The sequence below is a fragment of the Pseudoxanthomonas mexicana genome, assembly GCF_010093385.1.
In the GTDB taxonomy this organism is placed as follows: Bacteria; Pseudomonadota; Gammaproteobacteria; order Xanthomonadales; family Xanthomonadaceae; genus Pseudoxanthomonas_A; species Pseudoxanthomonas_A mexicana.
Map to the genome: position 1 here is coordinate 1 of NZ_PDWV01000028.1, position 49457 is coordinate 49457.

Genomic DNA, 49457 nt, shown 5'->3' on the forward strand with positions numbered 1-49457 from the left:
ACTACATCGAGATGTTCTACAACCCGATCCGCCGGCATGGTTCCGCTCGCGGACTGTCACCGGTAGAGTTTGAAAGGCGCTACGCGCAGAGCGGCGACTGAGTGTCTACAGAGCTCTGGCCGGTCCAGCACGTCGATGCAGGGATGAACACACCTCGCTGCGCCTGCGCGGGCGGCAATGTGAGCCGGAATGCGACGCACGCCACAGCACGCGACGGCCCTTCGACTTGCCGCGCATCAGGAACGTGCGCGGCCGGTAAGCGCGTCCAGCAGGCCTTCGGTGGTCAGGATGGCGTGCGCGTACGTGGGGGCGTTGATCTCGTGCGCGGCGTGCATCGCCGCCGCGCTGGCGGCGGCGGTGGCATCGCGGACGAGGGTCACGTGATAGCCCCGTTCGGCCGCGCACCGGCCCGTGGCCTCGACGCAGGTGTTGGCGATCAGTCCCACCAGGATCACGTGGCTGATGCGGTGCTGCTTGAGCAGGTAGTCCAGGTCGGTGTTGGCGAATCCGCTGCTGCCCCAGTGCTCGCTGACGATGATGTCACCAGGCTGCGGGGCGAAATCCGGATGCCACTGTCCGCCCCAGCTGCCCCGGGCAAAGGGCTGCAGGCGCGCCGCCCCCAACTGGTAGGGCGTGGGATGGTCCCAGCCCTTGAAGTCGGCGGGTTCGGAGCGGTGGTGCGGCACGATGAACACGGGCAGTCCCGCCTGCCGAATGCACGACAGCACGGCTTCGAGCCGAAGGTGCAGATCCACGTGGCGCGCCACCTCCGCCACCAGCGGCCACAGCTTGCCCTCCTCGGCGAGGAAGTCGTTGTAGGGATCGATCAGGAGTAGTGCGGTGCGCCCCGCGGGATAGGCCTGCATGGACATGGTGGCGTCCCGTGTAGCGCGAGTGGTGGCTCGCGTCGCCAGCATGGTGCAGTGGGCGCGGATCGCCTTGCATCGACGTGCGGGAACGCGCGCGTGTCCCGCCTGCTGCTACTTTGCGTCGGGCGAGCCTGGGGCGGCTGCCGGGGCCGCTGTGCGAGGCAGCGCGGCCGGTCCGCCTTCCTGCAGCGCGTGCACCTGCCAGGGAGGAACATCCAGTGCATGATCCAGCGCATCGGCCACCAGCAGCCGCACCAGCGCGTCATGCAATGCGCGGTCGCGCATCCTCAGTGCGGCCAGGGCGGCAGCCTGGTTTTCGTCCTGCATGTCCGAGTACGCATCGAACAGGCTCATCGCCCGCGAGAGCGATCCTGCGTCGGATTCATGTGCTGCCACCCGGGGCGAGTAGGCGGGGGTACCGTTTTCCGGCATGCATGACGGTGTCGGAGGAGGGGATTCGTATTGGTTCACACACCAGAGTTCGCCCTACGGGCGTGGATCAGGACGCCGTCGGTCGCACCGGCGTCCCTGGGCTACCACTGCTCGGGCAGCTCGCCTTCGCCAAGGTGGCTGAACAGGAAAGCGCGCGCCTTGCGCCAGTCGCGCCGTACCGTGCGTTCGGTGACCTTCAGCACGTCGGCGATCTCCAGTTCGCTGAGGCCACCGAAGTAGCGCATCTCCACCACCTGGGCCAGACGGGCGTCCAGCTTGCCCAGGTCCGTCAACGCCTGGTCGAGGATCAGCAACTGCTCCAGCCGCGAGGTCTGGACCGGCTCCGTGGTCTCGTCCAGAGGCAGCAGGTCCATGCCCTCGCCGCGTTTTTCCGCCAGTGCACGCCGTACCTCATCGAGCAGCACGAACCGCATGGCCCTGGCCACCAGCGCCACCAGATGCGCGCGGTTCTCGACGCTGAAATCCGCGCTGGCCAGCTTCAGCCAGGTCTCGCTGATCAGCGACGTGGGCGAACGTACGTGCGAGCGGCGCTGCTGGCGGATTTGCGCGCGCGCGATCTGGTGCAGGTCGCGATAGAGCAGCGCATAGATCCGGTTCCACGCGTCGGGTTTCCCGCTGCCGGCATCACCCAGCAGGCGGGTCACGGATTCCTCGTCCGGCATCGGCATGGCCGCGTCGCCTTGCGTCCACGGGTCCAGGCGGGTGCTTGCCGTAACGCTGCCTGGTTGCCGCCGCGCTGTCATGTCCGGACTGGGCCTGTCATCACGATTCCATCCCATATATGCCCCCGCGGGCGATTCGCACGCAAGCCGTAACACAGGTTCTGTGCGAGCGGTCCGTCGGGAGCGAAGGGAGTCGCGCTGGCCTGGGGAACGAACGGCATGGAGATTTCCACGTAGATGATCGGCAACGAGTATGTCATGCGCGGGTTTAACGAAGCCTGCAGTCGGATGGCGTCAGTCACGACGGAGGGATGGGGGGTGGCCATGGCCGGAGGTCGCCCGCATGGGGAATGACGGAATGATGGAGGGGCGGCACCCGCAGGACGAAGGCAGTGTGAGGAATGCCCACCACGCCGCGGCCTCGCTACCCGCCAGAAACTGGCCCATTCCCCCGGGGTTGGGGCCGCGCGCCACGAGTCAGTGGCCGATCATGCAGCGCCTGACCGAAGACGAATGGAAGGTGCTGATGCAGGCCCTGCCGGGCCGGGTCGGTGCGCGTGCGCGTCAGGGTGGCAATGCGCGCCGTTTCATCGAGGCCGTGCTATGGGTGGCGCAGACCGGTGCGTACTGGTCCGACCTGCCACGCGAATTCGGTTCGTGGCATGGCATCTACGTGCGCTTCATACGCTGGGCGCAGGACGGCAACTGGGAGGGCGTGCTGGCATGTCTGGCTCCACAGGACCCGCGTGCGCTCGACCTGCATGCCCTGGTGCAGCGCTACCTGCATCGCAACAACACCAAGCATCTGAGTCGGGCGATGCGGGCGTCATGAAACATCGCCGGAAGCCTCGAGGGCCGGAGGATGCCGGCCAGGAAATCCAGAGGGGAGGACGGGCCGGCCGTTGAACGTGTCTGCAGGCCATCCATGACCCTCTAGGTCTATCTGCCGACGTCCCCTGTCTGGCAGTTAGAGGGCGCCTCCCCTCCCCAGGGGGGCGACCCTGTCGCCTGCCATGCCCGACACATGGCAGGCATCGCGCTTCGGCGCCAGAGGGGGAGGTGCAATGCCTCCCCCTCGCTTTTTTCTCACGCAATGCCACGCAGGACTTGACGCAGCGGGCATGGCGGGTATTCCCGGCAATGGGAGCAGGCCAGATGAGCACGCACGTCTTCACCCCACAGGACGCCTGCGGAGGACGCTGCCGGATCCAGGTTCCCCGCAACGAGGAGGGCGCGCAGGCGTCGCGCGCGACGGCGGAGGCACATCCGTTCTAGGTGCTCGAACAAGGCGGTCGCGTAGGCCGCGTCGACAATGACACCGTCCAGCGGATGGGTACAGGCACCTGTGTCACACGCGTACACGACCGAAAGCGCCCTGGACATCCTTCGCATTGGTACGAGCGGTCGCTGCATCCTCGGGCGCTCGCGGAGTGCAGTGCCGCCGCCACAGGAGGCGCAGTGCGACGGTGTGTCGGCTCCAGCGTGCCACGGCGCCCGGCAGAGGTTACAGCACAACGTCGGGAGCATAAGCGCGCGAACCTGCGTGCGCACGCGATGCGCCGCGGGCCTGATCGCCTTCTTTCCACGGCGTGACCGACATTGCAGCGGTCCGCTCCGCACCTTCCACGCAGAAGTCCTGTTGCATTGCAGCGCGCGACGCGGCGCGTATGTCGATGACCGGTCGGCCAGCCGGTGCGCACTCGTCGTGCGATATTCGCTATCGCACTGATTTCCATGGCCAAGTCGCGGGTCATCGCGTTTCTGTTACTCGATAATCGTCGTTTTCCTTGCGATTGTATCGATCCAAATTTGACGCAATCGATGCCGCACGTCGAAGCTCCGGCCCGTCATGCTCCGGCGCTCACGTGTGCGAGGGGTCCGACGACACAGCCAATTCATCTCGACGCAAGGAGTTCACGATGTTCGATCGATTCCGCCGGATCCGGCGCACGAAGCGGTCTCTGCTGCTCGCTGCACTTCTCTGTCTTGTTTCGTTCCACGCTTCCGCCGATTCGGCCATCTATGGCGGCGGGCCCTTCTATCACGGAGGGCAGGCCGTCATGGACGACCTGCGCGCGTCAGGCTTCACTACGGTGATCCTGTTCGGCGTGCATGTGCAGACCAACGGCGATCTGCACTTCAATAATGATCCGATCATTTCCAACGGCACCTACATCGGCGACCCCGGCTGGCCTGCGCGCTTGGCGACGCTGAAGACGGCGCCGACCTCGGTCACCCGCATCGAGGCTTCGGTCGGCGGCTGGGGCACGGGCGATTTCCAGAACATCAAGAACCTGATCGCTGCGCAGGGCACCGGTCCGACCAGCGTTCTCTACAAGAACTTCCAGACACTGAAGCAGGTCACCGGCGCCGATGCGATCGACTTCGATGACGAGAGCACCTACGACCTGGGCTCGTCGACTGCATTCGGCAACATGCTGTGGGGCCTGGGCTATTCGATCACGCTGGCGCCCTACACGAACATGACCTACTGGAAGAGCCTGGCGGACAATCTCGCCGGCAAGGTCGACGGCATCCACCTGCAGGTCTACGACGGAGGTGCCGGCAACAATCCGGCCACGTGGTCCACCACGCTGGGCATGGCGGTCGACCCGGGCGTCTGGTCGAAGCACGGCAGCGGATGTACGGCGGGAGACAGTCCTGCCACGGTCCAGAGCAAGATGACGAACTGGAAGAATTCCGCCGGCATCGTCGGTGGCTTCATCTGGCTGTACGACGATATCCAGGCATGCTGGTCGCAAGGCACCACGGCCCAATACGCTGGCGCGATCAATGCGGTATTCGGCGGCAACGCAGCGCCCGTCGCCAACTTCAGCTCTAGCGTTGCAGGATCCACCGTGGCCTTCTCGGACGCATCCACCGACAGCGACGGGACCATCGTTGCGCGGCAATGGACCTTCGGCGATGGCGCCACATCCACGGCGACCAACCCCAGCCACAGCTATGCCGCCAATGGCACCTACACCGTCACGCTGACCGTGACCGACGACGACGGCGCCACCGCGAGCCGCAGCAATGTGGTCACGGTCGGCGCCAACCTGGCGCTCAATCGGCCTGCGACGGGATCGATCGTATGCAACGCCAATGAAAGCGCGGCGAAGGCGGTCAACGGCAGCGTTTCGGGCGGCACCACAGACAAGTTCTGCTCGCTCGCATCCTCGAAGTGGCTGCGCGTCGACCTGGGGTCGTCCCGCACGGTCCGTAGTTTCGTGATCAAGCATGCCGGAGCAGGCGGAGAAGCCACCGCGTGGAATACCAAGGCCTTCACGCTGCAGACCTCCACCGACGGCGCCACATGGACCACGGTGGCGACGGTGAGCGCCAGTAGCGCCAGCGTGACTACGCACGCAATCACTCCGCGCACGGCGCGCTACGTACGGCTCAACATCAGCACGCCGACCCAGAACGGCGATCCGGCCGCACGCATCTACGAACTCGAGGTGTATTGATTCACCATGGACGCGCCGTGCGTTCGCTCCATGCGCACGCACGGCGCCAGCGTCAGTAAACGGCAGAGGCGTGCAGGGGGGCGGGGTGCGTCCAGCCGGCGCGCGCATCCAGGAAACCCAGTTCGACCAGGACGGCCGTGCCCACGACCTGTGCGCCCTGCCGCTCGACCAGCACGAGAGCGGCTTTCAGCGTGCCACCCGTCGCCAGCACGTCGTCGACGACGATGACGCGCGCACCGGCCGGAAGCGCATCGGCATGGATCTCCAGGCGGTCGCGTCCGTATTCCAGTCCGTAGTCCTGCGACAACGTATGCCCGGGCAGCTTGCCGGGTTTGCGGACCGGCACAAACCCCACATCGAGTTCGCGCGCCAGCGTCGCCCCCAGGATGAAGCCGCGGGCCTCAACGCCGACGACGGCATCGAGCGCCACGCCGCGCCACGGCTCGGCCATCGCCGCGATTGCGTCGGCGAACGCATCGCCATCAGCCAGTACCGGCGTGATGTCCTTGAACAGGATGCCGGGCTTGGGGAAGTCGGGGATATCGCGCAGCAGGTCGGTCCAGGCCATGGGCGGTGGAATTCCAGGTGGGCCGATGATGCTATCGCAGCCTGCGGGGTCTGGGATGCAGTCTCCCGCGCCGGGCGGCTAATCAGCGTGCCGCCGCAAGGCTATCCTCGCCTTCCACCTCTCCCGGACATGCCCCATGAGCAACGCCCTTTCGATGTACCAGGCTTCGGTCCCTGTTCTTCTCCGTGCGCTCGCGAACCTGCGCCACGTGCTGGCGAAAGGCGAGGCGCATGCGCGGGACAAGGGCTATGAGCCCACGATCCTGCTGCAGTCGCGGCTGGCGCCGGACATGTTTCCGCTGGTGCGCCAGGTACAGTTCGCCACGGATACGGCGAAGTTCGCCGTCGCCCGCCTCGCCGGCGTGGAATCGCCGCGCTTCGACGATGTGGAAACCACGTTCGAGGAACTGTACGCACGTCTGGATGCGGTCAGCGCCTATCTGCGTACTTTCGACGAAGCTGCGCTGGAAGGCAGCCAGGACCGCAGCATCACGCTCACCACGCGCACGCGCGGCGAGCTGAAGTTCGACGGTCGAGGCTACCTGCTGGGCTTCGTCCTGCCCAACCTGTTCTTCCACGCCACCACCGCCTACGCGATCCTGCGCCACAACGGCGTACCGCTGGGCAAGCTGGACTATCTCGGCCCCCAGGCCTGAGCCGGCGCCGGGGCGGCCTGTCCGCTCCGGCCGCCCACCGGCGTTGGACAGGAAGAGCCGCGCGATCCCTGCCGCGCGGCGGCTTCCTCCGAGAAGCCGGTCGCCTGCGGCGACGGAGTGCTGCGTGTGTCACGGCATGCGACGTGACCCTCCGATACTGTCGTCCGGGCCTCCACGCCTTGCGACAAGCGTCGCCTGCGCGGATGCCGGGACCACTCCAGCGAGGGAAGCAGCGATGGCGACCGCACTACGGATCCTCTGCGTACACGGCGTGGGCCAGCATCCGCCCGGCGGGGCGTGGCAGCAGGCCTGGGAGGCCGCGATCCACGAGGCGTGCCGGCAGGTCGATGCCGAACGCGCGCTCGACATCCAGTACTGCCACTACGACGACATCTTCGCCCAGCACAAGGTGGGACTGGGCGACACGCTGGAAGCCCTGGCGCGCCTGCTGGCCAACGGCATTACCGCCCCGTTCCGGCGTGCGCGCGGCGACGATTCGCGCCTGCGGCATACCGCGGGCATGGTGGTGAAGTGGGTCGAAAGCCCCACCTTCCGCAAGCAGACGCGCGACCGCCTGGTCGAGCGCATCGACGCGGTGAAGCCGCATGTCGTGCTCGGCCACAGCCTGGGCTCGCTGGTCTGCTACGACACCTTCACCCACGAGGAGTCGCGTGCCACCGCCAGCGGGCGCTACTTCGTCTCGCTGGGCTCGCAGATCGGCAATCCGTTCGTGCGCGGCGAGTACCAGGCCGGCCGCCTCAGCGCCATCGAGAAGGCGCGCTTCTGGTACCACCTGTACAACCGCTTCGACTCGGTGTTCACGGCGCGCGTCTCGATCGCCGCCGACAACTTCCGCCAGGTGGACACGCACTTCGACATTCCCGGCAATGCCGACCACGCGGCGGAGGAATACCTGCGCCATCCGCAGGCCGTCAGCACGTTCTGGTACGACGTGCTCAACGACGAGACCGCGCGCATCACCCGTGCGCTGCGCGAACAGCGCCCCGTGTCCGCGCGCGTGGCCCCGCCGCGCAAGCGCGCGCTGCTGATCGGCATCAACGACTACCCCGATCCGGACCAGCGGCTGGCCGGCTGCGTCAACGACGTGTTCCTGATGAGCGCCATGCTGCAGGAACAGGGCTTCGACGCCGGCGATATCCGCGTGGTGCTGGACGAGCGGGCCACCGCCGACGGCATCCGTGAGCGCGTGGACTGGCTGCTGGACGGAGTGCGTTCCGGCGACCAGCGCATCCTGTACTACAGCGGCCATGGCGCGCAGCTGCCCACCTACGGGCTGGGCGACCGGGTGGACCGCATGGACGAGACGCTGGTGCCTTACGACTTCGACTGGACCGAGGACACCGCGCTCACCGACGACTGGCTGTTCGAGCGCTACGTGCAGCTGCCGTACGACGTGGACTTCACCATCCTGCTGGACTGCTGCCATTCCGGCGGCATGGCCAAGGGCGGCCCGGCGCGCATGCGCGGCCTCAATCCGCCCGACGACATCCGCCATCGCGCGCTGAAGTGGGACGCCGCGCGCGAGATGTGGGTGCCGCGCGAACTGGAGGTCGCCGAGCGCAAGCAACTGGCCGTGGACCAGGACACCATGCCGCTGGGCGACATGAGCGGGCGCTTGGGCTACGCGCTGCCGGTACGCACGCTGCCGCTGGGCGAAGCGCGCCAGCTGCGCAAGGCGCTGGGCCACAAGGGGCCCTACATGCCGCTGCTGGTCTATGCCTGCCAGGAGGGCGAGTTCGCCTACGAATACGAACACGGCGCCATCCAGCATGGCGCGTTCACCTACGCACTGGTCAAGAACTGGCGGCGGATGCTGCGCGGTGGCGCCGGCGACCGGCGCCGCCTGAAGGTCAGTGACCTGGTGAAGTACACCTCGCAGGAACTGCGCGAGCTGGAATACGACCAGACAGCGGCGCTCGCCGGGCCGGAAATCCGCCTGTCGCGCTGGATGTAGCGCGCCTCAGCCCGCCGCGGCGCATTCGCGTGCGCGCGCCAGCAGCAGGGCCTGCTCGCGCGCGTTGCGGGTCATCGCGGCGGCGCGCTCGAACTCGGCGCGCGCTTCGTCGTGCCGCGCCAGTCTAAACAGCAGGTCGCCGCGCACGCTGGGCAACAGGTGGTAGTGCTTCATCGCCGGATCGTCCTGCAACCGGTCCACCAGCGGCAATGCGCTTGCCGGTCCGGTCGCCATCGACACCGCGACCGCACGGTTCAGTTCGACCACCGGCGACGGATTCACCTGTGCCAGTGCCGCGTACAGCGTAGCGATCCGCACCCAGTCGGTGGCGTCGGCCGTGCGCGCGCGGGCGTGGCACGCGGCGATCGCGGCCTGCAGCGCCTACGGGCCGAAGGCGCCGCCCAGTTGCTCCGCGCGCGCCAGCGCCTCCAGGCCGCGCCGGATCAGCAGCTGGTCCCAACGGCTGCGGTCCTGGTCGAGCAGCAGCACGGCTTCGCCGTCCTTGCCCACGCGGGCGTGCAGGCGCGAGGCCTGGATCTCCATCAGCGCCACCAGTCCGTGCACCTCGGGTTCGCGCGGCGTCAGCGCGGCCAGCATGCGGCCCAGCCGCAACGCTTCCTCGCACAGCGCCGGCCGCACCCAATCATCGCCGCTGGTGGCCGCATAGCCTTCGTTGAACACCAGGTAGACCACGCCCAGCACGCTGGCCAGGCGTTCCTGCAACGCGTCGCCGCGGGGCACTTCGAACGCCACGTCGGCTTCGGCCAGCGTGCGCTTGGCGCGCACGATGCGCTGCGCCACCGTCGGCTCCGCCGCAAGGAACGCGCGTGCGATCTCGTCCGTCGTCAGGCCGCACAGCAGGCGCAGCGTCAGTGCGACCCGCGCTTCCATCGACAGCACCGGGTGGCACGAGACGAACACCAGCCGCAGCAGGTCGTCGTCGATGTCGTGGTCCAGCGCGTCCTCGTCGCGGCTGCGGCGTTCGTCCTGTATGTCTTCCAGTTCGCGCGCGAGTTCTTCGTGCTTGCGGTCGAGCAGCTGCAGGCGGCGCAGGCGGTCGATCGCGCGGCGCTTGGCGGTGGTCATCAGCCACGCCCCCGGATTGTCCGGCACGCCGTCACGGGGCCAGGTCTCCAGCGCGGCGACCAGCGCGTCCTGGGCCAGGTCCTCGGCCAGGTCCAGGTCGCGCAGCATGCGGGCGAGGCCGGCGATGACGCGCGCCGATTCGATGCGCCAGACGGCATCGATCGCGCGATGGGTGGGCGATGTCGTGGACATGGCGCGCATCAGACCACGGCGCTGCGGCCGGTGAAAGCCGCAGCGCAACGTAGGCAGTCAACATGGCGTCCACGCCGCGTCCGCACCGTCATCACGCATCCTTCTCGCAGTTGATCATCCACGGCACGCCGAACCTGTCCACCAGCATGCCGAAGCGCACCGCCCAGAACGTCTGTGCCAGCGGCATGGTCACCTGGCCGCCGTCGGACAGCGCGGCGAAGACGTGCTCGGCCTCCTTGATGCTGTCCACCGACAGCGACACCGAGCAGCCCTTCACGCCCTCGTAAGGTTGCGCCGGGTGGTTGTCCGATCCCATCAGCACGGTCTGCCCGAACATCACGTGCGTATGCATGATCTTCTGCCGGTAATCGGCCGGGATGTCGCCGCAGCCCTCCATGCCGTCGAACCGCATCATCGGCCCCAGTTCGCCGCCGGTCGCCTGGGCATAGAAGGTGAAGGCGGCTTCGCAGTCGCCGTTGAGGATCAGGTAGGGATTGACGTTCATGGTGGGCTCCTCGGGTGGTCGGGTGCAGGGCCGGCACGGCCTGCTCGTGTTCTCCGACGAACCGGCGGGGCCGGAATCGACAGCATCGGAGATGAAGATGCATCCGGCCTGCGCGCCCGTCAGCGGACGGCGTCGCCGGGATCCGCGGCGGCCCCGGCGATGGCCTCGCGCTGGCGCCGGCTCAGCTTCGTCAGGGCGTGGCGGTACGACCACGCCACCAGGTCCTTCAGGTAGGCGCCCGGCACCGAGGACACGTCCACCACGGTCACCCAGCGGTGTTTGCCCAGCCAGCGCGCGGGCTTGATGCCCGGCTGGTCGGTCAGCTCCAGGAAGCGCTCCGGCGCCACCTTGAAGCTGAAACGCCAGCGCTCGGGCTCGCTGGTCTTGAAGTAGGCGAAGCGCTTGCCGCCTACCTCGTACACCAGGATGTTCGAAGGCTCTCCATGCAGCGTTTCCACGCTGCCCGGCAGGGCGCGGCAATGGCGTTTTAGGGCGGCGACATCCATGCCGAGATGCTAGCGCTGCGAACGCGCGCGTGGCATGCAGGCTCGGCGGGGCGAGGGCGGTGGCTGCCCTCAAAGCGGCGTGAGGCCCGCCGCACGGCGTTCCGCGGCTCCGGCTACAGTGGCGCCACGTCGTTCACCCCTGATCCCGGAGCCGCCGATGAGCCGCCCATCCGCCTTCACCCGCCTGGCCAAGAAAGCCTCCACCTTCACCGGCCGTCCCGCCTGCTTCGCACTGGCGCTGGGCATCATCGTGGCCTGGGCGGTCACCGGGCCGCTGTTCGGCTTCAGCGATACCTGGCAGCTGGTGATCAACACCGGGACCACGGTGATCACCTTCCTGATGGTGTTCCTGATCCAGAGTACCCAGAACCGCGACACCGAGGCCATGCAGATCAAGCTGGACGAACTGATCCGCGTCTCGCGCAGCGCCAACAACGCGCTGCTGGACCTGGAGGAGCTGGAGGAGAAGGAACTCGACGACCTGCGTGCGCATTACGAAGACATGGCGCGGCAGGCGCGGGAGATGCAGGCGCGAAAGATGCGATGATCCGGGGACGGCTTACGCATGGAGGTGGGGCATGAAGGGAATATTCGGTGTATTGCTCACGATCATGCTGTGTCCTGTCATGGCCCAGACGCCGGCCAGTGGCAAGGCCTTCCGCTTTTCTGACGGGGGCACGTCCACCGTATACGAAATCGTGCGGGGCGATCCGGCGGCGGTGGATACGCTGGTGTTCACCTATGGCGGATCGGGGTGCACTGATCTTGCGCGTTATTGGTTACCGACACTCGCGGATGGCATGGCTATCCCCGCTCGTTTTATGGCGCTCAACAAACGGCACGTGGCGTCGGGCCAGGCGCAGAGGGGCGGTAGCGACACCTGCTCGCGTGCATTCAGGGCATGGAACCTGCCGCGGCACTGGATGGCGGACTACATGGAATTCGTCTCGCGGACGCTGGCAGCGGAGCCTGGGCGCTGGAAGAACGTGGTGTTGGTGGGGGGATCCGAAGGCGGCGCGCTCGCTGCCCGGGTTGCACGCGCGCGTAGCGACATCACCCACCTGATCGTGGTCGGAGATGGCGGCTGGAGCATGCGCGACAACCTTTCTTCGCTGATGGGCGCGGATGTCGTGGAAGCGGCATGGAAGGACATCGCGCGGCATCCCGACAGCGCGGAGGCGCTATGGCGCGGTCATCCGTACCGTTACTGGTTCGATACCTTCGATCACGCGCCCCTGGTCGACTACCTCGCCCTAGGGATTCCGGTGATCATCGGATTCGGTGAGCTTGACAGCAGCGTACCGGCCGCGTCCGCGCACGAAGTCCTGCGTGCGGCCCGGGCGGCTGGCAAGCAGAACATCGGTCTGGTGGTGTACCCCGGCGCAGATCACAGCCTGCAAGCGGAAGGGCACGATCATCTGCGTGAGTTCCTGCGGGGAGCAGGACAGGGCATTGCGAGCGGTCGACTGGACTGAGTGCGGGTGTTCGCGATGCAGCGACGTGCGTGCGGAGGCGTCACCATCGCTTCTCCATCCGGTAGTTGTGGATGTCCACGCCGTCCAGCACCAGGTCGTTGCGGCCGAGCAGGGTGAAGTCGCGGCGTTCGAACAAGGGGCGGGCGAGTTCGCTGGCTTCGACGAAGATCCGGTGCAGGCCGCGGCGCCGTGCATGCGTTTCGAGCGCGGCATACAGTTGCGAGCCCACGTGCAGGCCTTCGGCTTCCGGCGCGACGTACAGCATGTCGAGATGACCGTCGGCCTCCAGGTCGGCGAACCCGAGGAGCCTGCCGGCCTCATCCTGCGCCACCACCACGTGGCGTCCATCGCCGCAGCGCGCCGCCGTGTGGGCGACATCCGCGGTCGCCGCCCACACCGCAACCTGCTCGGGTGTGTATGCCCGCGGCCCGTAATGGCGCACGGAGCGGACGTACAGCGCGGTCAGCGCGGCGGCATCGTTGGGATGGTAGGGACGGAGGGTGGGCATGACCCGCTCTTCTCACACTAAGGCTATCGCGAGACCGAAAAAGGTCCGCTCTTCTCTCACCAAGGGTGTCGCGAGGACCAAAAAGGTCCGTTCTTCTCTCACTAAGGGTGTCGCGAGGACCAAAAAGGTCCGCTCTTCTCTCACCAAGGGTGGCGCGAGAACGAAATAGGTCCGCTCTTCTCTCACTAAGGGTATCGCGAGGCCCAAAAAGGTCCGTTCTTCTCACACTAAGGATAGCGCGAGACCCAGAAAGGTCCGCTCTCCTCTCGCTGACGGTATCGCGAGGGCCCACAAGATCCATTGACGGCTGCCGGGGCGCATGACCCGGGGGCGATGTCACGGGCGCAGCAGGTCGTCCAGCGCCCTCTCCAGCGTGGGGAAGCGGAAGGCGAAGCCCTCCGCGAGCGCGTGCGCGGGCAGCACGCGTTGGCCGGTCAACAGCAACTCGGCCATTTCACCGAAGCCCAGGCGCAGGGCGAAGGCGGGGGTGGGGATGAGTGCGGGCCGGTTCAACGTCGCGCCCAAGGTGCGGGCGAAATCGCGGTTGGTCACCGGCGTAGGCGCGGTGCCGTTGTAGGCGCCGCCGGCCTGGTCGCGTTCCAGCAGCCACTGGATCATTCCCACCAGATCGTGGCGGTGGATCCAGCTCATCCACTGCCGGCCATCGCCCATCGGGCCGCCCGCGCCCAGCCGGAACGGCGGCAGCATCTTCGCCAGTGCGCCGCCGTCGGCACCCAGCACGATGCCCGTGCGCACGCGGCAGGTGCGCACGTCCAGGCCCTCGGCCTGCATCGCTTCGGTTTCCCAGTCGCGGCAGAGGTGGGCGGCGAAGTCGTTGCCGGGGGCGGCGGATTCGTCCAGCGCTTCGTCCCCGCGCGGGCCGTAATAGCCGATGGCCGAACCGGAGACCAGGACGCGCGGGCGGACCGATTGCCGCGCCATCCAGCCGATCAGCGCGCGCGTGGTGTCCAGCCGCGAGGCCCGGAAGGCCGCCTTGCGCGTGGTGTTCCAGCGTCCGGCCATCAACGGTTCGCCGGCCAGGTTGACCACCGCCTCCACATCGCGCGCCTCGTCCAGCGACGCCAGCACCCGCGCGGCGGGCGGCACCTGGGACCGCGCGCGGGCGGGATCGCGCGTCAGCACGCTGAGGGTATGGCCGGCCTGCAGCAGCGCGGCGCAGAGCGCCTGGCCGATGAAGCCGGTACCGCCGGTGATCAGGACATGCATGGGAAGGCTTCCGTAAACCCGGACAGCTTACGCAGCGGCGTGTGTTGCGGATGTGGAACGGACCGTCGGCGGTGGCCGCCGGTCGGCCGGCGGGGCCGCGCCTACACTATGCGGATGGCTTCCCTTCCCCTGGTCCTGCTGCCCGGCCTGCTGTGCGATGCGCGCCTGTGGCGCGACCCCGCGGCCGCACTGGCCGACCTGACGCCGGTCCATCACGCCGACCTGACCCTGGACGACAGCGTGGCCGGCATGGCCGCGCGCGTGCTGGATGCTGCGCCCCCGGTGTTTGCGCTGGCCGGGCTGTCCATGGGCGGCTATGTCGCGTTCGAGATCCTGCGCCAGGCACCGGAGCGCGTGGCGCGTCTGGCTTTGCTGGACACCAGCGCGCGCACCGATCCGCCGAAGCGGCGGGCCGTGCGCAAGGCCGGCCTGGCGCTGGCCGAATCCGGACGCTTTGCCGGCGTCACCCGCAAGCTGCTGCCGCAGCTGGTGCATGAGAGTCGGGTGGAGAGCGAGGTGGGTGACGCGGTGATGGCGATGGCGCAGCGCGTCGGCCGCGATGCCTTCCTGCGGCAGCAGCGCGCCATCATCGACCGCCCCGATTCGCTGCCGCTGCTGCCCGCCATTGCCGTGCCCACGCTCATCGGCGTGGGCGAGGACGACCGCATGACCCTGCCGGAGGAATCGTGGCTGCTGCACGAACGCATCCCCGGCGCGCGCCTGCATGTGTTCGCGCGCTGCGGCCACCTGCCGCCGATGGAAGTGCCGCAGGAAACCACCGCGGTACTGCGCGACTGGCTGCAGGCGTCATGAGGCGTCGGGTACGCACACCGGTGCACGTCGTCGCCACGCCGCGCGGCGACAATGGCGCACCCTTTTCTTTTCGTTGAACGCACGGGAGTACACATGGAACTGGCGATGATCGGGCTGGGGCGCATGGGCGCCAACATGGCCGAACGGCTGGTACGCGGCGGGCACACGGTACGCGGCTACGACCCCGGCGATGCGGCGCGCCAGCAGGCCGAGGCGCGCGGGATCGTTCCGCACGCGAACCTGCAGAACGCGGTCGCCGCGCTGCCCACGCCGCGCGTGGTGTGGCTGATGGTGCCGGCCGGGCAGGTGGTGGACGACACGATCGCACAGCTGCGTCCGTTGCTGGCCGCCGGTGACACGGTGATCGACGGCGGCAATTCCAACTACAAGGACACCCAGCGCCGCGGCGCGCAGCTGGCCGACGCCGGCATCCACTACATCGACTGCGGCACCAGCGGTGGCGTGTGGGGCCTGGCGGAGGGCTACAGCCTGATGATCGGCGGCGATGCCGACGCGGTGGCGCGCCTGCAGCCGGTGTTCGCCACGCTGGCACCCACGCCGCAGACCGGCTGGGGCCACGTGGGGCCGAGCGGCGCCGGCCACTTCGCCAAGATGATCCACAACGGCATCGAGTACGGAATGATGCAGGCCTATGCCGAAGGCTTCGCCATCCTCAAGCACAAGCAGACGATGGACTTCGACCTGGGGGCGCTGGCGGAGATCTGGCGCCATGGCAGCGTGGTGAGGTCGTGGCTGCTGGACCTGACCGCCGATGCGCTGAAGAAGAATCCGCAGATGGACGGCATCGCGCCGTACGTGGCCGATTCCGGCGAAGGCCGCTGGACCGTCGCCGAGGCCATCGACCTGAACGTCTCCGCGCCGGTGATCACCCTGTCGCTGCTGGAACGCCTGCGCTCGCGCGACGACGATTCCTACGCCGACAAGCTGCTGGCCGCGATGCGCAACGAATTCGGCGGACATGCGGTGAAGCAGGGCTGATCACCCGGCCTTATCGCCCGCAGTGCCAATCTGCGGGCCTGCACTGGAGGACATTCCATGAAGATCCTGATGGTACTGACGTCGCACGACCGCCTGGGCGATACCGGGCACAAGACCGGTTTCTGGCTGGAGGAATTCGCCGCGCCGTACTACGTGTTCAAGGATGCCGGCGCGCAGCTGGTGCTGGCCTCGCCCAAGGGCGGACAACCGCCGCTGGACCCCAAGAGCGACGCGCCCGATGCGCAGACCGCGGCCACCGTGCGCTTCAACGAGGATGCTGAGGCTCTGTCGGCGCTGGCCAACACGCGCCGGCTGAAGGACGTGCTGGACGAGACGTTCGACGCCGTGTTCTATCCCGGCGGCCACGGACCGCTGTGGGATCTGGCCGAGGATGCGGATTCGATCCGGCTGATCGAACAGGCCTTCTCCGCCGGCAAGCCGGTGGCGGCGGTCTGCCACGGCCCGGCGGTGTTCCGGCATACCCGTGGCGCGCTGGGCGAGCCGCTGGTGAAGGACAAGCGGGTCACCGCGTTCTCCGACGAGGAAGAGGAGGCCGTGGGCCTGACCGGCGTGGTGCCGTTCTCGCTGGAGGATGCGCTGAAGAAGAACGGTGCGCACTACGAGCGGGGCCCGGTGTGGCAGTCGTATGTGGTCACCGACGGCAAGCTGGTGACGGGCCAGAACCCGGCCTCGTCCGAGGCGGCGGCCGAAGACGTCCTGCGCCTGCTGCGTTGAGGCTTCACGAGGGTTTACCGCGGCGCGCGTAGCGTGGCGCCTATGCAAGGAGGTCATTCATGAGTGAGGCGCCCGGACATCTGTATACCCGGCAGGAAGACATCGCGCGGATGGAGGCGCTGGTGTCGCAGCTTCCCGACGAGGCGGTGGTGGAACTGCACCTCACCGATGGCGGCTCCATCACCGGCGTGGTCACCACGCGCCCCAGCGTGCAGGTGTTCCGCGATGGCGACGGCCACGAGGGCTTCAATGCGGTGGTGCGCATCGACGACCACCGCCGACCCGATGTCACCCATTACCTGTGGCTGGACCGCATCGCGTCGGTGACGCCGCTGGGGGCGGCCTGATGCCGCACCTGCCGACCGCCGACATCACCTGCCCCTACTGCGGTGAAACCATCACCCTGGTGGTGGACGATTCGGCCGGCGACCAGCGCTATGTCGAGGACTGCCACGTCTGCTGCCGGCCGATCGAAGTGCGGGTGAGCGTGGACGACGACGGCATGGTCGCGGTGGATGCGTGGGGACAGGATGAAGCCTGACGGCGTCGCGGAACCGTAACGCGCGTATCGCCACGGGCAGGCGTATGCTCGGCCCCGGTCCGACAACCAACCCTGGGGAGGGGAGATGAACACGACCACCACCGTTGCAACCAAGCGCTCGCTCGGCTTCTGGATCACCGGCCTGTTCGCACTGGTCTGGAACCTGATCGGCGTGGCCATGTGGTACCTGCAGGTCAACATGTCCGCCGATCAGCTGGCGGCGATGACCGAGGCCCAGCGCCAGGTCTACGAGGCCACGCCCGGCTGGCTCAACATCGCCTTCGCGGTGGCAGTGTTCGCCGGCGTGCTGGGAGCGCTGGGCATGCTGCTGAAGAAGAAGTGGGCGGCGACGATGTTCCTGCTGTCCCTGATCGCGCTGCTGGTGCAGATGATCGGCGCCTACGTGGTGACACCGGCGTGGTCCGCCTATGGTCCCGTGGGGCTGGTGATGCCGGCGGTGCTGCTGGCGATCGCGCTGTTCCTGCTGTGGTACGCGAACAAGGCGCAGGCGCGCAGCTGGTTGTCCTGAGCTTCGCTCGATAAAGAGAAAGCCGCCGGGAAACCGGCGGCTTTTTCATGCCGAGACGAGCTTCGTAGGTGGGCCTTGGCCCACCATCATCCCCCATGCCATCTTCCGCGAGCGATCCGGCACGGCGGCGGTGGGCCAAGGCCCACCCTACGTCCATCGTCATGCTTCCGCGTCTTCCAGATCCACGCCGATGAAACCACCGGACTGGCGGCGCCACAACGCGGCGTACAGGCCATCCTGCTGGAGAAGTTCCTCGTGGCTGCCGCTTTCGATCACGCGGCCGCCGTCCATCACCACCAGGCGGTCGAGCACGGCGATGGTGGACAGGCGGTGCGCGATGGCGATGACCGTCTTGCCTTCCATCAGGGCGTAGAGCTGCTCCTGGATGGCGGCCTCGACTTCCGAGTCCAGCGCCGAGGTGGCTTCATCCAGCACCAGGATGGGTGCGTCCTTCAGCAGCACGCGCGCGATCGCCACGCGCTGGCGCTGGCCGCCGGAGAGCTTCACCCCGCGCTCGCCCACCTGGGTGTCGTAGCCGCTGCGGCCCTTGGCATCGGTCAGCCCACGGATGAACTCGTCCGCATGCGCGCGCCGTGATGCCTCCAGCAGTTCCTCCTCGCTCGCATCCGGCCGGCCATAGCGGATGTTGTCGCGGATCGAGCGGTGCAGCAGCGAAGTGTCCTGGGTGACCATGCCGATGTTCCGGCGCAGCGATTCCTGGGCGACGTGCGCCACGTCCTGGCCGTCGATCAGGATGCGCCCGCCTTCCACGTCGTAGAAGCGCAGCAGCAGGTTCACCAGCGTCGACTTGCCGGCGCCCGAGCGGCCGACGATGCCGACCTTCTCGCCCGGCTTGATGACCAGCGACAGGTCGTCGATCACCTTGGCCTCACGACCGTAGTGGAACTTCACGTGGTCGAAGCGAATTTCGCCCTGCGTGACCTGCAGATCCTTGGCATCCTTCGCATCGGCGATGGCCAGCGGCTGCGCCAGCGTGCCCATGCCGTCCTCGACCGTGCCGATGTTCTCGAACAGGCCGGCCACCTCCCACAGGATCCTGTCCGACATCGAACGGATGCGCATCACCAGCGCGCTGGCCACCGCGATCGCGCCCATCGAGATCGACGCCTGCAACCAGGCCCAGATCGCCACACCGGCCACGCTGGCCAGCAGGAAGGCGTTGAGCGTATGCAGGGCGACGGTCAGCTGGGTGACCAGCCGCATCTGCGCGTGCACGGTGACCATGAACTCGTCCATGGCGCCGCGCGCGTAGTCCTGCTCGCGCATGGTGTGGGCGAACAGCTTGATGGTCTGGATGTTGGTGTAGCTGTCGACGATGCGGCCGGTCATCTGCGCGCGCGCGTCCGACTGCGCCATCGACACCTTCTGCAGGCGCGGGACGAAATGGAACACCAGCACCAGGTAGCTGGCCAGCCAGACGACCAGCGGCAGCACCAGCCACACGTCGGCCTGCGCCACCAGCACCACAGTGCCGACGAAGTAGACGACGACGTAGACGAACACGTCCATCAGCTTCATCACCGTCTCGCGGATCGACAGCGCGGTCTGCATGACCTTCTGCGAAATGCGGCCGGCGAATTCGTCCTGGAAGAAGCCCACGCTCTGCCGCAGCAGGTAGCGGTGCGACAGCCAGCGGGCGATCATCGGGTAGTTGCCGAAGATGGTCTGGTGGATGATCAGCGACTGCACCAGCACCAGCAGTGGGTAGGCCACCACCACCAGCAGGCCCATCCACAGCAGTTTCTCCCCGTGCACCTGCAGGAAGCTGTCGCGGCCGGTGCTGCCCATCCAGTCGACCAGCTGGCCCATGTAGTCGAAGAAGGTGATCTCCAGCGCGGAGATCACGCCGGTCAGCACCGACATCGCCAGCAGCCACGGCAGCAGCGGACGCGAGTAGTGCAGCAGGAACGGCAGCAGCTTGCGGGGCGGCGTGGTCGGCTCGCCCTTCGGATACGGATTGATGCGGGTTTCGAAGAATCGGAACATCGGTCGGTCCATCGTGGGCGCGCATCGGCGCGCCGGGGAAAACGTGCCGGCTCAGCCGGCGGGGTAGGGCCAGGCCGCGCGCGCCTGGCGGAGCGCGTGGCCGTACCAGGCCAGCTGGTCCAGCATGCGGCGGGCGGCGCGTTCGCTGGCGTCGCCGTCGCGCGGCCTGCCTCCGGTGTCGAAGCGGTCCCACGCCTGAGTGAAGTACACGCCATCGCGCACCGGCACCGCATGCAGGCCGGAGAACACCTGCCGCAACTGTTCCGCCGCGCGGACGCCGCCGCTGTGGCCCCCATAGGCGACGAACGCGACCGGCTTGGCCTGCCAGTGGGCCTGGACCGAATCGATCACGTATTTTAGCGCGGCGGGGTAGCCGTGATTGTACTCCGGCACCACCACCACGAAGGCGTCGGCGCGCCAGATGCGTTGCTGCAGATTCACCAGGTCGGCACTCGGTGTACCGCCGTGGCGGCGCGGAAGATCGAGCAGGGCCGGGTCGATGGCGTCGACGGTGTAGTCGTGTCGCAGGGCCAGCTGCGCACGCAGCCAGTCCGCGACGGTGTCGCAGAAGCGGCCGTCGCGCGTGCTGCCGTACAGCAGGGCCAGATGAAGCGGATCTTGCATGGGGATGGGTTGCCAGGAGACGGGACGGCAGGGTAGAACCTCAAGCATTCTTGAGGTCAATGCGCCATGCCGGGAAAACAGCATCCTCCCATCGAAACGGAGCTCACCGTCGGCCAGGTGGCCGCGCGCGCGGGCGTCGCGGTCTCCACCCTGCATTTCTACGAGTCCAAGGGGCTGATCCACAGCTGGCGTAACGCCGGCAACCAGCGCCGCTACCCGCGCGAGGTGCTGCGTCGCGTGGCGGTGATCAAGGTGGCCCAGCGCACCGGCATTCCCCTGGCGGAAATCCAGGCGGCGCTGTTGTCGCTGCCGGAGAACCGCACGCCCACCGCCGCCGACTGGAAGAGACTCTCGGCACGCTGGCGGGATGCACTGGATGCCCGCATCAACAGCCTGATCCGTCTGCGCGACCAGCTCGACGGTTGCATCGGCTGCGGGTGCCTGTCGTTGAAGGCGTGCCCGCTGCGCAATCCCTGGGACGAGTTGGCCGATGAGGGGCCGGGGGCGCGGCTGCTGGAAGGCGACACCTAGCCCGCAGTCGGGATGCCGTATGCTGCGGCGGCGCCAAGGTCGGCGCGGTGAGGGAATACGCATGAAGAAGTGGATGCTGTGCCTGTTGTTCGTCGTGATCGCGCCTGCCACCGTTCACGCAGCGCCCGCCAGTGAGGCCTCCGTGCACGAACTGCTGGAGGTGACCCGGGCACGCCAGATGCTGGAGCAGGTGTACGGCCAGATGGAATCCATGTATGCCGGTTCGATGCAACAGGCACTGGGCGACGAGGTGACGCCGGAGACCCAGGCCCGGATGCAGCGCTTCAGTGCCCGCATGACCGCGCTGATGAAGCAGGAGATGGGTTGGGACGTGATGGCGCCGATGTACGTCGACATCTACAGCAAGTCGTTCAGTGAGGACGAGATCCGGGGCATGCTGGCGTTCTACCGTACTCCGGCTGGCCAGGCCGTCATCGAGAAGATGCCGCTGGTGATGCAGAACACCATGCAGGCGGTGCAGCAGCGGATGGGTGCCATGATGCCCGCCATGCAGAAGATGATCGCCGAGGAAATGGAACACACGCCTGCCGCGGCCGAGTGAGCGCCCGCACGTGCCTGACCTGGCCCTGTTCGACTTCGACGGCACGCTGACCACGCGCGAGACGTTTCCGGCGTTCATGCGTTACGCGGTTGCACGGCCGCGTCTGCTCGCCGGCGGCGTGCTGCTGGCGCCGGTGGTGTTCGGCTACCGGCGTGGCTGGGTGGCGGGCAATCCCACCCGTGCCAGCATCGTGCAGGTGGGATTGCGTGGCGTGGATGCGGAACGTCTGCGGGCGCAGGGCGCTGCGTTTGCACGCGATGTGCTGCCCGGCGTGCTGCGACCGGAGGCCATGGCGCGGCTGGCGTGGCATCGCCAGCGCGGCGATCGCGTCGTGGTGGTGTCCGGAGGGCTGGATGTCTATCTGGCGCCGTGGTGCGCGGATCAGGGCGTCGAACTGCTGTGCTCCGTGCTGGCGGAGCGCGGCGGACGCATCACCGGTTACGCGGGCCTGCAATGTGTCGGCGAGGAAAAGGTGCGCCGCGTGCGCACGCTGTGCGATCCGCAGGCCTACGCCGCCATCCACGCTTATGGCGATACGCATGAAGACCAGGCCATGCTGGCGATGGCGCATCACCGGACCTATCGCGGGCACGTGGTGGCCTGAGTGCCCTGCTTTTTTTTGTAGGAGCGACGTCAGTCGCGACCGCAGACCCTGGCGCGTCATGGCGTCGTCCACGAGCACGCATCCCATCCGTGCTCTTGATCGAACTGTATGGGGGATGGCGTGCGGTCGCGACTGACGTCGCTCCTACAGCAGTGAGGTCAGTCCACGGGAAGGCTGCGCTGTTCCTCGCTGCTTCGCACCCCCAGTTCGATCAGCCGCATGACGTCCAGCGCCTGCTGTGGCGTCACCGGCGGTGCGGGGCCCTGCAGTACGGCATCGCGGAAGGCGGCGTAGTAGCGGCGGTAGTCGCCAACCTCGGCGGGGGCGACCTCCGAGACGAGTCTTCCCCCGCGCTCGCGCACGAGTTCTCCCGCGCGGGTGTCCACGCCCCAGCCTGGCGCGCCCGGGACCACACCGGCGCGCAGCTGGTCTTCCTGCACGTCCAGGCCGTGCTTGAGGTAGCTGCCGCGCGTGCCATGCACGGCGAAGCGCAGGCCGTTGCCCGCCACCAGCGTGCCCGCGTGCAGGTGCGCGCGATGGGTGGGATACCGCAGCGTCGCGTGCACGTAGTCCGGCGCCTGCGCGCCATCGCGCAGGCGTGCGATATCGACGCTGATCGCCTCGGGCAGGCCGAACAACTGCACGGCCTGGTCGATCAGGTGCGGTCCCAGGTCGTACCACAGGCCGCCGCCGGGCGCGTCTTGCTCGCGCCAGCGATCCTGTACGACGGGGCGGAAGCGATCGAAGTGCGAATGGAATTCCGCCACGCGCCCGAGCGTGCCGTCACCGACCAGGCGCTGCACGGTGAGGAAATCCCCGTCCCAGCGCCGATTCTGGAACACGCTGACCAGGCGGCCCGCCCTGCGTGCCGCGTCGACGACATCGCGCGCTTCGGTCAGCGTCACCGTGAACGGTTTGTCGACCACGACATGCTTGCCCTGCGCGAGCGCGGCCATCGCCAGCGGCGCGTGCGAGTCGTTCGGCGAGGCGATCACCACCACATCGACGGCAGGATCGGCAAAGGCCGCGTCGGGATCACCCACGACCTGCACATCGGGCCAGTCCGCATGCACCTTGCCGGCATCGCGCGAGACGACGGTGTGCAGGACCAGGCCGGGCGTGGCCTGGATGAGCGGCGCATGGAACACCTTGCCGACGAAACCATAACCGACCAGGGCGACGCGGAGGGGAGCGTTCATGCGTGCATGCGGGCAGGGAGCGATGCGGCCATTTTAGTGGATCGCACGTGTCGACCTGGCGTGCACCAGGATGAATCCCGCGCAACCGCTGGCTGAACATGTCGGTGCATTTCACATGCACTGTACGGAGGCGCCACGAGACTGGCGGCGCGACACCACAAGGAGGCATCTCCCATGAAGCACGTACGCACCCGTTCGCTGTTGGCGGCCACGTTCGCCACTGCACTGCTCTTCTCTGCCGGCCATGTGCTGGCCGACAACCCGCCGAACGAGCCCGAGGAAAACGCACAGAACGACTCCTCACAGCCCGTTACCGACACCTGGATCACCACCAAGGTGAAGGCCGACCTGCTGGCCACCGAGAACGTGTCGGGACTGGACATCAAGGTCGAAACCGTCGATGGCGTCGTGACCCTCACGGGCGCCGTCACCAGTCAGGCGCAGAAGGACAAGGCTGTCGAGGTCGCCAAGCAGATCAAGGGCGTCAAGCGCGTCGAAGCCGGCGGCCTCAAGCTCGCCTCGAGGTAATCGCCGCCCGGGTTGTGGCACGAAGCGGGCGCATCCCAGCGTAGGATGCGCCCGCTTCTCTGTCGGGGCACGGCTTCCCACCTTTCAGGAGTGAACTCATGAGTCATCGCTTGACGGTGCGCGGCGTGATCGCCGCAGCGCTCGCCTTCTGTTCCGCGGCGGCAAGCGCTGCGCAACCGGTCGCTTCGGTGCCCGAGCTCGATCTGTCGCGCTACGCGGGCCAATGGCACGAGATCGCGCACCTGCCGATGTTCTTCCAGCGCCAGTGCGTGGGCGACATCACCGCCCGCTACTCCCTGGACGGCCCCGGCAGCATCGGCGTACTTAATGCCTGCAGGACGAAGGACGGCAGCATGGATCGGTCGCAGGGCGTCGCCCGGCCCGTGGAAGGCCATCCTGGCCGACTGGAGGTGCGTTTTGCGCCCGACTGGCTGTCGTGGCTGCCCGCGGTATGGGCCGATTACTGGGTGATCGCGCTGGACCCGGACTACCAGTGGGCGATGGTGGGTGAACCCGGCCGCGACTACCTGTGGATCCTGTCGCGCGAACCGTCGATGGATCGCGCGCTGTTCGAGCAGCTGAAGGCGAAGGCGGAAGGGATGGGGTACGACCTGTCGCCGCTGGTCATGCCCGCGCCGCTGAAATAGAGGATGCATGTTGCCGTGGTAGGAGCGACGTAAGTCGCGACCGCACGGTGTGATGGTCCTTGTAGCGCCAGTATTCGCGGCGCTTGCGGCGGGTTCCCTGGAGACTCAGTGTTCGCGGTCGCGACTCACGTCGCTCCTGCAAAAGCCGAAACGTCAAAGCCGGTGCGTATAGCGGAACTGCAGGAAGTTCTCCCCCGGGTTCGGATTCTTGATCCGGCCGTTCGAGAAATGCTGGAAGCGCAGCGACCACTCGTGCTGCTGGTCGTCGCCGAAGCGCTTGCCGATGGCGATGTGGTCGCCGAAGTTGAAGGTGGTGCTGAATTCCTTCTTCCGCGTGTCGTACTTGGGGAAGATGACGTTCACGCCGATGCCGCCCTCGACGAACCAGCCATTGTCCCAGCCGTTCGGGCGCCAGCGCAGCGCTGGCGTCACGCCCAGCTGCGTGCTGTTCTGGCTGTCGCTGGGCCAGCGCGCGGCCTCGCCCTGCCCCGGGCCGCTGATGTGGCCATAGCGGTACTGCTTCTCCCACTGCCAGTCGCGGCTCATGCCGACGGTCAGCGACTGCGCATCCTCGGCGACACCGCCCTGCACGTACCACGCGCTGCGCGGCTCCGCGGCGAAGGCCTGGGTCGCGGCTGCGGCCATGAGCAGCCCGAGCGCCAGGCGGGGCAGGGCATGGGGGCGAGAGGTCGAGGGAAGGCGGGCAGAGCTTGGCGCGTTGCGGTGTGGAGCGGACACGGATGACACTCGGAGGGTTGAAGAGGGCCGCGCCCGCAGGCGCGGCATGTATCGCATCATCGGGGAAGCGGCCTGACGGTCCGCTCAGGGCTGCGCCGCCAGCGCGGGCGCAACATCCTGTTCGCCCCAGCCGCCCAGCGACTTGTAGATCGCCACCACGCCGACGTTGACCCCGGCCTCGGCTTGCGCGAGCGCATCGTCCGCCGCCAGCTGCGTGCGCTGGGCATCCAGAAAGGTGAGGAAGTCCGACGAGCCGGCACGATACCGGACTTCGGCCAGTTCTGCTGCACGGCGCGCGGCAACGGATTGTTCCAGCCGGAATTTCAGCTGGGCCTGCTGCTTGGCATAGGACAGCAGTGCGTTTTCCGTATCTTCCAATGCGCCCAGCACGGTCTTCTCGTACTGCGCGGCCACGCCATCGGCCTGGGCTTCACTCGCGCGCAATCGTGCCCGCACGCTGCCCATGTCGAACGCGGCCCAGCTGATCGACGGCGTCACCTGCCACGCGCGGTTGTCGCCATTGAACAGGTTGCCCCAGCCGCCGGACAGGAAGCCGACGAAGCCGCGCAAACTCACCCGAGGGAACAGGTCGGCGGTGGCGACGCCCACGCGCGCGGTGGCCGCGGCCAGGCGACGTTCTGCGGCGCGCACATCCGGCCGCTGACGCAGCAGTTCGGTGGTGTCGCCGATCGGCAGGGCCTTGGCGAACGCCGGGGCCTCGCGCGGGGCGAGCAGCGCATCGAGTTCGCCCGGACGCTTGCCCACCAGCACCGCAAGGCGATGGCGCGACTGGCCTTCGGCGGTTTCCAGCAGCGGCACCTCGGCTTCGACCGCCTTCACGCGGGCGAGGCTGCTCTGCACTTCCAGTTGGCTGCCGGCGCCGCGGTCGAAGCGCGACTCGGTCAGGCGCTGCGTTTCGCCCAGGCTGAACAGGATGCGCCGTGCCACGTCCAGCCGTTTCTGCGTGCCGCGCAACTCGAAGTAGTTGCGCGCCACTTCGGCGGCCACGGTCACCTGCATCGCCTGCAGGTCGTTGCGCTGCGCCTGCAGGTCCGCATGCGCGGCCTCGGCACTGCGGCGCACGCGACCGAACAGGTCCAGTTCCCAGGCCGCATCGAAGCCGGCCGAGTAGCTGTCGGTCTCCACGCGGCCCTGGCCTTCGACAGGCTGCTTGGTGCGGGTGCCTTCCACGCCGGCGGTCACGTGCGGCGCCAGGTCCCAGCGACGTTCGGAGAACACCGCACGCGCTTCGTCCACGCGCGAGACCGCAATGCGCACATCGGGGTTGGCGAGCAGCGATTCGCGCACCAGCTGGTCGAGCACCGGGTCGTCGAACTGGCTCCACCACGCGGCGACCGGATGGTCGGCCACGTAGTCGGCAGAAGCCGCGTGCTGCAGCGTGGCCGGTGCGGTCTGCGGCGCCACGTAGTCGGGGCCCACGGTGACGCAGCCGGCCAGCACCACCGATGCGACGGCGATGACGAGCGGACGGCTCACCATGGCAGCACCTGGTCGAAGTAGTAGTAGCCCCCGGTCGGGCCGTCGTTGCCGATCAGCGCCAGCCGCACGCTGGTGCGCGCGCCTTCCGGCACGGAGAGCTCGCCGTTCTGCTGGTCGCCGGACTTGTTCATCTCGGTCTGCACGTAGCCCGGATGGATGGTGTTGACCTTGATGCCGGCGTCCTTCAGCTCGTGCGCCAGGTGCACCGTCCACGCGTTCACCGCGCTCTTGGAGACGTTGTAGGCCGGCACGCCCTTGAACGCGTAGATGGGAGACGCCGGGTTCTGGTGCTCGGAGATCGACCCCAGCAGGCTGGACACGTTGACGATGCGGCCGGCGTTGGACTTGCGCAGCAGCGGCAGGAACGCCTGCGTGGTTTCGATCAGGCCGAACACGTTGGTGTCGAACGTGGTGCGCCAGGTCTCGAGCGACTGGCCGGAGACGCCCTTGCTGCCGTCGTCGACCAGGATGCCGGCATTGTTGACCAGGATGTCGAGCCTGCCATGGCGCTGCTCGACCTCCTTCACGGCGGCGGCGATGCTGGCGCTGTCGGTGACGTCCAGCGCGATCGCTTCGACCGGCAGGCCCTGCGACTGCAGGTCCAGCGCGGCTTCGACGGCCTTTTCGCGACTGCGGCCGGCGAGGATCGTGTGGACGCCGGCTTCGGCCAGCTGGCGGACGGTTTCGCGGCCGATGCCGCGGGGGGCGCCGGTGACCAGCGCGATCTTGGATGCGGTATTCATGTGGGTTTCCTTTGTCGGGTGGGATGCCAGGGATCGCACGGAGCGACCCTGGCGGGATAGGTCATCCGTGCGTCACGGCGGGCGCGTGGGACACCAGCGGACGATTGGCCAGCTTGCGCAGGGCCACGTAGAAGACGGGGGTCAGGAACAGGCCGAACAGGGTGACGCCCAGCATGCCGGCGAACACCGTGATGCCGGTGACCGAGCGGACTTCCGCACCGGCGCCGGACGACAGCACCAGCGGCACGGTGCCGGCGATGAACGCCACCGACGTCATGATGATCGGACGCAGGCGCAGGCGGCAGGCCTCCAGGGCGGATTCCACGATGCCCTTGCCCTGCAGTTCCAGCTCGCGGGCGAACTCGACGATCAGGATCGCGTTCTTGCACGCCAGGCCCATCAGCACCACCAGGCCAACCTGCACGAACACGTTGTTGTCGCCGCCCATGACCCACACGCCGAACAGCGCCGACAGCAGCGTCATCGGGACGATCAGGATCACCGCCAGCGGCAGCGTCCAGCTTTCGTACAGCGCAGCCAGTACCAGGAAGGCCAGCAGCACGGCCAGCGGGAACACCACCAGTGCGGCCTTGCCCTGGGTGGCCTGCTGGTAGCTCAGGTCGCTCCAGTCGATGCCCATGCCGGGCGGCAGCACCTGCTGCGCCAGCTCGGTGACCTTGGCCATCGCCTCACCGGACGACAGCACGCGCGGGTCGGCTTCGCCCAGCAGGTCGGCGGCCGGATAGCCGTTGAAGCGGATCACCGGGTCGGGGCCGTAGGTCTGCTTGATGTTCACCATGCTGCCGATCGGCACCATCTCGCCGTTGGCGTTGCGGGTGCGCAGATTGGCGATGTCCTCCACCTGGTCGCGGAAGCCGCCGTCGGCCTGCGCGATCACCTGCCAGGTGCGGCCGAACATGTTGAAGTCGTTGACGTAGGCCGAACCCAGGTAGGTCTGCAGCGTGTCGAACAGCTCGGTCAGCGGCACACCCTGCGCCTTGGCTTTCCCCCGGTCGACCTCGGCGTCCAGCTGCGGGACGTTGGCCTGATAGCTGCTGATCGGAAAGCCCAGGCCCGGCGTCTGCGACGCCGCGCCCTGGAAGGCCTGCACGGCGTTCTGCAGTTCGCCGTAGCCCAGGCGCGTGCGGTCCTCGATGAACAGCGACCAGCCCGAGCCGTTGCCCAGGCCCTGGATCGGCGGCGGCATGAAGGCGAAGGTGAAGCCCTCCTGGATGCCGGCGAACTTCTGGTTGAGCTCGGCGGTAATCTGCTCGGCGCTGTTCTTGCGCTCGCCGAACGGCTTGAGGTTGAAGAACACCACGCCGCTGTTGGGGGTGTTGGTGAACTGCAGCGGGTTCAGGCCGGGGAACGCGATCTCGTCCTGCACGCCCTCGACCTCCATCGCCAGCTTCGCCATCTTCTCCAGCACGGCGTCGGTGCGCTCGATCGAGGCGCCTTCCGGCATCTTCACGCCGGCGATCAGGTACAGCTTGTCCTGCACCGGGATGAAGCCGGCCGGCACGGCCTTGAACATCGCGCCCGCGCCGATCAGCAGTACCACATAGACCGCGAACACCGCACCGCGCTTGCCCAGCGCACGCGACACCGCGCCCTCGTAGCGCTGCGAGCTGCGGTTGAAAAAGCGGTTGAACGGACGGAACAGCCAGCCGAACAGGCGGTCGATCAGGCGCGAGGGTCCGTCCTTCGGTGCGTCGTGCGACTTCAGCAGCTTGGCGGCCAGCGCCGGGGACAGGGTCAGCGAATTGATCGCCGAGATCACCGTGGAGATGGCGATGGTGACCGCGAACTGCTTGTAGAACTGCCCGGTCACCCCGGTCAGGAACGCCATCGGCACGAACACCGCACACAGCACCAGTGCGATGGCGATGATCGGCCCTGAGACTTCCTTCATGGCCAGATGCGCGGCTTCGAGCGGGGTAGCGCCATGTTCGATGTGGCGCTCCACGTTCTCCACCACCACGATGGCGTCGTCCACCACGATGCCGATGGCCAGGACCAGGCCGAACAGGGTCAGCGTGTTGATCGAATAGCCCAGCAGGTACAGCACCGCGAACGTACCGACCACCGACACCGGCACCGCCAGCAGCGGGATGATTGAGGCGCGCCAGGTCTGCAGGAACAGGATCACCACCAGCACCACCAGCAGGGTGGCTTCCAGCAGCGTGGAAACGACCGACTTGATCGAGTCGCGCACGAATACCGTGGTGTCGTACACCGAGGTGATCTCGACGCCCGGCGGCAGCGTCTTGCGGACCTCCTCCATCTTGGCGACCACCGCATCGCGGATCTGCAGCGCGTTCGCGCCCGGTGCCTGGAAGATGCCGATGGCCGCTGCGTTCTGGCCGTTGAGGCGTGCGCGCAACGTGTAGTCGCCGGCGGCCAGTTCGATGCGGGCCACGTCGGCCAAGCGCACGATTTCGCCATCGGCGCCGCTCTTCAGCACGATGTCGCCGAACTCTTCGACCGTCTCCAGGCGGCCCTTGGCGTTGATCGGCAGCAGGAAGTCGCTGCCGTTCGGCATCGGCTCGGCGCCCAGCTGGCCGGCCGAGACCTGCACGTTCTGCTCGCGCTCCGCGCGCAGCACGTCGCTGGCGGTCATGCCGCGCGAGGCGACCTTGTCCGGGTCCAGCCACAGGCGCATGGCGTAGTCGCCGCCACCGAACAGCTGGGCGTCGCCGACGCCGGCGATCTTGGCCAGTTCGTCCTTCACATGCAGGCGCATGTAGTTGCGCAGGTACAGCGAGTCGTACTTGCCGTCCTTGGACACCAGGTGGACGACCATCAGGAAGACCGGCGACTGCTTCTGCGTGGTCACGCCCTGCCGGCGCACGTCCTCGGGCAGCCTTGCCTGCGCCTGCGCCACGCGGTTCTGCACGCGCACCGCCGCCTCGTCGGCATCGGTGCCCGGCTTGAAGGTGACGGTGAGCTGCAGCACGCCGTCGGAGCCGGCGACGGACTTGATGTACATCATGTCCTCGACGCCGTTGATCGCTTCCTCGAGCGGCGTGGCGACGGTTTCGGCGATCACCTTCGGGTTGGCGCCCGGGTACACCGTGCGCACGACCACCGAGGGCGGCACCACTTCGGGGTATTCGCCGATCGGCAGCAGCGGGATCGAGATCAGGCCGGCGGCGAAGATCACGATCGACAGCACGGCGGCGAAGATCGGCCGGTCGATGAAGAATCTTGAGAAGTCCATGGGTGGATTTCCTGGAAAGAAGAAAGAGCGTCCCCGCCGCCTGCCGCGGGAGCGGCAGGCGTGGGTTCCATCATTGCGGTGCGGGTGGCGTCAGTTCTTGGCGACGGCCTGGGTCGGCGCGGGCGCCTGAGCGCCCATCGCGACGGCCTTGGCGTCCACCGGCATGCCGGGGAAGAACACCTTCTGCACGCCGCTGACGATCACGCGGTCGCCGGCGGCCAGGCCCTGCTCGACGATGCGCAGGCCGTCGGCCATGCGGCCGATCCGCACGTCGCGGCGCTGCGCCTTGCCGTCCTTGTCGACCACGTAGACGTACTTGCGGTCCTGGTCGGTCAGCACGGCCTTGTCGTCCACCAGCGCGGCCTTGAACTCGCCGCTGCCCAGCAGCCGCACGCGGGCGTACAGGCCGGGGGTGAAGACGCGGTCGGCGTTGTCGAGCACGGCGCGGGCGCGGATGGTGCCCGTGCTGCGGTCGACCTGGTTGTCGAGGAAGTCGACCACACCCGCGTGCGGGAAGTCGCTCTCGTCGGCCAGCGCGACCTGCACCGGCACCTTGCCGTCGCGTTCGCTCGGGCGTTCGCCCTTGCGCGCCATTTCGGCGTAGCGCAGGAAGGCGCGTTCGTCGGCGTCGAAGTGCACGTGCACCTTATCCAGCGACACCACCGTGGTCAGCACGCTGGCGGCGTCGCCGGCGCTGACCAGGTTGCCGGCGGTGACCAGCGCACGGCCGGCACGGCCGTCGATGGGCGCGCGCACCTGGGTCCACTCCAGGTTGAGGCGGGCGCTTTCCACCGCGGCCTGGGCGGCGGCGACGTTGGCCTGCGCCTGGTCGGCGTTGGCGCGGCGCTGTTCGTACTCTTCGGTGGACAGCGCCTGCAGGTCAGCCAGGCGCTTGGCGCGCGCGGCCTCGCTGCGGCCCAGTTCGGCCTGGGTGCGGGCGCGGGCCAGCTCGGCCTGTGCGCGCGCCAGTTCGGCACGGTAGCTGCGGGCGTCGATGGTGAAGAGCACGTCGCCCTTCTTCACTTCCTGCCCTTCCGTGTAATTGACGCGATCGAGTAGCCGGAGACGCGCGGCCGCAGGTCGACGTGTTCGATGGCTTCCACACGGCCGCTGAACTCGTCCCACTGGCTGACGGTCTTGACCGGCACCGCGGCCACGCTGACCTGGGGCGGCGGGGGCGCGCCCTGCTCGGCGGCCTGGCCGCTGCAGCCGGCCAGCACGGCCAAGGCGAGGATGCTGAAAGCGCCCATCGCAAGCAGGCGTTGCGGGCGCGGAAGGGAAAAGAGATGCGTGTTCATGGTGGTGGTCTCTTTGGGGGAGAGGAGAAAGCGGCAGGCGAGGATGCGACCTGAAGTCAGGTTGAGGTCAAGCGGAAGATCGAGGCGTTGCTGCGAGGACGGCGGAGCATGCGTTGGCGTGACAGTCAGGCCGAGGCGCGACCGTTGCGCCGGGCGCCGGCGACCGCCCACAGCGTCTCTTCGAAGTCGCAGGCGAGCGTCTGCTCCGGTGGCCTGGCGTCGCGTGCGGACCAGGGGACGATGGACTGCGAGGCGCGGTCGCCGCGGGTCAGCAAGGACACCGCACTGCGTCCGACGGCCAGTGCGTCCGGCCATTCGGCGCAGGCATTGATGGCGTTCTCGGGCGTGCATACGGGCTTGTCGACCGACAACAGCTGCACGCGCACGCCCAGCGCATGCGCTTCTTCGTGCAGGACCTGCGCGAGCATGCGCATCGCCGCGCCCGTCACCGAGGCGTGTCCGTAGCCGGACCAGCCGCGCTCGGCGTACGGACCGCCGATCAGCACGTAGTTGGCCGCGTGCTGGCCTTCGGCGAGCAGCGGCAACAGGTGGCGTGCGGCGGCCAGGTGGGGGATCAGGTCCGCTTCCAGGCGTTCCAGCAGGAAGCTCGCGGGGCGGTCCAGCAACCGACCGCTCTGCGGGGGCGTGCCCATGCTGGCGAACACCGCGCGCAACGGACGGCCGCGTTCGCGGACCTGTTCGGCCAGGCGCGCGGCATCGCGGTCGTCGTGGATGCACGGCGCATGCAGCAGGTCGAGCCCGGGCTCGTCGTCGAAGTGCTCGGCCAGCGCGCTCATGCGAGGACCTTCGCGACCCACCGCCAGCACGGGGCTCCCCGCTTCGAGCAATGCGCCGACCACGCCGAAGCCGACGTTGCCGCCTGCACCGAGCACCAGCGCACCTGGGGTCAGGCTGTGGCGGCTAAGGCTCATTGCGGGCTCCGCTGGCGCAGCGGCATGACGCGCGCGCTGGCGCCCGTCGTCTTCACGCGCAAACGCGAACGCTCGCCATCGTTGAAGGCGCGCGGCGCGGTGAATTCACGGAACCCCAACGCCTTGCCGGCGAAGAGTGCACGCGGAACCGGCCGACCCGTCGCGGGGGAGGAGGACGACGGGACGGCCGATGCGCGGAACACGCGGGCGACCAAGCGCACGCCGGCGTCGAGCCAGCATCGCGCGGCGCGGAGAAGGGAACGAGGCATGCCACGCAGTGTGGCGGCGCGCTGGACACGACCGATATCCGGATCCTGCGCTTCCGTTGCACGATCCTGTGCCGCCGCGGCGAACGGCTGGCAATGGCCTAGGCGCAGGGATGCCGGCGCCTCGGACGGCGTGCCGCTCGTCGGATGGCGATGGGCGACTGTCCCGCTCATGGGACGAATACTCCCGCGACGGGGATAATCCCATCGGCCGAGGCCAGCCGGGCAAGACGCCGGCCAGCGCTGACGACCCCTCCACGCTGCGAACGTGGCGCCACCACCGGCCACGCGACTTCCTGCCGGATCAGGTGCTTGGAGCGACGAAACGCTTGATGGGACGGGGCCTCCCGGGAGGCGACCGGGTGGTTCAGAGTCTGGAAGAGGCGGGCGAGCAACATGGCGAGGGAACCCGTGCTGTGACGATGGATGTGACATTACGCCCCCAATGAGGACTTGATTAGTCCTGATTTAGGGGAATAATCATCCCGTCAGCGGGCCAATGCCCCGCCCCCCCCCGGAGTCAAACGATGAGCCACGATCTCAACGACACCCTGATCTTCGTCAAGGTGGTGGAACAGGGCAGCTTCATCGCCGCCGCCAATGTGCTGCGCCTGCCCAAGACCACGGTGAGCCGCAAGGTGCAGGAGCTGGAGACGCGCCTGGGCGCGCAGCTGCTGCACCGGACCACGCGCAAGCTGGGTCTTACCGAAGCCGGCAATGTCTATTACGAGCACTGCCAGCGTATCGCCCGCGAACTGAGCGAAGCGGCGAGTGCGGTCAGCCAGTTGCATGCCGGTCCGCGCGGCTGGTTGCGGTTCACCGCGCCGTACTCGATCGGCATCGACAAGATCGCGCCGCTGCTGGGCGAATTCCACGCGCAGTATCCCGAGATCCGCGTGGAGATGGTCCTCGCCAACGACAACCTGGATCTGATCTCGGGTGAGATCGCCGTGGCGCTGCGCATCGGCAGCCTGCCGGATTCCAACCTGGTGGCACGCCGCCTGAGCACGCTGCGCACGCAGGTGTACGCCAGCCCGAAATACCTGGCGCGCTATGGCGAGCCGCTCCACCCCGACGACCTGCAGCACCATCGCGTGCTGGCGATGCAGAAGCACCGTCGCGGAAGCGGCTGGGCGATGACGCTGCATGGCACCGATGGCGAGCACGACTATCCGATCAATCCCATCCTGGTGGCCAACGATCCGGCCGCACTGAAGGGCGCACTGTTGTGCGGCGAAGGCCTGATGCTGGGCGCGGACGTCATGGTGAAGCCGTACCTTGAGCAGGGCCACCTGCAGCGTGTGCTGGCGGGATGGACGGGGCCGGAGTACGAATTCAACGCGGGGTTCCCGCGCGGTCACGTGCAGTCGCCGAAGGTGCGCGCGTTCGTCGATTTCCTGGTCGAACGGATGAAGTTCGACGTCGACTACATGATGGAACACTGCCCGGTGTACCTGAAGCAGCAGGCCGAAGCGCGCGCCGCGGCGGAGGCCGTGCCGGAAGGCGAGGAGGCCACGGTGGCGGTGGGTCGCAAGGTGCTGGCCGACGTGTTGAGCTGAGGCGAAGAGGCGGGTTGGGGCGGAGGAAGGCCCGTCATCCCGGCTGGCGCCGGGACGACGGCGCTCACTAACGATTCCCGAACGCAATCGCGCGCCGGGCTGGCTAGCATGGGGCATCGCCGGCGTTGCGTTGTCGCCGGGGATGGCCTGCCGCACTGCGTCTCCACCTGACAGGAACCCGCATGATGAAGACACCGATGGCCGTGTTCGCGGCACTGTGGCTGGCGGCCTGTACGCCCGCCACGCCCGATACCGCCGCGTCGACCCCGGACGCCGCGCCGGCCGGTCGCGTCGCAGCGCCCCCTGCCGCCGCAACCGCGATCGCCGATGACCCGGCCGCCGTCAACCAGGCCATCGATGAGGCGCTGGGCGACCATGTCCGTTACGAGGCGGTGATCCGTCAGCTCCAGCAGGCGGTGGCGGCGAACGACGCGGCCGCTGTGGCGGCCCTGGTCGACTACCCGTTCGCCACCGTGCGCGACGGCCAGCCGCTAAAGATCGCCGACGCCGAGGCCTTCGTGCGCGACTACGACCGGATCATGACGCCGCCGATTGCGGAGGCGATCAAGCGACAGAGATATTCCGAGTTGATGGTCAACTACAAGGGCGTGATGTTCGGTAATGGCGAGGCGTGGGTGAACGGCTTCTGCAGAGACGATGCCTGCAAGGACGTCGACGTGCGCGTGGTGGCGCTGCAACCGACGTCGTAATCCGTGACAGAGTCACTGTAGGAGCGACGTCAGTCGCGACCGCACGGCCTCGCATGTCATGAAGCGTTGGAAAGGCGGGTACGCTGGAGGCCAGGCGCTTTCCCGCTCATATAGGGGCGAGGCTTCCGTATGAGGATGGCGTGCGGTCACGACTCCCGTCGCTCCTACAGAAACGCAAAAAGAAGGGCGGCCATTGGCCGCCCTTCTTCTGAAGCATTGCGCGTGCGCTTATTCCACCAGCACGTCCACGCGTCGCGCTTCGTCGGCATCGCCGCTGCCGGTGGTCTGCGCCGGCTTGTCCAGCGTGATGCGATCGGCCGCCACGCCATTGACCACCAGCCATTGCTGGATGGCTTCGGCGCGCTGCTTCGCCAATGCTTCGTTCGCGGCGGCATCGCCGCTGGCATCGTGGAAGCCGGAGACGCGCACTCGCTTGCCCGGATCGGCGCTCAAGGTGCCCAGCACGCCTGAAAGGCGCGCACTGGTGTCGGCCGGCACCACAGCCGAGCCGCTGTCGAACAGGATGCGCGCGCTGCGTCCGTCCACGACGTCGGCGGCCGCCATCGGAACCGCATGCGCGGACGCCTCCATCGAAGTGGCGCTGCCCAGCCAGCCATTCACCGGCAGCACCGGCACCAGCAGCAGCGCGACGATGTTGATGATCTTGATCAGCGGGTTGATCGCCGGGCCTGCCGTGTCCTTGTACGGATCGCCGACGGTGTCGCCGGTGACTGCGGCCTTGTGCGCCTCGCTGCCCTTGCCGCCGTGGTGGCCGTCCTCGATGTACTTCTTGGCGTTGTCCCATGCGCCGCCGCCGGTGGTCATCGAGATGGCCACGAACAGGCCGGTGACGATGGTGCCGATCAGCAGCCCGCCCAGCGCCTGCGGACCCAGCAGCAGGCCGACGATGATCGGCACAACCACCGGCAGCAGCGAAGGCACGACCATCTCCTTGATCGCCGACTTGGTCAGCATGTCGACCGCGCGGCTGTAATCCGGCTTGGCGGTGCCGGCCATGATGCCGGGAATCTCGCGGAACTGCCGGCGCACTTCCTCCACCACGCTGCCCGCGGCGCGGCCGACCGCTTCCATCGCCATCGCGCCGAACAGGTACGGGATCAGGCCGCCGATCAGCAGGCCGACGATCACCAGATGATTCGACAGGTCGAAGGTGAAAAGCGTGCCGGGATGCGCCGTCTGCAGGTTGTGCGTGTAGTCGGCGAACAACACCAGCGCGGCCAGCGCGGCGGAGCCGATCGCATAGCCCTTGGTCACCGCCTTGGTGGTGTTGCCGACGGCGTCCAGCGGATCGGTGATGTTGCGGATCTCCGGCGGCAGTTCCGCCATCTCCGCGATGCCGCCGGCGTTGTCGGTGATCGGGCCGTACGCATCCAGTGCCACGATCATGCCGGCCATCGACAGCATCGCCGTCGCGGCGATGGCGATGCCGTACAGGCCACCCAGCGCGTACGCACCGAGGATCGCGATGCACACCGCCACCACCGGCCAGGCGGTCGACCGCATCGACACGCCCAGGCCGGCGATGATGTTGGTGCCGTGGCCTGTGGTCGACGCCGCGGCGACATGCTTGACCGGTGCGTACTGGGTGCCGGTGTAGTACTCGGTGATCCACACGATCACGCCGGTCAGTACCAGGCCGACCAGCGCGCAGAAGTACAGGTTCAGCGCCCCGTACGACGAATCCGCCATCAGCTGCGTGGTGATCGGATAGAACGCGATGGCCGCCAGCACCGCCGACACGATCACGCCCTTGTACAGCGCGCCCATGATCGAACCGCCGCCCTTCACCCTGACGAACATCGCTCCGATGATCGACGCGATGATCGACACCCCGCCGAGCACCAGCGGGTAGAGCACCGCATGTTCGCCGGCCTGCGCGGCCATCAGGCTGCCCAGCAGCATGGTCGCGATGATGGTGACCGCATAGGTTTCGAACAGGTCGGCCGCCATGCCGGCGCAGTCGCCCACGTTGTCGCCCACGTTGTCGGCGATCACCGCCGGGTTGCGCGGATCGTCCTCGGGAATGCCCGCTTCCACCTTGCCTACCAGGTCCGCGCCGACGTCGGCGCCCTTGGTGAAGATGCCGCCGCCCAGCCGGGCGAAGATCGAGATCAGCGACGAGCCGAACGCCAGCCCGACCAGCGCGTGCAGCGCGTCGGCTTCCGTGTAGCCCATGTGCAGGTGGAGCACGGCGAAATAACCGGCCACGCCCAGCAGGCCCAGGCCGACCACCAACATGCCGGTGATGGCGCCGCCCTTGAAGGCGACGTCCATCGCCGCGCTCATGCCCTTGTTCGCCGCCTCGGCGGTGCGCACGTTGGCACGCACCGAGACATTCATGCCGATGTAGCCGGCGGCGCCCGACAGCACCGCGCCGATCAGGAAGCCGATGGCGCTGGCCCAGGACACGAAAAAGCCGATCAGCACCAGCAGCACGATGCCGGCGACGCCGATGGTGGTGTACTGGCGGTTGAGGTAGGCGCTGGCGCCTTCCTGCACGGCCGCCGCGATGTCCTGCATGCGGGCGTTGCCCGCGGGCTGTTTCATGATCCAGCGCGCCGCCACCACGCCGTAGATGATCGCCACGCCGGCGCAGATCAGCGCCAGCGTCAAACCGTGTTGTTCCAGCATGACCCCTCCCAAGGTTGATGGATGTCGTCCAGCAGAACGCATGAACACGCAACCCAATCCCGGTGGAGCCTGTTGAACGATTGAGCGCACTCGACCGCTGCGATGGACTGCAGCACGAAACCCTTGTTCAGACATCCCTGGAGCTGGCCCGAGTATGACCCGATGCGCTGCGGGCCGCCAGCGGTGACGGACCGGTTCAGCCATTCCGTGCCAGCCTTGCGGCCCCGATCGCGTTTCCGTATCCGTTTCAAGGAGTTGCCATGCGTCCTACCGTCGCACGTCCGTTGCTCGCCGCCTGCCTGGCCATCGCAGCGCCCGCGTGGGCGTCCGATCCGAAGCCCGAGATCGAACGTCCCGCCGCCACGCCACAGGCGGTGGGGACCGTGCATACGCTGCGACAGATCCCCGAGGCCTGCGCACGGCTGGAAGGCGCCTTCACCGGTGATGCTGCACAGCCCTATCGCTACGCGTCCGTGCGCACCAGCCCGCAGTGCCAGCCGCGTGCTCGCTTCATGGACTTCGACCAGGCGAAGCCCTCCGTCGCGGCGGGCTGGAAGCTCAACGACGTGATCCGCGTACCGAACGCGGCGTGTCCTTCGCAGCAGGCGGTCGTGCGCGTCTGGCGCAAGCCCGGCAGCGCCGCGCCGCCGCCGCTCGATGGCCAGGGCCAGTCGCGCATCTATCTGCAGGACGCGAAACAGCAGGCCGGTACCGCCGCGCAGGCGCCATCGCTGACGCTGTTCGCCGCGAAGCTGGGTGTGGAAGGCAACGCCTGCAAATGAAAACGGCGGCGGCCCCGCAAGGGAGCCGCCGCCGCGATGCATCGTGGCCCGGCGTTACTTCTTCGCGGGCTTGAGATCGTCCGCCATGGCGTTGAACACGGACTCGTCGGATGGTGAAAGATTCGGTCGGCCCGCCATGAAGCCCATGGTGATCGAGCCCTGCACGTAGTAGGTCTCGCCGGCTTCCACTTCCAGCGTCAGCACGTCCTTGGCCTCGGAGTGCACCGTGTACTGGTGCGTGCCCGGCGCGACGGAGGCGACGAAGTACGTGCCGCTGCCGAGCTTGCCCAGTTCGGTCTCGCCTTCGCGGACCTTGTACTTGATGGCGGCGCCAGTGAACTTCTTCTCGCGGAAAAACACGACCTGTCCCATCCCCTCCGCAGGCGCGCCGACCAGGCTGTTGCCGGCAGCCGGCGCCGGTGCGCTGGCGGCTTCCGTCGCCGGTTCCGCGGTAGCGGATTCCGCAGGCGCGGGCGTGGCGGTGGCCGGATCCTGCGCCTGGACGGCGGCGATCGGCAGCAGCAGGGCGAGACAGAGCAGTGAACGGTTCAGCGGGTGGCGCATGCGGCTTACTCCTGATGGTCGGGTGGTGGGGTAGCGGAAGGGGAAGACAGATCCGGCGCCGCGGTTACCGATGTGGTTGGATCGGCCGCGAGTGGATCGGGTACGGACTCGGGCGTGTCGAGCGGGAAAGGTTCGGCCAGCTTGGCGGTCGCAGCCGTCAATGCCGGAATCTCGATTTCCTTGCCGTGGATGAAGTGCGCGAACGGACCGATGCCCAGGGCGACACCGAGGGCGACGCCGCTGGTGTCGCGTCCCGCACCGCCGAGCTTGAAGCCGCGCAGTCGCAGGGTGCGGTCGCCCACCTGCAGGCGTCGCGCGGCCAGGATCAGTTCGCCCGGCTTCCCGCCGCCGCGCGACGGTTCCGCGTGGACGATCTCGCCCACGCCTTCGATGCCGGCCGTCAGAACGGTCACGCCGTCGAACGTCACCGGCTCCTTCAGGCGGAGACGGAACATGTCGCCGCGCTTGACGCGTGCCGAGCTGATGGGGTCGAGGATCTCGAGCACCAGCGGCGTCCCGTCCGGGAGTACGCAGCAGGTTGTCGGCGGAGCCGCGCTGTCGGCGACGACGGGCAGCGGCGGTGCCGCATCCGTTGCCGGAGCTTCCTGTGCAGCGCTCGACCAGGCGCACAGCATGACCAGCAGGCCCGTGCCCGCGCACTTCCATGGTGTCCGCATATTCCCCCCTTGCCGCTCACGCTAGCGCAAGGTCCGCTCGCCGCCAAGCGGGGGAATCGGCCAATCTTTCGCGGAACGTCGGCGGCTCGTGGCGATGTGGCGACGCTTCCATGCTGGCACCACCGCAGGCCCCGGACCGTTGCCCGAATTCACCCTGCGACGAGGTTGGCGCCGCGTTCGGACAACAGCGTGCGGAGCACGGACCGGTGGCAATGCGACTCGTCCTCGCAATAACAACCCACCGAGAAATCGCTGCCATGCGACAGCGCCGCCAGCAGGTCCAGCGTTCGCGCGTTCTCGGGCTTGCCCATTTCGGCACGGTACTTCTTCAAGAAGGCGGCCCATGCCTTGGGCGTGGCGGCCTCCTGCGCCTCCTTCACCAGGTCGGCGCTCGGTGCCAGGTTGGGATACCAGACGTCATACCAGTCCTGAGAGGCGAACTCGGATTTCGGGACGCCGCGTGGCGGCCTGCGCACGGTGCCGATGCGCAGGCCTTCGTCCCTGGCGCGCGGACTGCCGAGGCGGACGATCCGGATGGCCATCGCGCGGTCACCCCTCCCAGGCGGGCAACTTCTTCTTCACCGCCACGTTCTTCAACGCCACGTACTTCGGCAGGCCATCGGTGCCGTATGGTGGGTAGGCTTCGCCGCGGATCAGCGGCTGCAGGTAGGTGCGCGCCTTGTCGGTGATGCCGTAACCGTCCTTGCGGATGAAACCGGGCGGGAATTTCTTCTCGTGGTTCGCCACCTTCGACAGGGGCGCGGCTTCGATCTTCCAGCGGAATGGCGCGTCGGAGGTGCGCACGATCACCGGCATCACCGCGTTCTGTCCCTTCAGCGCGAACTGCACCGCCGCCTTGCCGACCGCCTGCGCCTGCTCCCAGTCCGTCTTCGAGGCGATGTGGCGTGCCGAGCGCTGCAGGTAGTCGGGCAGGGTCCAGTGCACCTTCAGGCCCAGCTGGTCCTTCACCCGGCCGGCAAGATACGAGGCCACGCCACCCAGTTGGGTGTGGCCGAACGAATCCTTGCCGCCGCCGGCATCGGCGACGAAGCGGCCGTCGGCATGCTGGATGCCTTCGCTGGCCACCACCACACACCAGCCCACGCGGTCGACGACCTTCTTCACCTGCGCCAGGAACTGCGCCTCGTCGTAGGCGCGCTCGGGGAACAGGATGATGTGCGGGGCGTCGTCCGGCGACTGCCCGGCCAGCCCGGCGGCTGCGGCCAGCCAGCCGGCATGCCGGCCCATGGCTTCGTAGACGAAGCCCTTGGTGGAGGTTTCCGCCATCGCGGCCACGTCCAGCGCGGCCTCGCGCACGGAGACGGCCGTGTACTTGGCCGCCGAGCCGAAGCCTGGGCAGGTGTCGGTGACGGCCAGATCGTTGTCCACCGTCTTCGGCACGCCGATGCAGGTCAGCGGGTAGTCGAACGCCTGCGCCAGCTGCGAGACCTTCCACGCGGTGTCGGCCGAATCGTTGCCGCCGTTGTAGAGGAAGTACCGCACGTCGTGCGCTTTCAGCACCGCCAGCAGGCGCTCGTACTTGGCCCGGTCGGCCTCCAGCGATTTCAGCTTGACCCGGCAGCTGCCGAAGGCGCCGCCCGGCGTATGGGCCAGGGCGCGGATGGCGGCGGCCGATTCCTTGCTGGTGTCGATCAGGTCCTCGCGCAGGGCGCCGAGGATGCCGTTGCGTGCGGCCAAGACCTTGATTTTCCGGGCCCGCGCTTCGGTAATGACGGCGGACGCAGAGGCGTTGATGACGGCGGTGACACCGCCGGACTGCGCATAAAGTAGGGGGCCAGAGGCCATGTGGGGTTCGTTCCGGGGTGCGAGGATGCGGTAAGCTTCACACAGATGACGCGGTGCAGCGCGGCGCCCGGCGCCAGGCGCGATTCACCGCCCGCAGGATTCCAGTTTGGGAGTGACAGCATGCGATTGGTTCTACTGGGCCCACCCGGGTCGGGCAAGGGCACCCAGGCAGCGCGCCTGAAGGACTACCTGCAGGTACCGCACATCTCCACCGGCGACCTGCTGCGCGCCGAAGTGGCCGCCGGCAGTCCGCTGGGCCTGCAGGCCAAGGAAGTGATGGCGCGGGGCGAGCTGGTCAGCGACGACATCCTGCTGGGCATGCTGGAGGACCGCTTCTCGCGCGACGACACGAAGGCCGGCTTCATCCTCGACGGCTACCCGCGCAACCTGGTGCAGGCCGCGGCGCTGGGCGAACTGCTGGCCAAGCTGGGGCAGAAGTTCGACTTCGCCGTGCAGCTGGAAGTGCCCACCGAACTGCTGGTCGAGCGCATCGCCGGCCGCGCCCAGGCCGAGGGCCGTGCGGACGACAATCCGGAATCGGTCCGCAAGCGCCTGCAGGTCTATACCGACCAGACTGCGCCGGTGATCGATTTCTACCGTAAGCAGGGCGAACTGACCGTCGTGGACGGCGTGGGCTCGTTGGACGAGGTTTTCACCCGCATCACCGAGGCGCTGGCGCCGGCCAAGGAAGTGGGCTGAGCCTGCGCGGCAGGTCCATCGTGCTCCGAAGCCCCGCATTCGCGGGGCTTCGTGTTTCTGACATGCCACGACGCGTGCCGAAGCCCATCGGCTCGGCTAAAGTCTGCGCAGTCATTCCGGAATTCCCGTCTTGAAGATCCACATCCTCGGCATCGCCGGCACCTTCATGGGGGGCGTGGCCGCCCTGGCCCGCGAACTCGGCCACACGGTCGAAGGCAGCGACCAGGCCATCTATCCGCCCATGTCCACCCAGCTGGAGACGCTCGGCATCGCGCTGGCGCAGGGTTACCAGCCGCAGAACATCGCACCTGACTGCGACGAGATCGTCATCGGCAACGCGCTGTCGCGCGGGAATCCCGCGGTCGAGGCCGTACTGGACCAGGGCCGGCGCTACATCTCCGGCGCGCAGTGGCTGTCCGAGCGCGTGCTGCCGGGACGCGACACGCTGGCCGTGGCCGGCACGCACGGCAAGACGACCACCACGACCATCCTGACCTACCTGCTGGAAGCCGCCGGCCGTTCGCCGGGTTTCCTGATCGGCGGCGTGGCCGAGGACTTCGGCGTATCCGCGCGCATCGGCGGCGGCCGCGAGTTCGTGGTCGAGGCCGACGAGTACGACACCGCCTTCTTCGACAAGCGCAGCAAGTTCGTCCACTACCGCCCGCTGGTCGCCATCCTCAACAATCTGGAATACGACCACGCCGACATCTTCCCGGACGTGGCCGCGATCCAGCGCCAGTTCCATCACCTGGTGCGCACCGTACCGCGCCGTGGCCGCCTGATCGTCAATGGCGAGGACGCCCGCCTGGCCGAAGTGCTCGCGATGGGCTGCTGGACGCCGGTGGAACGCTTCGGCTTCGATCCGTCGCTGGACTGGAGCGCACGGCTGATCCGTGAGGACGGCAGCGCCTTCGCGGTGCGCCACCACGGCACCGAGATCGGCGAGGTGCACTGGCCGATGCTGGGCCGTCACAACGTGCTCAACGGCCTGGCCGCGCTGGCCGCGTGCCATGCGGTCGGCGTGGACGTTGCCACCGTGCTGCCGGCATTGGCGGCGTTCCGCAGCGTGAAGCGGCGGCTGGAAGTGATCGGCCAGCACGACGGCATCACCGTCTACGACGATTTCGCCCACCATCCCACCGCCATCCACACCACGCTGGAAGGCCTGCGTGCGCGCGTCGGCGAGGCGCGCATCCTGGTGGCGATGGAGCCGCGCAGCAATTCGATGCGCTCGGGCGCACATGCCGATGCGCTGGCGCCGTCGCTGGACATCGCGGACGTAGTCGTCTTCCTGCACCGACCGGAACTCGCATGGGATGCCGGCAGGATCGTCGCCGCCATCCGTGGCGACGCACGTACGGTGCCCGATGCGGATGCGTTGATCGCGGCGCTGAAGACGCAGGCGCGCCCCGGCGACCATGTGGTGTTCATGTCCAATGGCGGCTTCGACGGCGCGCCGCGGCGGTTCCTGGCGGCGCTGCCAGGCTGAGTGGCCGGCGTGGCGTACGAATCCCTGCCGCTGTTCCCCCTGCACGAGGTGTTGCTGCCGGGGGCGGCAATGGATCTGCGCATCTTCGAACGGCGCTACCTGGACCTGGTACGCGACTGCGGGCGTTCCGCAAGCGGGTTCGGCGTCTGCCTGATCCTGGAGGGCGACGAAACGGGGGCGCCCGCGATACCAGCGGCCTACGGCGTCGAAGCGCGCATCGAGAACTTCGACCTGGGCGAGGACGGGCTGCTGTCGCTGCGCGTGCGCGGCCACCGGCGTTTCCACGTGGTCCGCACGCGTGTGCGCGACAACGGGCTGGTGATGGCGGACGTGGAATGGCGGTGCGCCGACGAGGACGGGGAAATCCGTCCCGAGCACGCACTGCTGGGCACCCTGCTGCAGACCATGATGGAGAAGGTGGGCACCGACCTGGCCAAACTGCCGCCGCGGGTCTTCGAACACGCGGGCTGGGTGGGATGGCGCCTGGCCCAGGTACTGCCGATCACGCCCGAGCAGCGCGTCTCCCTCCTGCAGGAAGACGACGTGCATGCCCGGCTGCAGCGCCTGCTGGAGTGGATCGACTGACGCCGTCCCTCCTGCGAAAACCTGCCTGCTGAGTCAGGGCAGGGCAGGGCCGTCTGCAGTGCAGACCCGCAGCACCGGCAGCCCCGACGCGGGGTGAGGTGCGATCGCATGGTCGAGTCCCGCCGTGGCCCGCGTCACCGCATCCAGCGCCGTGCGCGCTTCGCGCAGGGGCCGCCACAGGCGGACCAGATTGAACGCACGCTGCTGCTGCAGCACCTGGGCGCTGCCGATCCACAGCGGCACGTCGCCGGGCAGCAGGCGCGTGTCGGCCGGCCACAGGCGCAGCACGAACACTTCGCCGGGCTGGTCGCCCTTTCGCACCATCAGCAGGCTTTCGGCGCGCGTGTCGAGCGTGGCGGGGAGCACGGGTTGCTGATCGTCGGGCAGGTCGCTGTCGAGCAGGTTCAGGGCCTCTTCCCAGCCGGCCTGCGGCTGTTCACGCCATCCGTCGGCGGCCAGGCTGGTCTTCAATGGCGCCAGCGGCCCGGCGACCTGCACATCCAGCGGCCAGCGCTGTTCGTCGTCGAACTCGTTGCGGCGCGCGGGCAGCGACTGCCAGCCCTGCGTCCACCAGTCCTGCAGGGCGACGCTGCGCTCGATGACCGGTGCCTGGAACTGCGCCAGCATGCGTTCCACGTTGCGTGGCGCGTGCCACAGGCCCGCCAGCACGAAGCTGCCGTAGAAGAGCCAGGCGATCGGCTTGATCCAGAACGACCGCACCATGCGGCGGCGGTAGGCGATGCCCAGCACCAGCAGCCATACCAGGCCGAACAACATGCCGCCGATCACGTCGCTGAGCCAGTGCGCGCCCAGGTAGAGCCGCGCGAAGCCGATCAACGCCACGACGATGCCGGAGACCAGGTAGGGCCACACCCGCGTGCGTCCCGGCAGTTCGCGTGCGATCAGCACCGCGAAGAAACCGAAGATGATGGTGGACATGGTTACCGCGATCGACGGAAAGCCGAAGCCACTGCTCACCGACGGCGGCTTGGGAATGTCCACCGACGCGCCCAGCCATGCGGTCAGGGCCAGGCCGAACGCCAGTGCCGCCAGCCAGTGACCGGCCGCCATCCAGCGCTTGCGCCAGCACAGGTAGGCCAGCACCAGCAGCGAGACCGGCGCCAGCACCTGCTCGTCGCCCAGCGAGGCCAGGGCCGCCAGCGGCCGGTCGGCCAGCGGATTGCGCAGGGCGCGCATCAGCTCATGCACCCATAGATCCATCGCCAGCGGCTCGCCATGGCCGATGACGATGATCAGGAAGGCGAACCACACCCATACGATGGCCAGCAGCAGGATCGCCAGCAGGGCCAAGGGCACCGATTCGCGCCGGGTAGGATCGAAGACCGCGGCCGTATGGCGGCCCAGCACCGGGTGCGCGTGCGACCACGCCAGTGCGCGCGCGAGCAGCGCATCGGCATGGGTCGCGAACCACCGATAGGTGTACAGCACCAGCGCCCATGCCAGGGCCAGCACCGCCACCAGCAGGCCCAGCACCAGGGCCAGACGGCCCGCCACCGCGGCGACGGCGTCGTAGGCATGGCCCAGCACCCAGCCCGGCAGCAGGAACGACACCGCCCACGCCAGGCACGCCACCGCACTGGCAGTACCGTAGCGGCGCAGCGGCATCCGCGAGATGCCGGCCACGGCCGGCACGAAGGGTCGGATCGGGCCCACGAAGCGGGCCACGAAGATGCTCTTCCATGCATTGCGGCGGAACAGCACCTCGCCCCGGTCCAGCAATTGCGGATAGCGGCGGAACGGCCACACCGTCCGCAGTTGCGGGCCCCAGCGGTGGCCCACCCAATAGCTGCTCGCATCGCCTATCAGCGCACCCAGGGTCGCGCACGCGACGGCGTAAGGCCCCGAGATTTCGCCCAGCCCGATCAGCACGCCCACGGCGAACAGCAGGGGAAGCGCGGGCACGATGGCGCCCAGGATGATCACGGCGTCGCAGAAGGCGATGGCGAAGATCACCAGCCCTGCGGCCACGGGATGCGCGCTGATCCAGGCCAGCAGGTTGTCGAACCAGGAGGATTCCATCGCGGGATTATAGGCGGCGCCTGCTGACCGGCGCCCCCGTGCCTGCGGACGGTAGAATGATCGCGTGGATCTGCGCCCGCCTTCCGAAATCGCCGCACTCAAGGCCGACAGCTTCGGCCGCATCTCGCTGATGCAGGGCGGCGACGGTCCGTTCGTACGCCGCGATCTGGCGCACGTGCCGCTGTGGCTGCGACTGCCGGCCTGGTGGCTGGCGCGGCGCGAAGCGCTGGCCCTGCGCAAGGTCGCCGGGATGGCCGACGTCCCGCAGTTGCTGGCCTGGACCGGACGCCGCCTGGACCGCAGCTACATGGAGGGCGCGGCCATGTACCAGCGGCCGCCGCGCGGGGACGTCACCTACTTCCGCAACGCGCATCGGCTGCTCAAGCAGCTGCATCGCCGCGGCATCGCCCACAACGACCTAGCGAAGGAAGCCAACTGGCTGGTCCTGGAAGACGGGCGCCCGGCGATCATCGATTTCCAGCTTGCCACCCGCGGCCATCCGCGTTCGCGCTGGATGCGCCTGCTGGCGCGGCAGGACCTGCGCCATCTGCTCAAGCACAAGCGTACGTACTGCGCTGCGTCCCTCACCCCCACCGAGAAGCGCGTGCTCAAGCGCACTTCCTGGCTGCGCGACCTCTGGTTCCGCACCGGCAAGCCGGTGTACCGCTTCCTCACCCGGCGCGTGCTGAAGTGGGAAGACAACGAAGGGCAGGGGCCGAAGCCGTGAGCACGTCCGCATCCACCCGAATTCCCTTCCGGAGCACGCCATGACGTCACTGGCCGGCAAGACCCTCTTCATCACCGGTGCCTCGCGTGGCATCGGCCTGGCCATCGCCCTGCGTGCGGCACGCGACGGTGCCAATGTGGCCATCGCCGCCAAGTCGTCGGTGCCCAATCCCAAGCTGCCCGGCACCATCCACACCGCTGCGCAGGCGGTCAACGACGCAGGCGGCCGCGGCCTGGCGCTGAAGTGCGACATCCGCGAAGAGGACGAGGTGAAGGCGGCGATGGCCGCCACCGCCGATGCCTTCGGCGGCATCGACATCCTGGTCAACAACGCCAGCGCCATCTGGCTGGCGGGTGCGCTGGACACGCCGATGAAGCGCTTCGACCTGATGCAGCAGGTCAACGCGCGCGGAAGTTTCCTGTGCGCGCAGGCCTGCCTGCCCTACCTGAAGGAGGCCGCCAATCCGCACATCCTCACGCTGGCGCCACCGCCATCGCTGGACCCGAAGTGGTGGGCGCTGCACACCGGCTACACGCTGGCCAAGATGGGCATGAGCTTCGTGACGCTGGGCCTGGCCGGTGAGTTCGGGCCGCAGGGCGTCGCGGTGAACGCGCTGTGGCCGCGCACCATCATCGCCACCGATGCGCTGAACATGATTCCCGGCGTGGAGATCCCGCGCTGCCGCACGCCGCAGATCGTGGCCGATGCCGCGCACGCCGTGCTGGTGCGCGAGGCGCACGGCTTCCACGGCCGGTTCCTCATCGACGAGGACGTGCTGCGCGAGGCCGGGGTCGCCGACTTCTCCGGCTATGCCGTGGATCCGTCGCAATCGCCGCTACCCGACCTGTTCCTGGACTGACCCCGAGCTCACCATGAAATACCTGCACGCCATGATCCGCGTCCACGATCTGGACGCCACGGGCCGCTTCCTCACCGACGGCCTGGGCCTGCGCGAAACCCGCCGCATGGAGAGCCCGCAGGGCCGGTTCACGCTGGTGTATTTCGGCGCACCGGTGAATCCCGAAGCGGAAATCGAGCTGACGTACAACTGGCCGCCGGAAGACGGCAGCCCGCCCGAGGACTACGGCAGCGCCCGCAACTTCGGCCATCTGGCCTTCGAAGTGGACGACATCTACGCGCTGTGCGCGCACCTGCAGTCGATGGGCATCCCCATCAACCGGCCCCCGCGCGACGGCCGCATGGCCTTCGTCCGCACGCCGGACCTGATCTCCATCGAACTGCTGCAGAAGGGCACTGCGCTGCCGCCGCAGGAGCCTTGGCTTTCGATGCCGAATACGGGAAGCTGGTGACACGCCCCCGCAAGGAGTTGTGCAGATGAATCTGGCCCTGCTCGTGATCGATGTGCAACGCGGCCTGTTCGAACCGCAGCCGCCGCCGGCCGATGCCGATGCGGTGGTCGAGCGCATCAACGCGCTGTCGGCGAAGGCGCGCGAGGCCGGCATGCCGGTGGTGTTCGTGCAGCATGAGCGCGCGGGCGACCTGGAAGCCGAGTCGCCTGGCTGGGCGCTGCATCCGGGCCTGCAGGTGGCCGAGGGCGACTACCGCGTCCGCAAGGCCACGCCGGATTCCTTCCTGCGCACCGGCCTGGACGAAGTGCTGTCGTTCTGCGGCGTGGAAGGCGTGGTGCTGTGCGGGTATGCCACCGAGTTCTGCGTGGATACCACCGCGCGCAGCGCGGCGGCGCATGGTTACCACGTGGTGCTGGTGGCGGACGCGCATACCACGCACGACAAGGCGCACGCCGATGCCGCGCAGATCCGTGCCCACCACAACGCCACGCTGCCGGCCATCCGCAGCTTCGGCGTCAGCATCCGGGCGCTGCCTGCCGGTGAGATCGCATTCGCCGCCTAGGTGTGTAAACCCACCACGTTGTTCAGTGGGATTCGGGTGATGGGTGGCCTGTAGCCAAGGCTGGCATGTGGTCGATGCCAGTTGTAGTGATGAAGCCAGCCCTGCAGCGCGTGGGCTCGCTGTTCGGA

The 49457-nt window shown here is 68.0% G+C and carries 51 protein-coding genes and 3 pseudogenes; 27 read left to right on the forward strand and 27 right to left on the reverse strand.

Going from position 1 to position 49457, the window contains the following annotated elements:
- Positions 1–236: 236 nt before the first annotated feature.
- The 3 genes from CSC76_RS11170 to CSC76_RS11180 all read right to left on the reverse strand — a co-directional run bounded on the left by CSC76_RS11170 (position 237) and on the right by CSC76_RS11180 (position 1990).
- Complete coding sequence (locus tag CSC76_RS11170; protein WP_162110090.1) at positions 237–872, reverse strand: cysteine hydrolase family protein; 636 nt, start codon at positions 870–872, stop codon at positions 237–239.
- A 108-nt stretch (positions 873–980) separates the two neighbouring features.
- Positions 981–1223: a hypothetical protein gene (locus tag CSC76_RS11175; protein ID WP_162110091.1), complete on the reverse strand. Its 243-nt coding sequence runs from the start codon at positions 1221–1223 to the stop codon at positions 981–983.
- 179 nt (positions 1224–1402) lie between these two features.
- Positions 1403–1990 (reverse strand): ECF-type sigma factor, encoded by a 588-nt coding sequence (locus CSC76_RS11180; RefSeq protein WP_162110092.1) that lies wholly within the window; start codon positions 1988–1990, stop codon positions 1403–1405.
- A 484-nt stretch (positions 1991–2474) separates the two neighbouring features.
- Between CSC76_RS11180 and CSC76_RS11185 the strand changes: the two genes are divergently transcribed.
- Positions 2475–2816, forward strand: a complete 342-nt coding sequence (locus CSC76_RS11185) for a transposase (protein WP_162110093.1) — start codon at positions 2475–2477, stop codon at positions 2814–2816.
- 1228 nt (positions 2817–4044) lie between these two features.
- Entirely contained in the window at positions 4045–5454 is a 1410-nt protein-coding gene (locus tag CSC76_RS11190; protein ID WP_238394942.1) for a PKD domain-containing protein, read from the forward strand.
- A gap of 52 nt (positions 5455–5506) precedes the next feature.
- Here CSC76_RS11190 and CSC76_RS11195 read toward each other — a convergent pair whose 3' ends face one another.
- On the reverse strand, positions 5507–6022 hold the full coding sequence (locus tag CSC76_RS11195) for an adenine phosphoribosyltransferase (protein WP_162110095.1): 516 nt from the start codon (positions 6020–6022) through the stop codon (positions 5507–5509).
- 136 nt (positions 6023–6158) lie between these two features.
- Between CSC76_RS11195 and CSC76_RS11200 the strand changes: the two genes are divergently transcribed.
- Positions 6159–6677 carry a DUF1993 domain-containing protein gene (locus tag CSC76_RS11200; protein WP_238394943.1) on the forward strand — a complete coding sequence of 173 codons (519 nt, stop codon included), beginning with the start codon at positions 6159–6161 and terminating at the stop codon, positions 6675–6677.
- A gap of 235 nt (positions 6678–6912) precedes the next feature.
- Positions 6913–8652, forward strand: a complete 1740-nt coding sequence (locus tag CSC76_RS11205) for a caspase family protein (protein WP_162110096.1) — start codon at positions 6913–6915, stop codon at positions 8650–8652.
- Positions 8653–8658: 6 nt separating this feature from the next.
- Here the strand turns inward: CSC76_RS11205 and CSC76_RS11210 are convergent.
- The 3 genes and pseudogenes from CSC76_RS11210 to CSC76_RS11220 all read right to left on the reverse strand — a co-directional run bounded on the left by CSC76_RS11210 (position 8659) and on the right by CSC76_RS11220 (position 10941).
- Positions 8659–9930, reverse strand: a pseudogene (locus CSC76_RS11210) (RNA polymerase sigma factor).
- A gap of 91 nt (positions 9931–10021) precedes the next feature.
- Positions 10022–10435: a VOC family protein gene (locus CSC76_RS11215; protein ID WP_162110097.1), complete on the reverse strand. Its 414-nt coding sequence runs from the start codon at positions 10433–10435 to the stop codon at positions 10022–10024.
- 119 nt (positions 10436–10554) lie between these two features.
- Positions 10555–10941 (reverse strand): MmcQ/YjbR family DNA-binding protein, encoded by a 387-nt coding sequence (locus CSC76_RS11220; RefSeq protein ID WP_162110098.1) that lies wholly within the window; start codon positions 10939–10941, stop codon positions 10555–10557.
- 157 nt (positions 10942–11098) lie between these two features.
- On the opposite strand from CSC76_RS11220, the gene CSC76_RS11225 reads away from it, so the two are divergent.
- Together CSC76_RS11225 and CSC76_RS11230 are read left to right on the forward strand one after the other, a co-directional pair.
- Entirely contained in the window at positions 11099–11488 is a 390-nt protein-coding gene (locus CSC76_RS11225; RefSeq protein WP_162110099.1) for a low affinity iron permease family protein, read from the forward strand.
- Positions 11489–11519: 31 nt separating this feature from the next.
- Positions 11520–12416 (forward strand): alpha/beta hydrolase family protein, encoded by an 897-nt coding sequence (locus tag CSC76_RS11230; protein WP_162110100.1) that lies wholly within the window; start codon positions 11520–11522, stop codon positions 12414–12416.
- A 40-nt stretch (positions 12417–12456) separates the two neighbouring features.
- Here CSC76_RS11230 and CSC76_RS11235 read toward each other — a convergent pair whose 3' ends face one another.
- Both CSC76_RS11235 and CSC76_RS11240 read right to left on the reverse strand, forming a co-directional pair.
- Entirely contained in the window at positions 12457–12924 is a 468-nt protein-coding gene (locus tag CSC76_RS11235; protein WP_162110101.1) for a GNAT family N-acetyltransferase, read from the reverse strand.
- 336 nt (positions 12925–13260) lie between these two features.
- Positions 13261–14151: a TIGR01777 family oxidoreductase gene (locus CSC76_RS11240; RefSeq protein WP_162110102.1), complete on the reverse strand. Its 891-nt coding sequence runs from the start codon at positions 14149–14151 to the stop codon at positions 13261–13263.
- A gap of 114 nt (positions 14152–14265) precedes the next feature.
- On the opposite strand from CSC76_RS11240, the gene CSC76_RS11245 reads away from it, so the two are divergent.
- From CSC76_RS11245 to CSC76_RS11270, 6 genes are all read left to right on the forward strand, one after another.
- Complete coding sequence (locus CSC76_RS11245) at positions 14266–14964, forward strand: alpha/beta fold hydrolase (protein WP_202923522.1); 699 nt, start codon at positions 14266–14268, stop codon at positions 14962–14964.
- A 93-nt stretch (positions 14965–15057) separates the two neighbouring features.
- Positions 15058–15963, forward strand: coding sequence for a phosphogluconate dehydrogenase (NAD(+)-dependent, decarboxylating) (gene gnd / locus CSC76_RS11250; RefSeq protein ID WP_162110104.1), 906 nt, complete (start codon positions 15058–15060; stop codon positions 15961–15963).
- A 57-nt stretch (positions 15964–16020) separates the two neighbouring features.
- Positions 16021–16698, forward strand: a complete 678-nt coding sequence (locus tag CSC76_RS11255; protein WP_162110105.1) for a type 1 glutamine amidotransferase domain-containing protein — start codon at positions 16021–16023, stop codon at positions 16696–16698.
- A 59-nt stretch (positions 16699–16757) separates the two neighbouring features.
- Positions 16758–17045: a DUF3247 family protein gene (locus CSC76_RS11260; protein WP_162110106.1), complete on the forward strand. Its 288-nt coding sequence runs from the start codon at positions 16758–16760 to the stop codon at positions 17043–17045.
- Positions 17045–17239, forward strand: a complete 195-nt coding sequence (locus CSC76_RS11265; protein ID WP_162110107.1) for a CPXCG motif-containing cysteine-rich protein — start codon at positions 17045–17047, stop codon at positions 17237–17239. The genes CSC76_RS11260 and CSC76_RS11265 overlap by 1 nt, the downstream gene beginning before the upstream one ends.
- A gap of 85 nt (positions 17240–17324) precedes the next feature.
- Complete coding sequence (locus tag CSC76_RS11270; RefSeq protein ID WP_162110108.1) at positions 17325–17768, forward strand: hypothetical protein; 444 nt, start codon at positions 17325–17327, stop codon at positions 17766–17768.
- A gap of 159 nt (positions 17769–17927) precedes the next feature.
- Here CSC76_RS11270 and CSC76_RS11275 read toward each other — a convergent pair whose 3' ends face one another.
- Positions 17928–19775, reverse strand: a complete 1848-nt coding sequence (locus CSC76_RS11275; protein ID WP_162110109.1) for an ABC transporter ATP-binding protein — start codon at positions 19773–19775, stop codon at positions 17928–17930.
- Positions 19776–19826: 51 nt separating this feature from the next.
- On the reverse strand, positions 19827–20399 hold the full coding sequence (locus tag CSC76_RS11280) for an NADPH-dependent FMN reductase (protein ID WP_162110110.1): 573 nt from the start codon (positions 20397–20399) through the stop codon (positions 19827–19829).
- 66 nt (positions 20400–20465) lie between these two features.
- On the opposite strand from CSC76_RS11280, the gene soxR reads away from it, so the two are divergent.
- The 3 genes from soxR (at position 20466) to CSC76_RS11295 (ending at position 22096) form a co-directional block, all read left to right on the forward strand.
- Positions 20466–20930 carry a redox-sensitive transcriptional activator SoxR gene (gene soxR, locus CSC76_RS11285; protein WP_162110111.1) on the forward strand — a complete coding sequence of 155 codons (465 nt, stop codon included), beginning with the start codon at positions 20466–20468 and terminating at the stop codon, positions 20928–20930.
- 61 nt (positions 20931–20991) lie between these two features.
- On the forward strand, positions 20992–21492 hold the full coding sequence (locus CSC76_RS11290; RefSeq protein ID WP_162110112.1) for a DUF2059 domain-containing protein: 501 nt from the start codon (positions 20992–20994) through the stop codon (positions 21490–21492).
- Positions 21493–21502: 10 nt separating this feature from the next.
- Complete coding sequence (locus CSC76_RS11295) at positions 21503–22096, forward strand: HAD family hydrolase (RefSeq protein WP_162110113.1); 594 nt, start codon at positions 21503–21505, stop codon at positions 22094–22096.
- A gap of 158 nt (positions 22097–22254) precedes the next feature.
- Here the strand turns inward: CSC76_RS11295 and CSC76_RS11300 are convergent, their stop codons facing one another.
- Entirely contained in the window at positions 22255–23295 is a 1041-nt protein-coding gene (locus CSC76_RS11300; RefSeq protein WP_162110114.1) for an oxidoreductase, read from the reverse strand.
- A gap of 174 nt (positions 23296–23469) precedes the next feature.
- Between CSC76_RS11300 and CSC76_RS11305 the strand changes: the two genes are divergently transcribed.
- Together CSC76_RS11305 and CSC76_RS11310 are read left to right on the forward strand one after the other, a co-directional pair.
- Positions 23470–23823: a BON domain-containing protein gene (locus CSC76_RS11305; protein ID WP_162110115.1), complete on the forward strand. Its 354-nt coding sequence runs from the start codon at positions 23470–23472 to the stop codon at positions 23821–23823.
- A gap of 98 nt (positions 23824–23921) precedes the next feature.
- The gene (locus tag CSC76_RS11310) at positions 23922–24470 is read left to right on the forward strand and encodes a lipocalin family protein (protein WP_162110116.1); all 549 of its coding nucleotides are present in this window, start codon (positions 23922–23924) and stop codon (positions 24468–24470) included.
- 153 nt (positions 24471–24623) lie between these two features.
- On the opposite strand, the gene CSC76_RS11315 is transcribed toward CSC76_RS11310, so the two are convergent.
- The 7 genes and pseudogenes from CSC76_RS11315 to CSC76_RS11345 form a co-directional block, all read right to left on the reverse strand.
- Positions 24624–25115 (reverse strand): acyloxyacyl hydrolase, encoded by a 492-nt coding sequence (locus CSC76_RS11315; protein ID WP_162110117.1) that lies wholly within the window; start codon positions 25113–25115, stop codon positions 24624–24626.
- Positions 25116–25292: 177 nt separating this feature from the next.
- Positions 25293–26708, reverse strand: coding sequence for an efflux transporter outer membrane subunit (locus tag CSC76_RS11320; protein ID WP_162110118.1), 1416 nt, complete (start codon positions 26706–26708; stop codon positions 25293–25295).
- Positions 26702–27451, reverse strand: a complete 750-nt coding sequence (locus CSC76_RS11325; RefSeq protein ID WP_162110119.1) for an SDR family oxidoreductase — start codon at positions 27449–27451, stop codon at positions 26702–26704. The genes CSC76_RS11320 and CSC76_RS11325 overlap by 7 nt, the downstream gene beginning before the upstream one ends.
- A 61-nt stretch (positions 27452–27512) precedes the next feature.
- Entirely contained in the window at positions 27513–30671 is a 3159-nt protein-coding gene (locus CSC76_RS11330; RefSeq protein ID WP_162110120.1) for an efflux RND transporter permease subunit, read from the reverse strand.
- Between the two features lie 90 nt (positions 30672–30761).
- Positions 30762–31969, reverse strand: a pseudogene (locus CSC76_RS11335) (efflux RND transporter periplasmic adaptor subunit).
- Between the two features lie 125 nt (positions 31970–32094).
- The gene (locus CSC76_RS11340) at positions 32095–32901 is read right to left on the reverse strand and encodes an SDR family NAD(P)-dependent oxidoreductase (protein WP_162110121.1); all 807 of its coding nucleotides are present in this window, start codon (positions 32899–32901) and stop codon (positions 32095–32097) included.
- Positions 32898–33341 (reverse strand): hypothetical protein, encoded by a 444-nt coding sequence (locus tag CSC76_RS11345; RefSeq protein WP_162110122.1) that lies wholly within the window; start codon positions 33339–33341, stop codon positions 32898–32900. The genes CSC76_RS11340 and CSC76_RS11345 overlap by 4 nt, the downstream gene beginning before the upstream one ends.
- 353 nt (positions 33342–33694) lie before the next feature.
- Here CSC76_RS11345 and CSC76_RS11350 point away from each other — a divergent pair, with 353 nt between their 5' ends.
- Entirely contained in the window at positions 33695–34726 is a 1032-nt protein-coding gene (locus CSC76_RS11350; RefSeq protein WP_162110123.1) for a LysR family transcriptional regulator, read from the forward strand.
- A gap of 182 nt (positions 34727–34908) precedes the next feature.
- The gene (locus CSC76_RS11355) at positions 34909–35436 is read left to right on the forward strand and encodes a hypothetical protein (RefSeq protein ID WP_162110124.1); all 528 of its coding nucleotides are present in this window, start codon (positions 34909–34911) and stop codon (positions 35434–35436) included.
- A 228-nt stretch (positions 35437–35664) separates the two neighbouring features.
- On the opposite strand, the gene CSC76_RS19055 is transcribed toward CSC76_RS11355, so the two are convergent.
- Together CSC76_RS19055 and CSC76_RS11360 are read right to left on the reverse strand one after the other, a co-directional pair.
- Positions 35665–36027 (reverse strand): OmpA family protein, encoded by a 363-nt coding sequence (locus CSC76_RS19055; RefSeq protein WP_338014953.1) that lies wholly within the window; start codon positions 36025–36027, stop codon positions 35665–35667.
- 33 nt (positions 36028–36060) lie between these two features.
- Positions 36061–38088, reverse strand: a pseudogene (locus tag CSC76_RS11360) (sodium-translocating pyrophosphatase); the annotation flags it as partial.
- Between the two features lie 260 nt (positions 38089–38348).
- On the opposite strand from CSC76_RS11360, the gene CSC76_RS11365 reads away from it, so the two are divergent.
- The gene (locus tag CSC76_RS11365; RefSeq protein ID WP_162110126.1) at positions 38349–38870 is read left to right on the forward strand and encodes a hypothetical protein; all 522 of its coding nucleotides are present in this window, start codon (positions 38349–38351) and stop codon (positions 38868–38870) included.
- A gap of 54 nt (positions 38871–38924) precedes the next feature.
- On the opposite strand, the gene CSC76_RS11370 is transcribed toward CSC76_RS11365, so the two are convergent.
- The 4 genes from CSC76_RS11370 to CSC76_RS11385 form a co-directional block, all read right to left on the reverse strand.
- Positions 38925–39434, reverse strand: a complete 510-nt coding sequence (locus CSC76_RS11370) for a DUF2846 domain-containing protein (RefSeq protein ID WP_162110127.1) — start codon at positions 39432–39434, stop codon at positions 38925–38927.
- 5 nt (positions 39435–39439) lie between these two features.
- Entirely contained in the window at positions 39440–40069 is a 630-nt protein-coding gene (locus CSC76_RS11375; RefSeq protein WP_162110128.1) for a hypothetical protein, read from the reverse strand.
- Between the two features lie 191 nt (positions 40070–40260).
- A complete protein-coding gene (locus CSC76_RS11380) occupies positions 40261–40653 on the reverse strand; it encodes a DUF488 domain-containing protein (RefSeq protein WP_162110129.1) in 393 nt (130 codons plus the stop codon).
- A gap of 7 nt (positions 40654–40660) precedes the next feature.
- Positions 40661–41917 (reverse strand): 6-phosphofructokinase, encoded by a 1257-nt coding sequence (locus tag CSC76_RS11385; RefSeq protein ID WP_162110130.1) that lies wholly within the window; start codon positions 41915–41917, stop codon positions 40661–40663.
- A 120-nt stretch (positions 41918–42037) separates the two neighbouring features.
- Here CSC76_RS11385 and CSC76_RS11390 point away from each other — a divergent pair, with 120 nt between their 5' ends.
- The 3 genes from CSC76_RS11390 (at position 42038) to CSC76_RS11400 (ending at position 44690) form a co-directional block, all read left to right on the forward strand.
- Entirely contained in the window at positions 42038–42616 is a 579-nt protein-coding gene (locus CSC76_RS11390; protein ID WP_162110131.1) for an adenylate kinase, read from the forward strand.
- A 130-nt stretch (positions 42617–42746) separates the two neighbouring features.
- A complete protein-coding gene (mpl, locus tag CSC76_RS11395) occupies positions 42747–44105 on the forward strand; it encodes a UDP-N-acetylmuramate:L-alanyl-gamma-D-glutamyl-meso-diaminopimelate ligase (RefSeq protein WP_425500861.1) in 1359 nt (452 codons plus the stop codon).
- Positions 44106–44114: 9 nt separating this feature from the next.
- Positions 44115–44690, forward strand: coding sequence for an LON peptidase substrate-binding domain-containing protein (locus CSC76_RS11400; RefSeq protein ID WP_238394944.1), 576 nt, complete (start codon positions 44115–44117; stop codon positions 44688–44690).
- Between the two features lie 33 nt (positions 44691–44723).
- Here the strand turns inward: CSC76_RS11400 and CSC76_RS11405 are convergent, their stop codons facing one another.
- A complete protein-coding gene (locus tag CSC76_RS11405) occupies positions 44724–46730 on the reverse strand; it encodes a bifunctional DedA family/phosphatase PAP2 family protein (protein WP_162110132.1) in 2007 nt (668 codons plus the stop codon).
- 130 nt (positions 46731–46860) lie between these two features.
- Between CSC76_RS11405 and CSC76_RS11410 the strand changes: the two genes are divergently transcribed.
- From CSC76_RS11410 to CSC76_RS11425, 4 genes are read left to right on the forward strand one after another with little or no spacing between them, the layout of a single operon-like run.
- Positions 46861–47457 carry a protein kinase family protein gene (locus CSC76_RS11410; protein ID WP_238394946.1) on the forward strand — a complete coding sequence of 199 codons (597 nt, stop codon included), beginning with the start codon at positions 46861–46863 and terminating at the stop codon, positions 47455–47457.
- Positions 47458–47497: 40 nt separating this feature from the next.
- Complete coding sequence (locus CSC76_RS11415) at positions 47498–48316, forward strand: SDR family oxidoreductase (protein ID WP_162110133.1); 819 nt, start codon at positions 47498–47500, stop codon at positions 48314–48316.
- 13 nt (positions 48317–48329) lie between these two features.
- Positions 48330–48767 (forward strand): VOC family protein, encoded by a 438-nt coding sequence (locus tag CSC76_RS11420; RefSeq protein WP_162110134.1) that lies wholly within the window; start codon positions 48330–48332, stop codon positions 48765–48767.
- A gap of 25 nt (positions 48768–48792) precedes the next feature.
- On the forward strand, positions 48793–49329 hold the full coding sequence (locus CSC76_RS11425) for a cysteine hydrolase family protein (RefSeq protein ID WP_162110135.1): 537 nt from the start codon (positions 48793–48795) through the stop codon (positions 49327–49329).
- Here the strand turns inward: CSC76_RS11425 and CSC76_RS11430 are convergent.
- Positions 49326–49457 (reverse strand): integrase core domain-containing protein (locus tag CSC76_RS11430; protein WP_162110136.1); only part of this gene is annotated, 132 nt, incomplete at its 5' end. The genes CSC76_RS11425 and CSC76_RS11430 overlap by 4 nt on opposite strands.

What these genes read in the sequence shown, in the direction of transcription:
- CSC76_RS11300 (WP_162110114.1), bottom strand. Translation starts at nt 23,295, where the DNA reads ATGAACGCTCCCCTCCGCGTCGCCCTGGTCGGTTATGGTTTCGTCGGC.
- CSC76_RS11275 (WP_162110109.1), bottom strand. Translation starts at nt 19,775, where the DNA reads ATGTTCCGATTCTTCGAAACCCGCATCAATCCGTATCCGAAGGGCGAG.
- CSC76_RS11375 (WP_162110128.1), bottom strand. Translation starts at nt 40,069, where the DNA reads ATGCTGTGCGCCTGGTCGAGCGCTGCACAGGAAGCTCCGGCAACGGAT.
- CSC76_RS11260 (WP_162110106.1), top strand. Translation starts at nt 16,758, where the DNA reads ATGAGTGAGGCGCCCGGACATCTGTATACCCGGCAGGAAGACATCGCG.
- CSC76_RS19055 (WP_338014953.1), bottom strand. Translation starts at nt 36,027, where the DNA reads ATGGAGGCGTCCGCGCATGCGGTTCCGATGGCGGCCGCCGACGTCGTG.
- CSC76_RS11235 (WP_162110101.1), bottom strand. Translation starts at nt 12,924, where the DNA reads ATGCCCACCCTCCGTCCCTACCATCCCAACGATGCCGCCGCGCTGACC.
- CSC76_RS11420 (WP_162110134.1), top strand. Translation starts at nt 48,330, where the DNA reads ATGAAATACCTGCACGCCATGATCCGCGTCCACGATCTGGACGCCACG.
- CSC76_RS11170 (WP_162110090.1), bottom strand. Translation starts at nt 872, where the DNA reads ATGTCCATGCAGGCCTATCCCGCGGGGCGCACCGCACTACTCCTGATC.
- CSC76_RS11290 (WP_162110112.1), top strand. Translation starts at nt 20,992, where the DNA reads ATGAAGAAGTGGATGCTGTGCCTGTTGTTCGTCGTGATCGCGCCTGCC.
- CSC76_RS11280 (WP_162110110.1), bottom strand. Translation starts at nt 20,399, where the DNA reads ATGCAAGATCCGCTTCATCTGGCCCTGCTGTACGGCAGCACGCGCGAC.
- CSC76_RS11215 (WP_162110097.1), bottom strand. Translation starts at nt 10,435, where the DNA reads ATGAACGTCAATCCCTACCTGATCCTCAACGGCGACTGCGAAGCCGCC.
- CSC76_RS11255 (WP_162110105.1), top strand. Translation starts at nt 16,021, where the DNA reads ATGAAGATCCTGATGGTACTGACGTCGCACGACCGCCTGGGCGATACC.
- CSC76_RS11245 (WP_202923522.1), top strand. Translation starts at nt 14,266, where the DNA reads ATGGCTTCCCTTCCCCTGGTCCTGCTGCCCGGCCTGCTGTGCGATGCG.
- CSC76_RS11225 (WP_162110099.1), top strand. Translation starts at nt 11,099, where the DNA reads ATGAGCCGCCCATCCGCCTTCACCCGCCTGGCCAAGAAAGCCTCCACC.
- CSC76_RS11370 (WP_162110127.1), bottom strand. Translation starts at nt 39,434, where the DNA reads ATGCGCCACCCGCTGAACCGTTCACTGCTCTGTCTCGCCCTGCTGCTG.
- gnd (WP_162110104.1), top strand. Translation starts at nt 15,058, where the DNA reads ATGGAACTGGCGATGATCGGGCTGGGGCGCATGGGCGCCAACATGGCC.
- CSC76_RS11415 (WP_162110133.1), top strand. Translation starts at nt 47,498, where the DNA reads ATGACGTCACTGGCCGGCAAGACCCTCTTCATCACCGGTGCCTCGCGT.
- CSC76_RS11365 (WP_162110126.1), top strand. Translation starts at nt 38,349, where the DNA reads ATGCGTCCTACCGTCGCACGTCCGTTGCTCGCCGCCTGCCTGGCCATC.
- CSC76_RS11200 (WP_238394943.1), top strand. Translation starts at nt 6,159, where the DNA reads ATGAGCAACGCCCTTTCGATGTACCAGGCTTCGGTCCCTGTTCTTCTC.
- CSC76_RS11190 (WP_238394942.1), top strand. Translation starts at nt 4,045, where the DNA reads ATGGACGACCTGCGCGCGTCAGGCTTCACTACGGTGATCCTGTTCGGC.
- CSC76_RS11340 (WP_162110121.1), bottom strand. Translation starts at nt 32,901, where the DNA reads ATGAGCCTTAGCCGCCACAGCCTGACCCCAGGTGCGCTGGTGCTCGGT.
- CSC76_RS11305 (WP_162110115.1), top strand. Translation starts at nt 23,470, where the DNA reads ATGAAGCACGTACGCACCCGTTCGCTGTTGGCGGCCACGTTCGCCACT.
- CSC76_RS11390 (WP_162110131.1), top strand. Translation starts at nt 42,038, where the DNA reads ATGCGATTGGTTCTACTGGGCCCACCCGGGTCGGGCAAGGGCACCCAG.
- CSC76_RS11205 (WP_162110096.1), top strand. Translation starts at nt 6,913, where the DNA reads ATGGCGACCGCACTACGGATCCTCTGCGTACACGGCGTGGGCCAGCAT.
- CSC76_RS11175 (WP_162110091.1), bottom strand. Translation starts at nt 1,223, where the DNA reads ATGAGCCTGTTCGATGCGTACTCGGACATGCAGGACGAAAACCAGGCT.
- CSC76_RS11355 (WP_162110124.1), top strand. Translation starts at nt 34,909, where the DNA reads ATGATGAAGACACCGATGGCCGTGTTCGCGGCACTGTGGCTGGCGGCC.
- CSC76_RS11385 (WP_162110130.1), bottom strand. Translation starts at nt 41,917, where the DNA reads ATGGCCTCTGGCCCCCTACTTTATGCGCAGTCCGGCGGTGTCACCGCC.
- CSC76_RS11350 (WP_162110123.1), top strand. Translation starts at nt 33,695, where the DNA reads ATGAGCCACGATCTCAACGACACCCTGATCTTCGTCAAGGTGGTGGAA.
- CSC76_RS11270 (WP_162110108.1), top strand. Translation starts at nt 17,325, where the DNA reads ATGAACACGACCACCACCGTTGCAACCAAGCGCTCGCTCGGCTTCTGG.
- CSC76_RS11405 (WP_162110132.1), bottom strand. Translation starts at nt 46,730, where the DNA reads ATGGAATCCTCCTGGTTCGACAACCTGCTGGCCTGGATCAGCGCGCAT.
- CSC76_RS11380 (WP_162110129.1), bottom strand. Translation starts at nt 40,653, where the DNA reads ATGGCCATCCGGATCGTCCGCCTCGGCAGTCCGCGCGCCAGGGACGAA.
- CSC76_RS11325 (WP_162110119.1), bottom strand. Translation starts at nt 27,451, where the DNA reads ATGAATACCGCATCCAAGATCGCGCTGGTCACCGGCGCCCCCCGCGGC.
- CSC76_RS11180 (WP_162110092.1), bottom strand. Translation starts at nt 1,990, where the DNA reads ATGCCGATGCCGGACGAGGAATCCGTGACCCGCCTGCTGGGTGATGCC.
- soxR (WP_162110111.1), top strand. Translation starts at nt 20,466, where the DNA reads ATGCCGGGAAAACAGCATCCTCCCATCGAAACGGAGCTCACCGTCGGC.
- CSC76_RS11410 (WP_238394946.1), top strand. Translation starts at nt 46,861, where the DNA reads ATGCAGGGCGGCGACGGTCCGTTCGTACGCCGCGATCTGGCGCACGTG.
- CSC76_RS11265 (WP_162110107.1), top strand. Translation starts at nt 17,045, where the DNA reads ATGCCGCACCTGCCGACCGCCGACATCACCTGCCCCTACTGCGGTGAA.
- CSC76_RS11315 (WP_162110117.1), bottom strand. Translation starts at nt 25,115, where the DNA reads ATGGCCGCAGCCGCGACCCAGGCCTTCGCCGCGGAGCCGCGCAGCGCG.
- CSC76_RS11345 (WP_162110122.1), bottom strand. Translation starts at nt 33,341, where the DNA reads ATGAGCGGGACAGTCGCCCATCGCCATCCGACGAGCGGCACGCCGTCC.
- CSC76_RS11320 (WP_162110118.1), bottom strand. Translation starts at nt 26,708, where the DNA reads ATGGTGAGCCGTCCGCTCGTCATCGCCGTCGCATCGGTGGTGCTGGCC.
- CSC76_RS11220 (WP_162110098.1), bottom strand. Translation starts at nt 10,941, where the DNA reads ATGGATGTCGCCGCCCTAAAACGCCATTGCCGCGCCCTGCCGGGCAGC.
- CSC76_RS11195 (WP_162110095.1), bottom strand. Translation starts at nt 6,022, where the DNA reads ATGGCCTGGACCGACCTGCTGCGCGATATCCCCGACTTCCCCAAGCCC.
- CSC76_RS11230 (WP_162110100.1), top strand. Translation starts at nt 11,520, where the DNA reads ATGAAGGGAATATTCGGTGTATTGCTCACGATCATGCTGTGTCCTGTC.
- CSC76_RS11240 (WP_162110102.1), bottom strand. Translation starts at nt 14,151, where the DNA reads ATGCATGTCCTGATCACCGGCGGTACCGGCTTCATCGGCCAGGCGCTC.
- CSC76_RS11185 (WP_162110093.1), top strand. Translation starts at nt 2,475, where the DNA reads ATGCAGCGCCTGACCGAAGACGAATGGAAGGTGCTGATGCAGGCCCTG.
- CSC76_RS11310 (WP_162110116.1), top strand. Translation starts at nt 23,922, where the DNA reads ATGAGTCATCGCTTGACGGTGCGCGGCGTGATCGCCGCAGCGCTCGCC.
- CSC76_RS11425 (WP_162110135.1), top strand. Translation starts at nt 48,793, where the DNA reads ATGAATCTGGCCCTGCTCGTGATCGATGTGCAACGCGGCCTGTTCGAA.
- CSC76_RS11330 (WP_162110120.1), bottom strand. Translation starts at nt 30,671, where the DNA reads ATGGACTTCTCAAGATTCTTCATCGACCGGCCGATCTTCGCCGCCGTG.